Raw genomic sequence first — 55089 nt, forward strand, 5'->3', positions numbered from 1 at the left:
TATAGGTATCGATTTGCCGCAGCACGTATGCGCCATCGGCTTGCCGGTACAGCCGCTTCAGCAGGCGCAGCGCTTCCGCATCGAGCACCACGCCTTGCCATGGCGCCCAGCCTTGCGGCATGTCCGCAAACAGCCGCGCGGCGGCGCCGGGCATGGCGCCCGTCGTGGACAGCGGCGCCCCGTCGCCCAGCAGTTGCCATTCCCCGGCCTGGCCCGTCTCGCCGGGCATGCGCCAGGCCAGCAATGCGCGCTCGCTGTTATAGGTATCGATTTGCCGCAGCACGTATGCGCCATCGGCTTGCCGGTACAGCCGCTTCAGCAGGCGCAGCGCTTCCGCATCGAGCACCACGCCTTGCCATGGCGCCAGCGATGCGGCGCGGTCTTGCGGCGCTGCCGCGGCCCACGCCAGCAAGTCGCGCGGCGCCGCCTCGATGGCGCCATCGGCCGCCAGCCGCAGCAGGCCATGCGCCTGCAGCGCGCTAAACAGCGCCTGGTCTTCCTGCGCATTGCGCATGCCCTCCGTTACGGATGGCACGAGGTGGCGGCCCGGCGGCAGCCATCCCGTGACGACGGTGCCGTTGGCGGCGAACGCCGTCACGGCACAGCAGCGTGCCGCCGCCGTTGCAGGCCGGTATAACTGCACTGCCAACTCTCCCGCCTGCGGACAAGCCGCCGACGCGCGCCGCTCCACGCGCAACGCGCCGCCACGCCATGCAAGCCAGCCATGGCGCTGCATGATCCCGGCGGCGCCATGCCCGGCACCAGCTGCGGCACCATCGGCGGCGCTGTCCGACACCCATGCCGCATCCGCTCCGCGCCAGCTGAGCCGCAACGGCGCGTCCATGGCTTCGCCGCCATCGATGCGGACTGCAGGGACGCCGCCTTCGGCCAGCAGCGCGTGGCGCAATGGCGCACTGCGCGCCGCCAGCTCATCAAAGCTGCCGCCCATGCGCAGCGCCTGCATGCGCCCATCCGCGCGCAGCTGGCTGCACAGGCTGACGCGCACAGGCGCTTGTCCCTGCATGCCGTTCAGCGCCAGCACGGCGCCCCCGGCGACCGCCACCACGTGCGCCCCCGGCGTGCCGGGCACGTCGATCACCGCGCCAGGCAAGCTATCGCGATACACCGCCACTCCGGCATCGGCTACATCCGTATCATTCACGGGCGCCAGCCGCATGGCGTGGCTGCTGATCACGGCTGCACCGGCGCCGGCGAACACCATGGCCAGCACGGCCAGCAGCAGTGCGGCAGAGGACGACGGGCTGCGGGCCGCACCCGCGCGGCCGTTGCGATAGCGGCGCGCACGTAGCGTCCATGCGGCCAGCGCCTGTCGTAGGGAGTGATATGAATGTCGCATGGGCCGGTCCGTGGCAAAGGTTTGCCCAACCCTAGCGGGGGGAGGGAAAAAGCACTTTATCGGCGAAACATGCAATTCGTTCCGTCAAATTGACAGCTCGTCGCAATCCCGTAGTGTCTTGCGCCGCCGCCCGCTAAAGTACAACCATCGAAAGACAGTTCTCAACCAACCAGAAAGGAAACATCATGAACGTCCTGAAAAACTTCGAAGCCCTGTTTGTTGTAACGCTGGGCCTGGCATGCGCCGCCAATTATGTGATGGACACCAGCGAGGCCGAGCAGCCAGCCACTGCCCGCGCCGCAGCAACGACCACGGTGGCATATGCCGCGCCGCAAGACACGCAAGTGATCGTGGTCAGCGCCAAGCGCCTGACGGCCGAGCAAAAGCTGCAATCGCTGCGGGATGAACGCAAGGCTTCCGCCCAAGCCACCAGCCGCATCTGAGCCATGATGCGCTCCGACATTCGCCTGCACGCACAGCCCATGATGCTGGCGTAGCAGGCGAACCGTCCCTTCAGCGTCCCGCTGAACCTCAGCAATTCCCCTCTTGTCTCGTCTGTACGCAAGCGCACATATGTTTGTGGCGGCTTGGTGTCACTCGTAAAAAGTTGTATCTCATTTTCTCTGCCGGATCGTCGCTTGCTATATTGAACTTAGCGAGACTGTACGGAGAAAAATCATGAAACCTACCTTTATTGCTTGCGCGTTACTGGCACTGAGTTCCTCCGCGTTCGTCCCGGCGCAGGCGCTGGCCCAGGTTGACGTCAGCCTTGTGATCGGCAATGCACCGCCGCCGCCCCGCTTTGAAAGCGTGCCGCAACCGCGCCGTGGCTATATCTGGGCGCCAGGCTACTGGAACTGGGATGGCCACCGCCACGTGTGGACGTCGGGCCACTGGGAACCGGAAAGGATAGGCTATCAATACCGTCCGGGCACGTGGGTGCGGGCAGCCGACGGCTGGCGGCTGGAGCCGGGGACGTGGATCTCGCTGGGCAGCGTTCCCATGCAGGTTGACTATGCGGCAGTGCCGCCGCCACCGCCCCGCTATGAAGTGATTCCAGCGCCGCGGCGCGGCTACGTGTGGAGCGCCGGCTACTGGGAATGGCGCGGCAGCCGCCACGAATGGGTGCCGGGCCACTGGCTGGCGGAACGTCCCGGGTACGTCTACACGTCGCCGCGCTGGCTGGAACGCGATGGCCGCTGGGTGCGCGAAGAAGGCCGCTGGGAATATGCGCAGCGCCAGGCCCGCTACAACGACCGCGACCATGATGGCATTCCCGACCGGTACGAACGCCGGGGCCATGGGCGCGACCGCGACCACGACGGCATCCCCGACCGCTATGACCGGGACCGCGACAACGACGGCGTTCCGAACCGCTATGACCACGACCGCGATGGCGACGGCGTGCCAAACCGCTACGATGCGCGCCCCGATAATCCTCGCCGGCATTGATTGAACGCCGCCGCTTTGCCCTTGCCGCCATCTGCTACGATGGCGGTTTTTTTATGGTATGTCCCCATGGCCGGTTTCGACGACAGTCTCGCTTTCCATAACGAGCGGGTAGCCGCGCGGCGCCTGGCGCGTACCGCGCGCATGCCGCTGGCCGACGCACTGCGCACGGTACTGGAACAGGCCGCAGCGCAAGCCGGCGTACCCGGTATCGAAGCCCTGCTGACCGCCCGCCAGCAGGCACGCCATGATGACGAACAGCGGCGCGCCGCCAAGGCCGCCGGGCGCCATGCGCAGCGGCAGGCGCAGAAAGCACAGCGGGAAACTGCGCCGCCCGGGGCGTGGCGCGCCTGGTTTGATGGTTCCGCCACACCCAATCCCGGCGCCATCGGCATTGGCGCGCTGCTATGCGGACCAGGCGGGGAGCGGGTGGAAATCTGCCGCCGCGCCGGCCATGGCGGCAGCAGCGATGCGGAATACCTGGCGCTGATTGCCTTGCTGGAAGCGGCGCTGGCGTCCGGCGCCACGCCGCTGACGATTTGCGGCGACAGCCAGGTGGTGATCGGCGATGTCGCCGCGCCGGGACCGGCCGCGAAAGGTCTGCATGATTACCGCGCCACTGTGCGGCAATTGATGGCGCAAATCGGCGGCGTGACATTGCGCTGGGTGCCGCGCCACCGCAATGGCGACGCGGACCGCTTATCCCAGCAGGCTATCGCTGGAAGCCGTGCTCACGCCGCCGGCGACGCGCATGGCGGCGCCGCAGCGCCACGGGCATAGCGTTGGGGAACGCTGCCGCCGGTATCAGGCAGCGTGCCGGAGCGGGTCGGCCAAGCCCATGTCCGGGGAATGCATCAAGCCGTCGATATCCACCAGGATCAGCATGCGCTCGTCCACCGTGCCCAGTCCCGTGATGTATTCCGTCGTCACGGCCGATGAAATGTCCGGCGCCGGCTTGATCTGTTCCGGCGCCAGCATCGTCACATCCGACACGCTGTCCACCACCATGCCCACCGTGCGTCCGCCGACATGCAGGATGATCACCACAGTAAATGCGTTATACACCGGTTCGCCCAGGCCGAACTTGATGCGCATGTCGACGATCGGCACGATCAGGCCGCGCAAGTTGATGACGCCCTTGACAAATTCCGGCGCGCTGGCAATGCGGGTCGGCGTTTCATAGCTGCGGATCTCACTGACTTTCTGGATGTCGATGCCGTATTCCTCTTTGCCCAAAGTAAATGCCAGGTATTCAGCAGCGCTGGCAGAACTGGTCATGGCAATCGCGTCGGTAGACATAAAAGGTTCCTTGCAAGAAGAAAGTACATTAATAAACTACCGATATGTTACCGTACATCAACATTTTCCGCATCTAATAAAAACACCTATGGTGAAACTGGCAATCCATGCCACAATTGGGCAACACCGCCTTGCGCCCGCGCAGGGCAGCAATAATGAACCTGGAGACCAATGAATACGCTGTTGAGCAGTTGGCATCCGCGCCTGGTGGCGCTGGCAGCCAGCGCCTTTGGTGACGATGGCGCACATGACACCAATCACTTGCATCGCGTGTGGCGCAACGCCACGTTGTTGATGGACGATTACCCGGAAGCCGATGCGCTGGTCGTGCTGGCCGCGTGCTATCTGCACGATCTTGTGAATTTGCCCAAGAACCACCCGGAACGCCATTTGGCTTCGCGCCAGGCTGCGCTGCTGGCCAGCCGCCAGCTGGCCGCACTGGGTTTTCCGTCGAACCGCCTGGCCGCCGTCGCCCATGCGATTGAATGCCACAGTTTTTCCGCCGGCCTGACGCCGGAAACCATTGAAGCGAAAATCGTCCAGGATGCGGACCGCCTCGATGCGCTGGGCGCCGTTGGCCTGGCCCGCATGTTTTATACGGCAGGCCGCATGGGCTGTGCACTGGCCCACGCGGATGATCCGATGGCGCTGCACCGTGAGCTCGATGACAAGATGTATTCGCTGGACCACATCGAAGTCAAGTTGGCCACGCTGCCCGGGAAAATGCAGACCGAGGCGGGCCGCCGCATCGGCCAGGCGCGCCTGGCGGAACTGGCTGCGTTCCGCGACAGTTTTATCGCCGAATGGGCTGCCAGCCCCGCCACGCCATAAGGTACTTGCCGCATGATGCCAGCACCTGTAGAAAACCACCCTGCCCCATCCAAAGGCAATTTGAATTTCGTCCTGGTGTGCGTGTTCATCGACATGCTGGGGATCGGCCTGATTGTGCCCGTGCTGCCCATCCTGCTGGGCGAATTCGTCCACAGCAAGGAAGCGCAGGCGCACTGGTATGGCATCATGGGCGCCGTGTTCGGCCTGATGCAATTCATCTTCATGCCCATGCTGGGCGCCATCAGCGACCGCGTGGGGCGCCGTCCCGTGCTGCTGTATTCGATGGCGGGCATGTGCATCAATTTCCTGTCGACGGCGCTGGCGCCCAGCCTCGCGTTCATGTTCATCGGCCGCGTGATCGGCGGCGCGTCGTCGGCCAGCATGTCGGTGGCGTCCGCCTACGCGTCGGATATTTCCACCCATGAAAACCGGGCCAAGAGCTTTGGCAAGATCGGCGCGGCGTTTGGCCTGGGTTTCATTGCAGGCCCGATGGTGGGCGGCTTGCTGGGCGACGTCAGCCTGCACTTGCCGTTTTATGTGGCAGCGGGCCTGTCGGCCGGCAATTTCATTTACGGCTATTTCTGCGTGCCGGAATCGTTGCCGGAATCGCAGCGCGCACCGTTCAAACTGACGCGCGTGAACCCGCTGGCCGGCCTGTTCAAACTGGCGGCGCGCGAAGATATCCGTGGCCTGATCATCGCGTTTTCGCTGATGACGGGCGCGCAAATGATGCTGCAATCGACGTGGGTGCTGTACACGAGTTTCCGATTCAACTGGACCACGGGACAAAACGGCCTGGCCATGTTTTGCGTCGGCATGGCCGCAGCCGTCGTGCAGGCAGGCTTGCTGGGTGTCTTCATGCGCGTGTTTGGCGAAGTGCGCTTAACCTTGTTCGGCCTGGCTTCCGGCTGCATCACGTACATGCTGTATGGCTTGGCCACGCAAGGCTGGATGATGTACCTGTTCATTTGCTGCAACTTGCTGTCATTTGCCGCCGGTCCCGCGCTGCAGGGCATTATTTCCAAAGCCACGCCTGCCAACCAGCAGGGCGAATTGATGGGCTCACTGCAGTCGATCAGCAGCCTGGGCGCGATCCTGATGCCGCTGCTGGGCAGCGCCATCCTGGGACAGGTCAGCCACCTGCCCGCCAATGACTGGCGCATCGGCACAAGCTATTTTGTGTGCGCCGCCATGCAAGCCACGGCGATCCTGGTTGCGTACCTGTATTTTTCGGCACGCCGACGCGCCAGGGGGCAGACAGCATGATGGCCACAAGTTACTTCGTGTACGCCGCCATGCAAGCCACGGCGATCCTCGTAGCGTACCTGTATTTCTCGGCGCGCCGCCGCGCCAGGGGGCAGACGGCATGATGCGCCACGTAATGACTGCAACGACGCTGGCGATGGCGATGGCGGCCCATGCGCAGACGCTGGCGCAGCCATCCTGCACGCGCGAGATCCAGGTCCCCGTCGCCCCGATCGGCATGAGCGTCACGCAGCTGGAAAATGGCGCCGTCGGCGGCATTTATCCGGAAATATTCCAGCATGCCACCGCCAAAGCCGGCTGCAAATTCGTGTACTCCATCGTGCCCCGCGCGCGGCTGGAAGTGCTGTTCGAAATGGGCAAGGCGGATTTGCTGGTACCCGCCTCGCGTACCCCGGCGCGCGACAAGCACGGCACCTTTGTCCCCATGATCGGGCACCGCGCCACGCTGCTGTCGCTGGCCGGCGGAACGCGCGCGCCGCTAACGTCGGCGCAGGATTTGCTGGACAGGAAAGAATTGCGCGTCGCCGTCGTGCGCGGCTATGACTTTGGCGAACAATATCAATGGCTGGTGCGGGAACTGTCGCGCCAGGGCCGCCTGTACCAGGAAACCGATACCGTTGCCATTGCGCGGCTGATGCAGGCCGGCGCAATCGACGTCACCATCATGGGCCCCACGACCTTCCTTGGCGCCGTGCAGCGTGATGCCCGCGTAGCGGCGCTGGCCGATAAGCTGCGGGTCGAACCGATCGCGGAATTGCCCTGGAGCTGGAGCGGCATCTACATTTCGCGCCATTCGCTCAGCCCGGAAGATCAGGCCACATTGCGCGACTTGATGGAACGGATCGCCAAGTCGCCGGCGATCCTGGAAGCGTTCCAGCACACCTATAAGCAAGACTGGCTGGCGGAAAGCGTGCGGCCGCGCTGACATGGCGGATTTGACTCGGCGTCCCCGTAAAATCCGCCTTACGCACTTGCTGGCGGCACCTTACTGGCGGTATTCGATCACCGGCAACTCGATTGTGCTGGCCGCCTGCGCGCCGTAATACACGCTGTGCGTCGCCTTGCGGTAATCGCCCGGCTGCGCGTAGAAAATATTCGGCACATAGGTTTGCGGATTGCGGTCATACAGCGGGAACCAGCTGGACTGGATCTGCACCATGACGCGGTGCCCCGGCAAGAACACGTGGTTTGCGTTGGGCAGCGCAAAGCGGTAGCGCTGCACCTGCCCCGCAGGAATTGGCGACGGCTGCGACAGGCTGTCGCGGTAGCGGCCCCGGAAAATCTCCATCGCGATGCCTTGCTGGTAACCGCCCAGTTCTGGCTGCGACGGCACTTCGTCCGGATGCACGTCGATCAATTTCACCACCCAGTCCGCATCGGTGCCGGTGGTGGCCGCATATAAATCCACGCGCGGCTGGCCGGCAATGGCCAGCGGCGCCGCCAGCGGTTCCGTCACGTACACCAGCACATCCGGCCGGTCGCCGGCAAAGCGCTGGTCCGACACCAGCCACGGCTTCCACACATTTTCATCATGCAGGCGCACCGGGCGCGGCACGAACGGCACCGGCTTCAACGGGTCGGAAAGGTAATCGTCATGGCCCTGCTGCCCAGGCGCCGCAAAGCCCAGGCCGAAGCCCGGCTGCAGGTACAGCATCCTGGCTGCGGACAGGCAGCCCGACCCGCACGATTGCGGCCATTGCGTATAACGCTGCCAGCGGTCCGCGCCAGTCTGGTAGCTGAGCACCGGTGGCGTGTCCGCGGGCGGGGCGCCGTCTTTCAGGTGTTGGTTGAAGAAGGGCTGCAGCACATCGCGGCGGAACTGGCGCGCCGTGTCGCCTTCGAAGCGCAGCGCGCCCAATCTGCTGCCATCGTAATTGACGCCGCTGTGGCGCCACGGCCCGATCGCCAGGAAGTTCATGCGGTTGTCGTGGTCTTGCTTTTCCATCGCCGCATAGGCCGCGTACGGGCCATATATATCTTCCTGGTCCCACTGGCCGACAATATGCATGGTCGGCACTTTCAGCTTGCGCGCACCGACCAGGCGGTCCAGCGCCTGCTCTTGCCAGTATTGGTCGTATGCCGGATGCTCGAACAGCTTTTTCGTGAAATTCAGCTGGTCGAGGCCGAAGCGCTTTGCATAGCCGGATGCGGAACCGGAACGCAGCACGCTGTCGTAATCATCGTAAATGCCGCTGGCCAAACCTTCGCCACGGCCCCGCACCGTCGTCTGCCCTGCCACGTAATCGAGCGACGGCATGCGGAACGCGCCGTTGTGGAACCAGTCGTCGCCGCGCCAGCCATCGACCATGGCGCTCATGGGCGCGGCGGCTTTCAGCGCCGGATGCGGGTCGGCCAGCGCCATCATGACAGTAAAGCCTTCGTACGATGAACCCAGCATGCCGACCTTGCCATTGCTTTCATGGACATTTTTCACCAGCCAGTCGATGGTATCCCACGCGTCCGTTGCGTGGTCGGTTTTCGTATGGTTCAGCGGCCCGCGCAGCGGGCGCGTCATCACGTAATCGCCTTCGGACCCATATTTGCCCCGCACGTCCTGGAATACGCGGATATATCCTTCCGCCACGAAAAATTCATCGCCCTGCGGCAAGGACGCCAATAACGACGGGCTGACATTGCGCTGTGCGCGCCGCGCCGCGTTATATGGCGTGCGGGTCAGCAGGATTGGCGCGTGTTGCGCGCCTTTCGGAATCATGATGACGGTGTGCAGCTTGACGCCATCGCGCATCGGGATCATGACGACGCGGCGGACGTAATCCGCCTGTCCGGCCGGGACATCGAAACTGGCGGGGATATCCGGCGCCATGGGCGGTGTTTGCGCCATGGCAGAGGTAGTGAGCAGCAAGGACAAGGTCATGGCGGCCGGCAAGCGTTGTCGCATCAATTCAGGCTCCTCGATAAGTAATTCCCCATCGTACCGAACCCTATTACCTTCGGCAATATCCACACTGTGCGTGTGTGCGCACATACTGCACCGCTGAGCCGGCCTACAGTGGCGGCATACTTTCAGGAGGAAAATCATGAAAAAACTGCTGATTGCCGCCGCGCTGGCGGGTTCCCTGGGCGCCACGGCGCTGCCATCGTTTGCCGACACGCTGATCGTGCGCACGGCGCCGCCGCCAGTCCGTGAAGAAATCGTGCCGGATGCGCGCCATGGCTATACGTGGGTGGCCGGGCACTGGGACTGGAATGGCCGCCGCTACGTGTGGATCCGTGGCAGGTGGGTCCGCGACCGGCCCGGCTATGTGTACCATCCGCAAGTGTGGGAAGAACGCGATGGCCGCTGGGTGGCGGAGCGGGGCCGCTGGGCCCGGGGTGACCGCGACCACGACGGTATTCCCAACCGCTATGACCGCGACCGCGACAATGACGGCGTCCCCAACCGCGCCGATGCCGCGCCGAACGATCCCCGCCGGTACTAATGGCTAAACCATTGCCGCGGCCTTGACAGGGCCGCGGCAAGGTGCAACCATAACGGGATGAAATTTTTCCAACCACATCGCTCCTGCATGCTTAGCCAAAATTGGTGGCGCCGCTGAACCAGCGCGGCCATTGAATAGTGATGTGAATAATTAGTCAACGCCGCCTCTGCACAGGTGGCGTTTTTGTTGGCGCAACAGGCGGGGGCAAGGAAAAGGAACCCTCGTATGGACCAGCCAGCAGCCGTAATCACCACCGCACCAACTTCCCCTACCGTGATCTTGACGGGCGACCGTCCGACCGGTCCCCTGCACCTGGGCCACTACGTCGGCAGCCTGCGCGGCCGCGTGCAATACCAGCACGACTACAAGCAATTCGTCATGCTGGCCGATTCCCAGGCGCTGACGGACAACATGGATGACATCGACAAGGTGCACCGCAACGTGGTGGAAGTGGCGCTGGATTACCTGGCAGTCGGCATCGATCCCGCCAAGACCACGATTTTCATCCAGTCGCAAATTCCTGAACTGGCGGAACTGACGTTTTATTACCTGAACCTGGTGACGGTGGCACGCCTGGAACGCAATCCGACCGTCAAGCAGGAAATCGTGCTGCGCGGCTTCGAGCGCGACATCCCCGCCGGCTTCCTGACGTATCCAGCCAGCCAGGCCGCCGACATCACGGCGTTCAAGGCGCAAGTGGTGCCGGTCGGCGAAGACCAGATCCCGATGATCGAGCAGACCAATGAAATCGTGCGCCGCTTTAACCGCACGTATAACCAGGAAATCCTCGTCGAGTGCAAGGCGCTGGTGCCGGAAATCGGCCGCCTGCCGGGCACCGACGGCAAAGCCAAGATGAGTAAATCGCTGGGCAACACGATCAACCTGGGCGCATCCAGCGATGAAATCCGCGCGGCCGTGAAAAAGGTGTACACCGATCCGCTGCACCTGCGCGTCGAAGATCCGGGCCACCTGGAAGGCAACGTCGCCTTTATTTACCTCGATGCGTTTGACAACGACAAGGCGTCGCTGGAAGAAATGAAAGCGCATTACCAGCGCGGCGGCCTGGGCGACTCCATCGTCAAGAAGCGCCTGGACGCCGTCTTGCAGGAATTGCTGGCCCCGATCCGCGCACGCCGCGAAGAACTGGCCAAAGACAAAGGCTATGTCATGCAAGTGCTGAAGGAAGGCACGATGCGCGCCCGCGAAGTGGCGGCCCGCACGACCGATGAAGTCAAGGCCGCGCTGGGCCTGAATTACTTTTAAACGATGACGGCCATCGTTTGGACGCTGGCGGTGTACGGCATCGCCAGCGTCATCTGCTTCATGTTTTACGCAGCGGACAAGTCCGCTGCCCGCGCCGGCCGCTGGCGCATCCCGGAAAGCACGTTATTGATGCTGGGCCTGTGCTGCGGCTGGCCCGGCGGCGTCGTGGCGCAGCAGTGGCTGCGCCATAAATCCGTCAAGGCATCGTTCCGCCTGAAATTCTGGGGCACGGTGCTGGTCAATGTGGCGGCCTTTATCGGGCTGGCGCAGGTGGCGCTGCGATAGCGGTTGCCGGCTGCTGCAGGTAGCGCTGCAGGAATGGCAGTATGGCAGCCGCGTACGCTGCCGGATCGTAGGCATGCAAGTCCGGAATACACCAGTGCAGCCGCGCCCAGCGACACACCGATCACCCCGGCTTTTTCCATTGGCACTTCGTGGCGCAGCCAGTCCAGCGCACTGCGGACCCCGGCCGCTTCGCGCCAGCCAAACGTGATATGGCCGCCGCCGCTTTCGCCATGTGCCGGCAAATCCACCAGCAAGACACTGTAGCCTGACTGCTTCAGCATGCGGGCCCGCTGCAGCATGGCCATGCGGTCGCCACGCACGCCGTGCAGCAGCAGGACGGCGCCCACACCCGGCGTGCCCGGCACGAACCAGCCGCGCACCGTGTAGCCATCGGCGGGCAAGCTGACGTCGCGCGCCTGTAAATCAGGCGGCGCCGCCCCGATGACTCGCGACGCAGGGCGGCTCAGCAATTCGCCCGCAGCGATGACGGCCAGCGCCGCCAGTGCGGCAGCGGCCAGCGCTGCCACCCGCAGGCGGCGGTTCGATAGTATTTCATCAACCCGCAGCATAGCGGGATTTACCGCCACGCGCTACAGCCCCGATGGATACGTCTCCGGCAATTCCTCGCCATGCCACAGCGCCGAGCGCTCCAGCGGCTGCACGGCATTGCTGCGGTCCACGTGGATCAGTGCATCGAACTGGCGCGCCACGTCCGCATGGAAGTAATGGCTTTGGCGTTCCGTATCGGGCCGGTAAATCACACCGATCGCGCGTTCGAGCTTTTCACGCGGCAAGCGCGCCTGTACGGTGGCGTTGCCGGTGACCGGCAATAAAAAATCGCCGATGCCGATGCCCACCGCATGCATGACCCGTTCAATACTGTCGATACGCGACGGCACGACAGGTTTTAATTCCGCCACGCTATCCCATTCGGTCGCCGCCGTAACAAAACCCGCATGCGTGGTAAAGCCCAATATAAAGGCTTCGCCGGGCGGATAATTCTGCCGCACCAGCTGGCCAAGATTCAATTGGCCGCCCTCGCCCATTTCCGTGGCGCGCGCATCGCCCAAATGCGAATTATGCGCCCACACGATAATACGGGCGGGTTTCCGGCTCGCGCGGCGGCTTAAATGCGTGCGCAGCGCATGCAGGGTGTCCGCCATGTGCGTATCGCGGATATTCCACGATGCATCGCCGCGCTGGAACATCGCGCGGTAATACGTTTCCGCATTTTTCGCCACCCGCGCATTTTGCTGCGCATAAAACAATTCATCGGGAACCGCGCCGCCCGGCGTACTCCAATACAGCGCCGCTTCCGCATTCATTTCCCGCAGTTGCCGCACCAGTTCATCTTCGCAGTCAGGCCGCAAGCCATACGCTGCCGCATAGCCATAATGCTGCGGGTCCGGCGATGGGTGGTTCATGCATGCATAGCGTTCGCGGGCGCGCCGCGCCGCCACCGGATCTTCCTTGTCGAGATACGCAATCACGGCATCCATCGACGCGTGCAAACTGTATAAATCCAGTCCATAAAAACCAATGCGCTGGCCAGGCTGCGGCACGTGCGCATTGTGGGCCCGCATCCATTCGATCAGCGATACGATTTCCGTATTACGCCACATCCATTGCGGAAAACGCTGGAAGCCGGACAGCGCCGCATCCGGCGTGGTATCCGGCGTGGCGCCATGCTGCACATAGCGGCTGACGCGCAGCGCATCCGGCCAGTCCGCTTCGACGGCAATCGCATCAAAGCCCGCTTCGACAATCAGCCGCTTGCTGATTTCGGCCCGCAGCCGGTAAAACTCGCGCGTGCCATGCGTGGCTTCACCCAGCAGTACCAGCGACGCATCGCCGATCTGTTCGAGCAGCTGGCTGTAGTGCTCATCCTGCGCCAGCGGCTGCGCTTCGCGCCGCAGCGCCTCTATGGTGGCGGTATCGGTCATATGCATTCCCTCCTCCAGTCCATGCTACGCGGGCCCCACCGGCAGCGTCGCACGCAAGGGACCCAAACAGGAAAACTATGTCGCCGGAAAGCGTGGAAGTTGCCGTAGCTTCAAGTGTAGGGCGGATTAGCGTTAGCGTAATCCGCCATGCGTGCAGGCCGCACAGGCATGGCGGATTACGCGCTGCGTGCTAATCCGCCCTACGCAGGCAGTACGAGGTATCCCACGATTGCCGGTGACAGCGCCAACAGGAAAGGCCGCCATATGAGACACTAGCGCCCTTGCAAAATGGAAAGCTAACTCATGTGGAATGGCGTACTGTGCGGGTTACTGGCGGGAGCAATGTGGGGCATGGTGTTCATCGTGCCCGAACTGCTGTCCGCATTCACGCCGATGGAAATGGCAGTGGGCCGCTATACCGCGTATGGCGCCATTGCGCTGGCCTTGATGCTGCCGCGCCTGAAAAGCTTAATGCGCCGGCTCGACCGCAGCGACTGCCTGGCATTGGTGCGGCACGCACTGGCCGGCAACATCGTGTATTACATGCTGCTGGCCATGGGCGTGAAGCTGGCCGGTGTGGCGCCCACGTCGCTGATCATCGGCGTGCTGCCGATTTCCGTCACGCTGATGGGCCGCAAGGACCATGGCGCCGTGCCGCTGCGCCAGCTGGCCATGCCGCTGCTGGTGACGGCAACCGGCATTGCCTGCATCAATGTCGACGTGTTCACGCATGCACAGGCGGCGGGCGGCAGCTTGTGGCGCATCTCGCTGGGCGTGCTGTGCGCAACGGGCGCGCTGTTTTGCTGGAGCTGGTACACGCTGGACAATGCCCGGTATTTAAAACAGCACCACCACTTCAGCAGTGCGGAATGGTCGGCGCTGTATGGTTTATCGAGCGGGCTGATTGCGCTGGTTATCGGCGCCATGGCTTTCGCCGTATGGCGCGGCGACATTACCGGCGCGGCAGCGGTGGCCAGCGGGCGTGACTGGACCACGTTCTGGATCACCAATGCGCTGCTGGCGCTGGGCGCCTCCGTGATTGGCAATCATTTGTGGAATATTGCCAGCCGCCGCGTGCCCGTGACTTTATCCGGGCAGCTGATTTTATTTGAAACGCTATTTGCGCTGCTGTACGGGTTTATTTATAAGCACCAGTGGCCGCGCGTGCTGGAAGCGGTGGCAATTGTGCTGCTGGCTACGGGCGTACTGTGGTCGGTGCGGGTCCATGCACTGGAAGAGGAAGTGCACGGGGCGTAGTCAATGCCGCCCCGCGGGATTTAAGCCAGCGTCGCAGCGACCAGTGCGGCCATTTCATTTTCGCCGTGCTGCTGCAAGCCTTCCACGACGCTCGCACGGTCTGCTGAACTGCGGTTTTGGCTGGTTTTCCATTTACCGGCAATCGATGCAATGGGAATTTCTATGCCAACAATTGCGCGAGTGACAGCGGCAATAAAATCCGCCGGCGCATCGGATACTTTCCATGGCTGCGGCAAACGCGCTTCTTTAAAATCCGTTAAATCATCGAGCTGGCGGCGCAGCCAAGCCGCATCGTCCACCAGCCGCGCATTGCCGCGTGCCTGCACCATCGTGAAATTCCACGTCGGTACGACTTTATGCGTTTCCGCTTTACTGGCATACCACGACGGACTGACATACGCATCCGGTCCCTGGAATACCACCAGGCATTCCGCTCCTTCCAGCAACGCGCCACATACGGGATTCGCGCGCGGCGCATGGGCGCGCAGCACACCGCATTCGCCTTCATCCGCATACAGCATAAATGGCAGCAAATCTGCCGTGACACCCGATGGCGATGCGACGACCAGCATACCCAGCGGGTAGCTGCGGATCAAATCGTGCTGGAGGTCGAGACGGTCTTGCTTGAATTGAGGCTGGCAATACATGGCGATCCGGCACCCCTGATTAAAATCTCAGTATATCGGGCCGGTGGAGCTATCACGAGAGCCACTATTGATTAATTTTATGGAGCCAGGCTGGATTACGCCAGCAAGCCGTTTTCACTTAATACATCCTGCACCAGTTCCAGCCGCAGCACGGGATTCAACTGCGCCATCATCAATTGCTTGTGTTCCAGCCCGAGCCGCAGCAATTCACACCAGCGGTTGGCCACCCAGCCGCAATCTTCCAGTTTATACGGTGGCCGCAGCGGCATTTGCGCCGGCGGCAATTGGCGTTTTTCCAGCGAGCGGATAACGGCGGCCAGCGCATCGGCCACATCTTGCTGTTCTTCCGGCACCGGCAGCGCGCGGTCGCCTTCCAGCATTTCCACTTCCCCCATCCACAAACCATGTTTCAACTGTTCCGCCAGTTCGATACGGAAGCGCTGCGTGCCGACACACGTCACCTGCAGCAAACCCGTCACGGGCGAACTCCATTCGGTAATGCGCGCCATGGTGCCGACGGCAGCCAGTTCTTCGTGCTGCTCCGGGCGCTGCACTTCGTTGCCGGCAAACAGCGCGACCACGCCAAATTCATCGCCGCTGGCGATGCATTTGCGGATTAAATCCAGATACCGCACTTCGAACACTTGCAACGGCAAGTGGCCGTCGGGAAAAAGCACGGTATTGAGCGGGAATAAAGGAATCTCGTGCATGGTTCATCTTCGCACAACAGGCTTTCCTCTGCCTCAAATTCATGCATCCAGGCATGAAAATGTCGCCTTTCAGCACGAAAGCCACAAATCCGCGCCACCGGCAAAAAAAATCCGGCATCGCCACAGGCGCATGCCGGATTTTCAGGGAACTGCACAGCGCAAGGCGTGCAGTTGCAAGCGAACTTATTTAATCAGGAAGTCATCCTTGTTTTTACCTTCCAGCCACTTTGGAGCGCGGCCACGGCCGGTCCAGGTTTGGCCAGTGGCGTCGTCGCGGTATTTCATTGGTACCGGTGCGCGTGGCTTCAGGGTTTTTGCTGGTTTACCAACGCCAGCCAGATCAGCCAGGCTCAGGCCGTATTCGCGCATAATCGTCGCGATTTGTTCCTTGGCTTTGCTCAGTTCTTCCTTGCGGGCACTTTCTGCCAAGTTCTGCAGTTCAGCAATCTTTGCCTGATATTCCTGATAAGTAGTCATCTCAGCTTCCTTATTGAATGGTGGGCGAATTTTCCGACGGGCCCACGGTTGCGAGAAAAACCTGTGTGACAATCCGTGAGAATTCAATAACGCAATTTACCATAAGAAGACATAGTTATTCTAGTCAAATTTAATAGCGTGCGCATATTCGTTGCATGATGCATAAATTGCGCAACGCGAAAGATGGAAATAAGGGAATTGCGTAGATGAAACTCTGCAGTCATACCAGCTGTTTTTTTCGGCGCAGTAACCAAGTAGTAATGCCGGTAAAAAAGAACAATGCGGGTAGCAATCCAGACAACGCAATCAGCCATTTGATTGCCGGTCCGCCCAGCTGGCCGGAATGCAGTGGAAACAGCGATGCCAGGAAGATGTCCGCATATTCGCCGGCGCGGGGATTCGATATTTGCAGGACTTTCCCCGTGCGCATATCGATAAATAAACGGTAAGTCCCTGAGCGCTGGCTATCGTCGGCGCGGCGCATGCGCGCCTGATATAAACCGCGTTCTGGCTGGCGGGCAATCGCCACTAATTGCGTACCATTTGTCAAATACGGAGCGGCTATCGCCTGCACTTCTTTCCAGCTGATCGCCGCTTCGCCTTTTTCCAGTTTTGGCAGCGCCAGTGCACGGCGGTCCGCCGCCACCGGCGCCACACCGGCCACCAGGGAACGCCCCAGTTCCGGCAAGCCGTTATAAAAGCCGGTCAATGCCAGCACCAATAACAGCGGCATAAACAGCAATCCCGCCGCGCGGTGCAAATCGTAATGCGTACGGTAACGGTGCTGGTTCAATTTGACGTGCAACGCGCGGCGCCATTTCTTAATACCGTGGCCGGATTTAGGCCACGCCAACACCAGCCCCGCAATCAATAACACAGCAATGGCCAAACCGATATAGCCTTGCGCCATGCGGCCTTCTTTTCCCTGGAACATATTCAAATGCCAGGTTTGCAGCGTCGGCATCAAATGCAGCGCATCCAATGTGCCGGCTTGCCGGTCGCGGCTGCCCAGCACGATACCGCAGGCGTCCACCATGGCTTCGTTATCCGCCACCTTGGGCGCTTTAAACGTCACGCGGTAAATGCCGCCCGGCTGTTCCGGCAAATACACGAAGCCCGGCCTGGCGCCGGGCCACCGTGCCTGAACCGCATCTGCCGCCAGCGCGGCATCAACAGGTGCGGTAGAAGCTGAAGCGCAGCCGCCGTGGTACAAGGCGGGGTTCAATGCCGCGTCCAGTTCCTCGTCAAATACCAGCACCGTGCCCGACAGGCCCATCAGCACAAACAGCGCGCCCAGCGTAAAGCCGGCCCAGCGATGCAGGGCCGTCAGCCAGTGGCGCGCGGCTGCCTTCATTGCCGTCAAAACGCCGTGCGCACATTCACGTACGCCATGCGCGGCGCGCCGGGCAACATGCCGAGGTTGGTGTCCGTGGTACGGGTGTACGTTTTCTTGTTGGCCAGGTTGGTGGCGCCTGCCTGGATTTCAAACCGCTGGTCGCCTGGAATCACGTACGTCACGCTGGCGTTCCACAGGCGGTAGCCGCGGATCAGGCCCAGCGAACCGCTGGCGTTTTCCGTCACGGTATTGGCATCGTCCGCATATTGCTTGGACTGGTGGGTGGAACTGAGATCGGCCACGAAGTTGCCGATCTTATAGCGGGCGCCCGCCGTATCGACGATGCGCGAATAGAACGGCACGTCGTTGCCCGCATATTTGCCCTCGCCTTGCGTGGCCTTGGTGTACGCATACGTGCCATACACGGACAGGCCGTTCAACTTGCCGCCAAACGCATATTCGGCGCGCGACTCGATTCCGCGGTGGCGGGTCTTGCCCAGGTTTTGATAAAACACGGGCGCCGTGTTGACGAACACGATCTGGTTCGAGAAGTCCAGGTTGAACAGCGTGGCGTCGAGCTGCCAGCCGTTGGCCGCATAGCGCGCGCCCAGTTCCACGGTCTTCGCGGTTTCCGGCTGCAGCGTATCGGCCGAACTTTGCAAATTCAGCTGCAAGTGCTGGATGCTGCCGAACGACGTGTTGTAGTTGGCGTACAACGTCGTCGCCTTATCCAGCAGATACGCCACGTTCACGGACGGCAGCGCCTTGGTATTGCTGATTTCCTGGTCGAATTTGGTCAGCACGTTGTAGCGGCCCATTTTGATGTCTTCAAAACGCAGGCCAGGCGTCACGCGCCACTGGCCAAAGGCGATCTGGTCATCCACGTAGATGGCGTGGGCGTCCGTGCTGTTTTCCGAATTGCGGGTTTCCGTGCGCGAGCTGTCGGCCAGCTTGAAATTGATGTTCTTTTCATCGGCGCGCTCTTGCAGGTAGCGGTAGCCGGCCGTCACGTCGTGGCGCGCGCCGCCCCATGTGAAGCGCTCCGTATAGCGCGGCTCGATGGCGCCCACGTTATAGTGGCGCGGGCTGTTGGCAAATTGCGTCAGCGCCTTGTCCTGGCCATTGCCCAGCAAGCTTTGGCGGAAGCTCTGGTTGAAATACGCGCGCACTTCCACTTCGCGGGTATCGGACAGCGTGTTGATATAGCTGACGTCCAGGCCCTTACGGTGGCCGCGCCAGAAGTCGCCGGTGCGGAACGATGCATGGGCATCGGCTTCATATTGTTCGCGCGTCAGGCCGCCCGGCGTATCGGACCAGGCGTCGAAGTACGAAAACTTGGCGTTGACTTCCGACGTGGCGGTCAAGGGGTACGAGAATTTCAGCGCGAAATCATTGACCTTGTCGCGGTTGTGCGCGCGCGGGCCGTCGCCTTCCAGGCCGGAATACATCATGGCGATGCCCAGGCCGCCGTCAATGCGGCCGCCGACAAAGGCGCTGGCCTGCGTCGAACTGTTGCCGCCGTCGTACTTGTTATAGCGTACCGACGCATCCATGGCGGTATCACGCTCAGGAATGGCGCGGGTTTTGAAGTTGATGATGCCGCCCACGTTTTGCGGGCCATAGCGCACGGCGCCGCCGCCCCGCACCACGTCAATCGCATCGATATTGGCCAGCGATACCGGGGCAAACGACAGTTGCGGCTGGCCATATGGCGCCACCGACAAGGGCACGCCGTCCAGCAAGATGGTCGAACGGGGCGAATAGCGCCCTTCCAGCCCGCGCACGCCGATATTGAGTGAAATCGCGCTGCCGCCGGACGACGAATTGTCGGTGATTTGCACCCCTGGCACGGAGCGCAGTACGTCGCTGATACTGTCTGCACCCGTCAGCTGGAAGTCGTCGCGCTTGACCACCGTGCGCGCACCGCCAAAGTTTTTGACGCTGCGCTGGCCGGAACCCAGCCAGTTGCCCGTCACCTGGACGGTTTCCAATTGGGCTTCGGGAGTATCGGTTTGGGCCAGCGCCGCGCTGGCGGTCAAGACGAGGCAGGCGGTGGCAATGGCGTTACGGCGCAAAACGGGAGCGTTATACATTGGGCGGGAAATTAATTCATAAAGAAACTATTATAGTCATAATGAGAATTGTTCTCAATTACTGAAATGGTAACGATCGTGTAACATCGTGTAACCGCAATCCGATGGAGCCATCACTATGAAGCCAGTCCAGTTATCGTCCGGCCGCGCCATGCCCTCGCTGGGGCTCGGTACGTGGAACATGGGAGAAAATGACGCCCGCCGCCAACAGGAAATCCGCGCCCTGCAATCAGGGCTGGACCTGGGCATGAACTTGATCGATACGGCGGAAATGTATGGCGATGGCGGCGCGGAGGAAGTTGTCGGCGAAGCCATACAGGGCCGCCGCGACAGTGTATACCTGGTCAGCAAAGTGTATCCGCACAATGCCACGGTGCGCGGCGTGCAGCTGGCGTGCGAGCGCAGTTTACAACGCTTGAAGACGGATTATCTGGATTGCTATTTGCTGCACTGGCGCGGTTCCGTGCCGCTGGCGGAAACACTGGACGGATTACAGGCATTGAAACGGGCCGGCAAGATCCGCGATTATGGCGTGTCGAATTTTGACCTCGACGATATGGAGCAAGCCCGCTCGCTGCCCGGCGGCAAAGATATCGTGACCAACCAGGTGTTATTTAATCTCACGCGGCGCGGCATTGAATGGAATTTATTGCCGTGGTCGCAGCAGCACAATGTGCCGGTGATGGCGTATTCGCCGCTGGAATCATCGACGCCTGGCGAACAGCGGGTCTTGCTGGGTAACCGCACGCTGCAAGCGGTGGCGGAACGGCATGGCGCGACACCGGCGCAAATCGCGCTGGCCTGGCTGCTGCGGCAAGACCAGGTGATCGTGATTCCAAAATCGTCCAATCCGGAACACGTGCAGTTGAACCGCAAGGCGGCCGATATTGTTTTGACGGCGGAAGATTTGGCGGACCTGGATAAAGGTTTTCCCCGCCCCCGCAAAGGGACACCGCTGGATATGCGTTAAGCCGCTAAATTGCCGGACAGCCGCCGCCTTTATCGCGGCAATGGCAGGCAATCACGGAGCGGATAATTTTTACCAGCTGGCACGCAGCAGGACCCGGGCGCTCCGTGTTCGCAATAATCAGCGACAGCGTCAACTTGCGCTTTTGCCCGGCCCGCAAAGGCAGCGCTTTTAATTCGCCCCGTTCCAGTTCGCCCGCGATCTTGTGGGTAGCCATCCACGCATAACCCAGGCCCGCCTTCACCATTTCACTGCGGGTGGCGGGACTGGTCACGGTCCAGCGCTGCGTGGAATTGAGCCAGCCATAATCGCGGGGATTCAATACACCGGCGTCGCGCACGACAATATGCAAATGCCGGTTCAAGTCATCTTCATTGATGTCGCGCCCCAGGCTGTGCAGCGGATGCGCAGGATGCGCGACGACGACAAATTCAATATCAAGCAGCGCATCGCCTAAAAAACCGGCCGGCACATAATTGGCTATGACGATATCGGCGCGCTTTTCCCGCAATACGTCTTCCGATTCCGACAAAATGGTTTCCGCCAGATTGACGCGCGTATGCCGGGCCAGCGGTTCGAATTCGCGCAAGATACGCACCAGTAATTCCGACGGAAACAGGCTGTCGACGGCAAAGCGCAGTTCGGATTCCCAGCCATCATTGAGGCTGCGGGCAAATTCTTCCAGCTGAAACGCATCATCCAGCAAGGCGCGTGCACGGCGCAGCAACGCATCGCCGCTTTTCGTGAGCTTCGCCCGGCGGCCATCGATTTCCAGTAATTCCACGCCCAGCTGTTCTTGCAGGCGCGCCACCATATAACTGACGGACGACTGGCTGCGGTGCAGCGCTTCGGCAGCCTGCGCATAGCCGCCGCAGTCGACAATGGCTTGCAGCACCTGCCATTGTTCCAGCGTGCTGCGGGGGATTTTCATTTACTTTGCATGATGTAGACGCCGTCCCAGTCTTCCGGCGGCGGGTCGGCTTCCAGCCGGTTGCAGCGGTCGATATACATCTTCGCGGCCTTGTCGTCGGGATTCAAGGCCAGCACTTCCTGGAATGCCTGGCGCGCCGCCGCCCACTTCTGCTTGCGGTAATGCGTCACGCCATTGCGGAACAGGCCCATGGCATCGATCAAATGCGGATACGTTTCATCCGTGTGGAAGTCCATCACTTCATAAATCGATACCGGCTTGGTTTTACCTTGCACGACGACGATATCCAGTTCGCGCACGCGGTACGTGCCGCGCAGCGCGCGGTACGTGAATTCGCTGATCAGAATATGCGCGCCATATTGCTTGCACGCCGATTCCAGCCGCGCCGCCAGGTTCACGCCATCGCCAATGATGGTGTAATCCATGCGCTTTTTCGAACCGATATTGCCGGACACGACGGAATCGGAATTCAAGCCGATGCCGATATCGAGCGGCAGCTTGCCATCGCGGATGCGGGGCGCATTCCACGCGCGCAGCTCGCGCATCATGGCTATGGCCGTGCGCATGGCGCGGTCCGGGTCATCTTCATGCGGCACGGGAATGCCGAATGCCGCCATGATGGCGTCGCCAATGAATTTATCCAGCATGCCTTCTTCGCGCTGGATGCAATCGACCATCATCGTGAAATATTCATTGAGCAGCGCCACCGTGCCTTGCGCGCCCAGTTGTTCGGTAATGGTGGTAAAGCTGCGCACGTCGGAAAACAGCACGGTGGCCGTCACGTTTTTACCACCCAGCATTTCCGCGCCATTGGCCACCATTTGGTCCGCGATATTCGGGTCCATGTAGCGCGACATCGTAGCTTTCAAGCGTTTTTCACTGGAGATATCGTCCAGCATCAGCATCCAGCCGATACGTTTTTTCTCCACCGACAATAGCGGCTGCACGGAAAAGTTCACGGAGATGGTTTCATCGCCAACAATCAGCGGCGCATCCATCATATGGCCGGCTGACTGGTTTTCTTCCACTTGCCGCAGTTTGTCGACCACCCAGCTGTTCGGCCCCGTGAAGAATTCATGCGCGGAACGGCCCAGCATGGCGGCGGCGTCGGCGCGCAAAATCGACAGGCCGGCGGCATTGCAGGTCACGATCTTTTCCTGGCCGTCGAGCGTAATGACACCGTTCGACATGGATTCCAGCATGGCCTCGTTGTAATTCTTCATTTGCTGGACGTCGGCAAACAGCTTGGCGTTTTCCAGCGCAATGGAAATTTGCGCGGTAAATGCCCGCAGCCGCGATTCGTCTTCGCTGGTGAACGGCCCGCCCCGTTTATTCAATACCTGCGTGACGCCAATGGTCTTGCCATTTTTATTGACAATGGGGACGCACAGGATCGAGCGGGTGAAATAGCCGGTGCGCTTGTCGAATGCGGGATTAAAACGCAAGTCCGCATACGCGTACGGGATATTGATGGTTTTATTGGAGGTGAACACGGCGCCCGCAATACCGGCCGAATTCGGCAAACGGATTTGCATGGATTCCAGGCCCTGCCCCACTTCCGACCACAGTTCATTGGTCTTTTCATCGTTGAGGAACAGGGTCGAACGTTCCGCATTGAGCAGCCGGGTGGCTTCGCCCATCACGCGCTGCAGCAGCGAACCGAGTTTGATGTCGGCCGTCACTTCCGACACGACGTCGATGAACTCCATTTCCTGGCGCCGCACTTTCTTCATGCTTTCCAGGAAGCGCGCGCTTTGCAGCGCCAAGGTGCCTTGCGTCGTCAGCGCTTCCAGCAATTGCAAATCATTGCGCGTGAATTTGCCCTTCTTCTTATTCAGCGTTTGCGACACGCCGATAATTTCCCCCTTGAACGTGCGGATCGGCACGCACAGGATATTGCGGGTCACGAAACCCGTTTGCTCGTCAATCGCGCGGTTAAAGCGGCCATCCGCGTAGGCGTCGGCAATCAGCAGCGGCTCGCCCGTGGTAAACACATGGCCTGCAATACCGGACGTGTTTAAAAAGCGGATTTCGCGCTGGGTTTCACCTTGCGCAACGCGGGAAAACAGTTCGCCGGTTTCCGCATCATTGAGGAACAGCGTGCCCCGCTCCGCCCCCAATTCTTCCGTCGTGACTTCCACCAGCGCCGTCAGGATTTCGTCGAGCGTATCGAAGGCCGCCATGCGACGCGACACTTCCAGCAGCAATTCCACTTGCCGCAAACGGCGGGACTGCGCGCCTGCCTTGGCCTTGGCGGCTGCGGCAGCACTGGCCGGTGCGCTGTCAGGCTTTTTTATGCGCGGCTCAAGCGCGCTCTTGTCCATAAAGTTCATGCGATCGACTATGCTTGCCGTGCTTCCAGTACATCGCGCAATGCGCGGATCGTTTCGTGCAGCTGCACCACTTCGGCGCGGTGCGCCGTGGCCACCTGCTGCGCAGCTTCACCCTGTTCCCGGCTGACCCGCTCCAATTCCGTGCGCAAGACCGATACGGTTTCACGCAATTGCGTAATTTCCCCCTGCGCTCCCGCGGTAGCCGTCTTCAGCGCCGCTTCCCGCTCCATGCGCGACTGTTCCAGCGCTTCGCGCAGCGACAGCACCGTGGCGCGCATTTGCTGCAGTTCGTTATGCGACGAGGCCAACGCATCTTGCACCATGCGCGCGCGCTCATGGTGCGCCTGTTCCAGCGCGGTACGCAATTCCATCACGGTCCGCTGCAGCATGCGCACCTCGGACAGCGCCAAATGCAGCGCATCGGGCTCCCCTGGTGCAATAAAAACGTCGGCCTTTTTTGTCATGCATCAATCATACCATCCAGATATAACCGAGTCATTGCAGGCCCACCTCGCCAAGCAGATGCTTTGCAATTTTTCACCGTGGCCCAAACGCGCCGTTATAATGCGTATTCGTCTATATTGATAGGTAACATAACTGTGTCCGACCGCCTTGCTGTTTTACCGCAATACCTGCTGCCCAAAGGGGCGCTGACTAATTTCGCCGGACGTATTGCCGGCGCCAAGGGCGGCAATATGACTACGCGGCTGATCCGCTGGTTTGTCGCAAAATACGACGTCAATATGGCCGAGGCGGCGAATCCGGATATCGCGAGTTATCACAGTTTTAATGAATTCTTTACCCGCGCGCTGAAGCCTGGCGCCCGTCCGCTGGCGAAAGCCGACTTTATTTGCCCGGTCGATGGCCGTATCAGCCAGTTCGGCGCCATCGATGACGACCAGATTTTCCAGGCAAAAGGCCACCATTTTTCAACCACGGCGCTGGTGGGCGGCGATGCCGCGCTGGCGGCGAAATTCCGCCACGGCAGTTTTGCCAACCTGTATTTAAGCCCGCGCGACTACCACCGCATCCATATGCCGTGCGATGGCCGCCTGACGCGCATGATTTACGTGCCGGGTTCGCTGTTTTCCGTGAATCCCACCACGGCCCGCGGTATTCCCGGCCTGTTTGCCCGCAATGAACGGGTTGTATGCGTATTTGATACAGCCAATGGCCCGTTCGTGCTGGTGCTGGTGGGCGCCACCATCGTCGGCAGCATGGCAACCGTGTGGCACGGCGTTGTCAATCCGCCACGCCATGCGGACGTCAAAGAGTGGACCTATGAAGACCAGAAAATCGTCTTGAAAAAAGGCGAGGAAATGGGCCGCTTCCTGCTTGGGTCCACAGTCGTCATGCTGTTCCCGAAAGACCAGTTGCATTTCAATGAAGCCTGGCAGCCGGCCGGCCCTGTACGGCTGGGCGAGACCATGGCCAATCTGCGTTAAGTCATTATTCGTTAAGGATTTCCTATGCGCTTGTTCCATACCGCCGCACTGGCGGCTGCCCTGCTGTCGGCGGGGTTCGCATTAGCATCGCCCACCGCGCCGCGCAATGGCGCCGAGTACCAGACTTTGGCCTCGCCGATGCCGGTGGCGCCGGCCGGCAAGAAAGTCGAAGTCATTGAATTCTTCATGTACCACTGCCCCGCGTGCAATGCGCTGGAACCATCGCTGGCCGCATGGGTGAAGAAGCAAGGCGACAACATCAACTTCCGCCGCATCCATATGCCGCACATGCAAAATGATCCGGAAGCGCATTTGTTCCTCGCACTGGAAGCGCTGCAGCTGGACGTATCCATGCACGACAAGGTGCTGCACACGTGGCACGTGGAACGCCAGCGCCTGCGCTCCGATGAAGACAACATTGCATGGGCCGTCAAGCAAGGCATCGACAAGGCCAAGTTCATGAATGCGTACACGTCGTTTGGCGTGCTGACGCGGCTGAACAACCTGGACAAGCTGATGGCCAGCTACAAGGTCGACAGCACGCCAACCTTGGTAATCAACGGCCGCTACCTGACGACGCCATCGATGGTGATCGAAGCCAACCAGGACATGCCGCGCGCCTCGCTCGATGGCGCTACGTTCCAGGTGGCCGATGCGCTGGTGCAGAAGGCGCAGCAGGAAATGGCAAAGTAATTATCTGGCGCGGCGCATCTGGCAGGTGGCCGCGCAGCGATGATATGCCTCGCATTTTCCGTCCTTACTAAATCATACGAACCTTCCATATCCACCACTGTCCCTTCCTAAATAAATCTATCGCGCCAGGGAACTAATCCTTACTGCGCCGGTCTAAGTTTAGTAGCCGATATAGTGAAGCCGTATGGCTTCCTTGTGGTTAGTACTGGTTAGTAAAACCGGCCTTTGGGAAGGAGGCACCCCATGTCCACGTCCTACACGAACCGTACCGTCTACATGCCGGTGGATTTGATGGAGGCATTCAGCAAGCACACCGGCCTGTTCTGGAGCAGCCAGGAAATTGAAGGCGCGATTTGCGATGCGATGGCCGCTGCAATGCAGCGGCAGCCGGAAAACGCGGCGAAGACGGAAGCGCCAACCGACGGTTCGGCCAACGGCTACCAATGGAAACAAGTCTTTCTGCCCGAAGGGACAGTGCTGCGCGCCAGCTTTGGCCGCCAGCCTTACTTTGCTGTGGTTGAAGGTTCGGCCATCAAATACGGTGAATTCAGCCTGTCGCCGTCAGCCTTTGCGAATTTGCAGGGCAGCGGCAACCGCAATGCGTGGAAGGCTGTCTGGCTGCGCTTCCCCGGCTATAAAGACTGGGTGCGCGCCGATGCGTGCCGCGCCGTGCGGCAAGCTGTCACGGCGCGGCTGTTCGACCCTGGGCAGACCGCTGTAGCCGATGAAGAGGAAGCGAAGCCCGCGCCACCGGCTGGCCCGTATCAACAGCACTACATCGACACCCGGCCGTCACGGGGCATTGAAATTCCGTATTTCCAGTTAGAGCAGCTATTCTCTGAAAAACGCCAGGCAATCGATGAGACTGCGCCCGCTGCCAGTCCAGCGGCAACCGAAAGCCCGCCATCTTCCAAAGCCCATGCACCCCGGCCCAGCTGGAAAGGCGGGAAACGCCGGGCCGGCAAATCAGCCAGCAGGAAACGATGCTAGCCGGTGTGCCCGGCTACGCTATCGCCTGACGCATCGACTGCCGGAAGCTTGGTCACCGCATGGTTGCGCGGCGTCGCGTGTTCGTGGAACAAATCCGCCAGATACTCCAGCAAATCCGCTTCCGCAATATCGCCGGGCACGATAAAGTCGGCCGGGCGGCGCTTGCCGTCGGTGCCGGGGTAAAATGCGTCCCAGCCGCCACCCTTGGCACGAATCACCACCTGTTTGCCGAACACATTGAAACGGTGTTCCGTCACGATCGATCTCCTCGCGTTAATTCCATCAACACGTCGCCGCCATCCATACCGGTAGCGCGCCACCCTTGGGCCAGGTAAAACCGCTCGGCCCGCGTCCCCTGCGCGGTTCCCAGATGCAGCCGCGATAAACCGGCGTCAAACATGGCGCCCACCATCGCATCGTGCAAACGGCGGCCATGCCCGACGCCCTCCGCTTCCGGATCCACAAACAGCGCCCAAATATTGCCCGTCTGCAGATTACCAATCGCAAACCCGGCAATGACGCCATCCCGCTCCGCCACCCAGCCCCGCCCCGTCACCGTCAACTCCGGCACATAGCTCGCTTCCGTGATGCGGTTGCTCGTCAACCGGTTTTCCCGCACGGCCAGCCGCACGCGGTGCATGCCGGGAATATCGTCCAATACGGCCTGCCTGATCCCATTACGATCCAATTTTTTCTCCACTGTCGTTGATTGATTCCAGCATATCGAGGAACGCGCGCGTCTTCGCAGGCATCAGGCGGCGGCCCGGGAACACCGCCCAGCCCGTCACAGCGGGAATGCACCATTCCGGCAAAATGCGCACCAATTCCCCGCTTTGCAGGAATTTGCGGGCAAACAATTCCGTACCCAGTGCAATGCCCGCGCCGGCGCACGCCATCCGCACCAGCAATTCCGGTGAATTCGCCATCATCCGCACCGGCAATTCGCGCTGCCATTCCGTCTTGCCACGGTATAAGGTCCAGCGTGTCATGCCGTTATGCGCTTTCGGCAAGCTCAATAAGTCGTGTTTGAATAAATCGTCCGGGTGTTCCGGCAAACCGTGCACGGCCGTATAAGACGGCGCCGCGTACAAGCCAATGCGGCTGATGGCGACGGGACGCGCGGCCAACGTCGAGTCATCGGGCAAAGCGCCCATACGGATGGCCACGTCAAAATTTTCCGCCACCAGGTCAACCCGGCGTGGCGACAAATCCAGCTCCAGCGAAATCGCCGGGAATTGCGCCAGGAACCGCGCCAGCAGCCGGTCCATCGTGTAATTGGCAAAGTCGCCCGGCATCGACACGCGCAGCAAGCCGCTGGGCGCCTGCTGCCGGTGCTGCGCCAGTGCGCCTGCCGCTTCGGTTTCTTCCGCCACCTTGCGCGCATGTTCCAGCAGGCTGGCGCCGAATTCCGTCAACACCAGCTTGCGCGTGGTCCGCTGCAGCAAGCGCTCGCCCAGCTCGCCTTCCAGCATGGACAGGCGCCGCGACACCGTCGACTTTGGCAATTGCAGCCGGTCCGCCGCCAGACTGATGCTGCCGCATTCGACAATGCGGGAAAACAGCAGCAAATCATTGGGATCGATGGCCATATTGTTCGATTATTGTTCCATTAATGGACGAATGTTATCCATTTTACCGGCTTTTTCTACATTTTTGGAATTGATAAAGTACACCCATCGCAGCACCGAACCCAACACTAGGAGATACAACATGAACATCCTGCAAATCAACTCCAGCGCACGCAGCAACGGTTCCGAATCCACCCGCATCGCTGACGCCATTGTCGCCAAACTGACCGCCGCCCATGCCGGTGCCACCGTCACCCGCCGCGACCTGGCTGCCAACCCGCACCCGGTACTGGACGAAGCAGCACTGCAGGCCCTGTTCACCCCGGCTGACCAGCGCACCGCAGAGCAAGCAGCCCGCGTGGCGCTGGACGATGCGCTGATCGCCCAGGTCCAGGCAGCGGACGTCATCGTGATTGGCGCCCCGATGTATAACTTCGGCATCACTGCACAGTTGAAAACGTGGTTCGACGCGATTGCCCGCGCCGGCGTGACGTTCAAATACACGGCAACGGGCCCGGTCGGCCTGCTGGGCAACAAGAAAGTGGTGTTCGCGCTGTCGCGTGGCGGCATGCACCGCAATGGCCCGACCGACTTGCAAGAACCGCACCTGAAACTGTTCATGAAATTCCTGGGCCTGGAAGACGTGCAATTCGTCTACGCGGAAGGCATGGGCATGGGTCCTGAAGCGGTTGCCAAGGCACAGGCTGAAGCCGACGAACAAATTAACGCAATTCTGGTGTAATCGACAACGTTAATTCGATAACGTTATCCAGATAAAGGAGCTTGATGATGAGTACCGTAAGCACTGAAACTGTCCGCACCCCTCGCACTGTCGAGCGCATTATCCAGGGCCAGTCCGTGATGGACGGCGCCGGCGTCAAGATCAACCGCGTGCTGACCAACACGCTGCAGCGCCGCCTCGATCCGTTCCTGATGCTGGATAACTTCGGCAGCGACGCCGCCAATGACTACATTGCCGGCTTCCCCGACCATCCGCACCGCGGCTTTGAAACCGTGACCTACATGCTGGAAGGCCGCATGCGCCACCGCGACAGCGCCGGCAATGAAGGCTTGCTGGCCAATGGCGGTGTGCAATGGATGACGGCGGGCCGTGGCGTGATTCACTCGGAAATGCCGGAACAGGAACACGGCCGCATGGAAGGCTTTCAGTTGTGGCTGAACCTGCCCGCGAAAGACAAACTGTGCAAGCCGTGGTACCGCGACTTCACGGCGGAACAAGTGCCATCGTTCACGACTGCGGACGGCGCCAGCGTGCGCGTCATTGCCGGCAGCAGCCATGGCGTGCAGGGCGCCGTGCAGCGCGCCGTGACGGAACCGGTGTACGTCGATGTCGCGCTGCCTGCGGGGGCCGCGTTCAGCCAGCGCATTCCGGCCGGACACAATGCTTTTATTTTTGTGTACCGCGGCGCCGTGGACATCGACGGCAAGCCGGTTGCCAGCGGCCGCATGGCGATCTTTGAAAACAGTGCCGACAGCGATGGCGTACAGTTGCACGCATCGGAAGACGCGCGCTTTATTTTGCTGGCAGGGCAGCCGCTGAATGAACCGATCGCCCAATACGGCCCGTTTGTCATGAACACGCAGGCTGAATTGATGCAGGCCGTGGAAGACTTCCGCGCCGGCCTCTTGGGCGAAGAAGCGCACGCTTAACCTTTACCATCGGTCTCTGGGGACGGCAACGCCCCCAGGGCCGCTCTTTTTTTCAGGCGATCCATTACAATGCGTGGCATGAATGCACTGATGGATTGGCTCAAGCACCTGAGCCGGATTTGCGGCTTCGAGACAGCCGATTCGTTCCCGCCTGGGCACGCCTATGCGCGCACGCGCTGGGTGGGCGCGTATTTTGACATTGCGTCCGACGTCAAACCCGATGAAGTGGAGCGCCGCATCTGCGACGCGATTGCCAACACGCCGCTGGTATTTGCCCACATCACGAACCCGACACCGCGCATGCAGCGCGCCTTGCTGGGCGTGATTGAAACGCGCCTGCGCCACAACCACCGCAACGATGCGGCGCCGCTGGCGGCCCTGTTGATCAAGGCGTACCAAAGCCCGCACACGATGGAATGCATGCCCGGCCTGCGCCACGCCATCGACAGCACGCGGGACGAAGAAGCGCCTTACCGCGTCAATGCGCTGCTGGCGTTCCTGGCCGACGATACGCAGGCGCCGTTCGATGTCATCGAAATGCGGCCGTAACCCGGGAACCACCGTTCGCGCAACTTCATGAACGGCGTTTCCACCGCCGCATACAACAGCCAGCCTGCCGCCAGGCTGACTGCCGCCATCACGGCAGTCGATGCCGGCGACTGCGGCGCCAGCCCGATGTCTTGCAATGCCGGTTTCAGCAAGATGCACAGCTGCTTGTGCAGCAGGTAAATCGCATATGACCACAGCGCCAGCGATTGCGCGCCCGGAATGCGGGTGCGCGCCAGCAGCGAGCCGGGACTCAGCGCCGCCACCAGCAGCAGGAACACGGCCAGCGCCAGCAGCGGATAGCCCAGCACCGTCACGCCATACGCGAAATGGTCTTCATAAAACATCCGGCCAGCGACTATCAACAAGCCCGCGCCCACGGCAAACGCCGCATTGCCGTGCGACGCCAGCCGCGTCCACCAGCGGCCGTGGTAATTCTTGATCAATGCCAGCGCAACGCCGGCCACCAGTTCATCGAAGCGGCACCACGACGCGTAATAAATCTGCGTATAAAACGCATAACCGCCCTGCTGCGCCATGTCCTGCGTCCACAGCGATGAGCGGATGAACGCTCCGGCCACCAGGGCGGCGGCAATCGCCGGCCAGGCCAGCGCCAGCGGCCGGATCGCCAGCCCCACCAGCAGCGCCACGGCCGGCAGCAGCACATAGAATTGCTCTTCCACGCACAGCGACCACGCATGGGAAAACGCCGTCCCCGGCGTCAGGTGGATGTTTTGCGTGAACGTGACGAATTCCCACAGCGGCGGCATCGATAAACCGTTGCGGAACCAGGGCCACAGCGCATACAGCGCCAGCACCACGTAAAAATTCGGCAGCGTGCGCAGGAAGCGGCGCGCATAGAACACGGGGAGAGAAAAGCCCTGTTCCGAGCGCATCGCGGCAAAAATCTGGTTGCCGATCAGGTAGCCGGACAAGCCAAAGAACAAGTCGACGCCGATCCAGCCGATGTCACCAAGCCAGCCAAAGGGCGACGCCTTGCTGACAAACAGCAGGTGGTGGTTGGCAAACACCAGCACGATGGCCAGCGCGCGCAGCGTGTCCAGCCCATGGATGCGGTGAGGTAGCGATATAGGTTTCATCGGGGTGGACGCCAGCGCGGCAGCGCCTTCCCCGTTAGAATAGCGCCCATTCTTTTGGAGAAACCATGACTGCCGCCAGCGAACTGCAATTCAAATCTGTCAATTATACCGGCCAGGGCAAAGGCCCGAAACTCATCGTGCTGGGCGCCGTGCACGGCAATGAAACGTGCGGCACCAAAGGCATCCTCAAAGTGATGGAACAGCTCGACAGCGGCGCGCTGCGCATCGCAGGCGGCAGCGTCACGTTCGTGCCCATCACGAACCCGCTGGCTTACCTGAAAAACCAGCGCTCGGGCGACCGCAACCTGAACCGCAACCTGTTCCCGAACGAAAACCCGCAAGATTTTGAAGACCGCATCGCCAACTGGCTGTGCCCGCTGCTAGCCCAGCATGACGTGCTGCTGGACTTGCATTCGTTCAACGCACAAAGCCAGCCATTCGTCATGGTCGGCCCGCGCAACAATGACGGCACGCTGCAGCCATTCCAGCACGAAGAACAGGAACGCGCGATGGCCCGCATCCTGGGCGTGCGCCGCTTTGTCGATGGCTGGATGGCGACTTATGGCGCCGGTGTGCAGCGCCGCCTGCGTGATGACTCCCAGGTGGAAACCGTGCTGCGCTACGGCGTCGGCACGACGGAATTCATGCGCTCCACCGGCGGCTACGCATTGACGCTGGAGTGCGGCCAGCACGCCGATCCGCAGGCGCCGGACGTGGCGTACCGCGCCATCATGAATACGCTGGCGCACCTGGGCTTGATCGATGCGCCGGCGCCACAGGTGGTCACCGATACGGAATACCTGTCGATGGTGGAAGTGCACGACCGGTTACATCCGGATGACCAGTTCGTCAAAGTGTGGTCCAGTTTCGACAAAGTCGCCAAAGGCGATGAAATCGGCCGCCGCGCTGACGGTACGCCAGTCACGGCAGGTTTTGACGGCTACGTGCTGTTCCCGGACGTGAATGCCAAACCCAATGCCGAGTGGTTCTACCTGGCGAAGCCAAACGGCGCGTTCTGACAGGGGAATGCCCGGCCGGCAGGCCCGGCACGCCATGTCATTTAAAAGCTGGCGGCAGCCATCCCGCAACGCTACAATTGCTTGCAGGAGAACAACTCATGCCCCTACCGCTGCCGCCGCTCGCTGGTTTTCTCATGCTGATCCTGGCCATCACGGCCCAGGCTCAAACGGTTGTCGTCCGCACCATGGGCCAGGAAAGCATTCCGCCCAAGTGGATCATCAAGGATAACGGCGGCCTGGAAGGCATCTGTCCCGATATCCTGGCCGCCATGGAAAAAGTCGAACCCCGGCTAAGATTTATTGGCCATGACGATTTCCGGTCGGTCCCAGTGATCGAGCAAGGCTTGGAAAGCGGCACGGTGCTGGCCGCGTGCGCACTGCTCGATTCCGACCGGCGCCGCAAGATCGCCCATCAATCCGTCAAGCTGTACACGGTCAAACACAAACTGGCGGCAGCTGCCACCGACAAAGTCACCGTCGAGACCGTCGATGACCTGGTTAAATTAAAACCGTTGATCACGACATCGCGCGGCGCCGCGTATACGGAGCAGTTGCGCCAGCTTGGGCTGGAAGTCGATGACAGCACGGGCGACAATGTTACCAACTTGCGCAAGGTGGTCGGCGGCCACGGGCGGTTTATCTATTTAAACGAAATGACCCTGGTCTGGCTGATCCGCGAACAGCGCATGCAGGATAAAGTGCGCATCTTGCCTGCCGTGCTGAAGGAAGAACCAATTTATTTCTGGATCAGCAAGAAAGCCGATGCGCAAGCCGCGCAGCTGATGCAGCAGGCGCTGCAAAAATTACAAAAGAACGGCGAGTTGAACCGCATTTATGAGCGGTGGACGTCGGTGCTTTAGCCGGTTATTTAATGCGCCAGCTTCAATCCCAGGATACCGCACGTGATCAGCGCGATGCACGCGAGGCGCAGTGCGCCGGACGGTTCGCCCAGCACGAAGATGCCGAACAGCGCCGTGCCGATGGTGCCGATGCCGGTCCACACTGCATAGGCCGTCCCCAGCGGCAAATCTTTCAGCGCCACACCCAGCAAGCCGACGCTGCCCGCCATCGACGCCACCGTCAGTGCCGACGGCGCCAGCCTGGTAAATCCTTCCGTGTATTTGAGGCCGACTGCCCAGCCCACTTCCAGCAAACCGGCAATAAAAAGCCACATCCAAGCCATGTCCCTCTCCTGGCAGGGCCGTCCCCGCATCGTTACCCCTGGGTTACCAGTAGAAACCCTCTAATCGTGCGAGGCCGTCCCCGCGGGCAATCCCTAAAAGTATATCATTTGTTGATTATTCATCTGTAAAGGAAGACTGCCATGCTGCTCGCTGCCAAGATAGTCACTGCCGCCGTGCTGTTGATCCACGTGTATATCGTGCTGCTGGAAACCGTGCTGTTCCGCACGCGCGGGCGGCGCGTCTTTGGCCTGTCGGCGGAAAAGGCGGAAATTGTACAGGCAGCCATGTCGAACCAGGGCTGCTACAACGGGTTCCTCGTGGCGGCGCTGGCGCTGGGCTTGTTGTATCCGGATGCGGCAGTGGCGCGGGCATTCAATGTGTTTGGCTTGTGCTGCGTGGCGGTGGCCGGCATGTGGGGTGCGGCAACCGTGTCGACGCGCATCTTGTTCGTGCAGACGGCGCCGGCAGTGGCGGGCCTCGCGCTGGTATTGTTAGCCTGACGCCAAGTCAAATCCGCCACGCGTGACCCGTCCTACGAATAGGGAACATATTCGTAGCCATTGCCGATCACCGCCGCCACGGCCGCCACGTTTTCCGGACTGTCAGCAAAGTACGCCAGCACTTCCGCTGCCGTGGCTTGATTGTTGTCGAGCACGTTCAGCCAATACTGGTAGCCGCTCTGCTCCGGCGCCCGGTGCAGCACGTTTTCATAAAAGTGCGTCACCAGTTCCGCATTGGTGGGGTGGCTGCCATAGCGGGCCTGGAATTCCGTGGACTGGACAAAGCCGGCCGCCACTTCACGCAATGTGGCGCCCTGGTCCATGACCGCTATCCAGTAACCGACACCGGCCAGGTCAGGCAAGCGGTCAAACGCGGCCTGGTAAATCCGGTAAGCCTGCCCGGCCACGCCGGCCGCCGTGTCGAACGCCACTGACACATCGGAAAATTTCAAGCGCTCCACGCTGGTCAGCACGTCCGTCCCCAGCGCATCTGTCACGCTGATGGCATTGCCCGCCACCGTCACGCCATACGCGCTGTGCACACCACTGTATTCCACGGTATCGGTACCACCGCCGCCATCGATGCGCACGGTGCGCTCGCCGGGCGTCACCACGTCATTGCCGCCCCCGCCCTGCACCGCGGTGTAAAGATCCGACGCATACAAATGCAGCGCACCGCTGCCGCGACCCAGCGCCAGCAGGGCGGAATCCATCGCGTGGCTGCCATCGCGCGCCACCACGGCGCTCGATGCCTGCGACGGGTCGGTCACGACTGTCAGCGTCCAATGCCCGTCCGCGCCCGCTGTCGTGGAACCGAGCACCTTGTTATGTTCCAGCACACTGGTCAACGCACCGGGCGCCGCGGTGCCGGATACCGTCACGAGATTGCCGGCCAGCGCCGCCGCACCGGGCGTAGTGGCCGTCGGCGTCACCTGCCCCCTGCCCGTCAGCGACGAATACGACAGCGGCAGGGTTTCCGGAATCGTCACGCTGTAGCCCAGGTCGCGCAACAGCATCAGATCCAGCTGGCCCATGTAATACCGGTTGCCCAGGTAAAAATACAAGCCATTCATCAAGTCATCGACATAGCCATTGGTGACATTGTTGAGGTTGGCCAGGTGCGCATAGTTTTGCGACACCGACGTACTGGTGACCTCGACCGGCTGCACGCCATATTGTGCAAACGTGGGCGCCGCCAGCAGGTAGCTGGCGCCGGATTGCACCGTGTATTTGTCCAGCAAGGTGCGGGTATTGCCGCTGAATACGCCCGTCGAGTAATTGCGGTACGACGTGATGCCCAGCCCATGCATGATTTCATGCAGCAGCACGGTTTGCCCGTCGGTCTGGCCGGCGGGCACCTTGCGGGGCGCCAGGTAGGGGTTGGTGTCAAACGACAGCGACTGGAAATAGGAACTGGTGGGATCGACATAAATCGTCAAATCCGACGATCCGGCATTTTTGTTGGGCCCGCCGGCCAGTTCCCGCGCGGCCGTGGCAATCACATAGTTCAGCCCACCAGCGGACGATTCGGTATACACTTCTCCGCCGCCGGCAAAACGCCCTGTGGAAGTTTGCGATACCTGGACGGTGAGGTCCAGCGTGGCAGAGCCTGCAATGAAAGTGTTCAGGTAATCGACCACGGACTGGATCGCCCCACTGAACAGGCTCTTGTCGGCAAGGAAATTTTGAGGATCGTCATACTTGATGGCGACATTCCACATGATGACCTCTTATTCGTATTGCTTAAACAAAAGTATGCGCCTTTTGAACGGGTCCCTGCAGATTTTTCGAATATATCGTAGTATGTCGATGTCCGTATCGGACTTTAACGATATTGACATCGGAAGTTTTCGATGAACACCAACATGAACATGGATATCGATGCCATCCACAAGGCGCTGGCCAACCCGGTCCGGCGCCAGATTCTTGCCTGGCTGAAACAGCCGGATGCATATTTTGCCGATCAGGCCCACCCGCTGACCTTTGGCGTGTGTGCCAGCCTGATTGACCAGCGCACCGGCTTGTCGCAGTCGACTGTCTCGGCCCACCTCGCCACGTTGCAAAAGGCGGGACTGGTGACGGTGCAGCGGGTCGGACAGTGGAATTTTTTTAAACGCAACGACGAAGTGATCCAGGCGTTCATCGAGCAAATACATGACGAAATCTAGACTAAGGACTACTGCGATGGCAAACCTGTTTGAACCCCTGAAAATCGGCGACCTGACCCTGAGCAACCGCGTCATCATGGCGCCGCTGACCCGTTCCCGCGCAGTCGGCGGCGACCGCGTGCCGAATGCACTGATGGCGGAATACTATGTGCAGCGCGCCTCGGCCGGCCTGATCCTGTCGGAAGCAACGGCCGTGTCGCCGCAAGGCGTCGGCTATGCCGATACGCCGGGCATCTGGTCCGACGAGCAGGTGGCGGGCTGGAAAATTGTCACGGATGCCGTGCATGCGGCCGGCGGCAAGATTTTCCTGCAACTGTGGCACGTGGGCCGCATTTCCGATCCGAGTTTCCTGAATGGCGCAGCCCCGGTGGCGCCAAGCGCCATTGCTGCAAACGGCCACGTCAGCCTGCTGCGCCCGCAGCGCCCCTACCCTGTACCGCGCGCGCTGGAACTGGAAGAAATTCCGGGCATCGTGGCGGCCTACCGCAAAGGTGCGGAAAACGCGAAGCTGGCCGGCTTTGACGGCGTGGAAATCCACGGCGCCAATGGCTACCTGCTGGACCAGTTCCTGCAAGACGGCACCAACAAGCGTACCGACGCGTATGGCGGCCCGGTTGAAAACCGCGCCCGTTTGCTGCTGGAAGTCACCGATGCGGCAATCAGCGTGTGGGGCGCCGGCCGCGTGGGCGTGCACCTGGCGCCGCGTGGCGATGCGCACGACATGAGCGATTCGAACCCGGCACAAACGTTTGGCTATGTGGCGCGCGAACTGGGCAAGCGCGGCATCGCGTTTATCTGCGCCCGCGAAGCCGTGGGTGAAGACAGCCTGGGTCCGCTGATCAAGAAGGAATTCGGCGGCGTTTATATCGCCAATGAAAAGATGGACAAGGAATCGGCGCAGCGCATCCTTGCTGCCGGTGAAGCCGATGCCGTGGCATGGGGCAAAGCGTTTATTGCCAACCCGGATTTGCCGCGCCGCCTGCGCGAAGATGCGCCGCTGAATGCGGCCAAGCCTGAAACGTTCTATGCGGGCACGGCGGAAGGGTACACGGATTACCCGGCGCTGGCTTAAACACCATGGCGGCCGTCACCGGCCGCCATTTTTATTAACGCGGGATGGTGTAATTCACCGGCACAAACGTGTAGCCCTTGCCCTGCGCCCGCAGGTGCCCCAGGCCCGGGAATTGCAAGTGCGCCGCGCCTATCAGGTAACCCTGCTTGGCCGCCGTTGAAAATGCCGCCAGGCGCTGCGCCAGCGCAGCCTTGGGATCCGAGTCAAACTGGATCGTCACGGACGGGTCGTCAAACTGCACGGCTTGCACGTGCATCAAGTCGCCAATCAGCAGCAACTTCTGTCCTTTGCTTTCCACCAGGTACGACGTGTGGCCCGGCGTGTGGCCGTGGCTGCTGACGGCCTTGATGCCCGGCGCCAGGTCCGTATCGCCTTCAAACGGCACCAGCTTGCCCGCATCGCTGTATGGATTGATCGACACCATCGCGCCCTGGAAGAATCCCTTCATGTCCGCGGGCGCTTTTTCCATGTTGACTTTGCTGAGCCAGAAATCCGCGTCGTGCTTGTCGGCCCGCACGACAGCATTCGGGAACACGGCTTTGCCATTATTGGCCAGGCCGCCCACGTGGTCGCCGTGCATGTGCGTGATATACACTTCGTCAACCTGCTCAGGCTGGTAGCCGGATGCTTTCAGGCTGGCCGCCAGGTTGCCCAATGTCGGGCCAAACAAATTCGCCGCGCCCGTATCAATCAGCACCAGCTTGCTGCCGGTATTGATCAGGAAACCATTGACGGACGTTTCCAGCGGCGCTTTGGCAAAGGATTTTTCCAGCGCTTTCTGGGTTTTTGCCGCAGGCTGGTGCAAAATCTTATCAACCGGCAATTCGACCGTGCCATCATTCAATACCGTGACTTCGAAATCGCCCAGCATCATCCGGTAATAGCCTGGACCCTGGGCCTTGACCATCGGCGCGGCAGCGGAAGCCGCGGTGCAGGCAACGGCGGCAGCAATCGCAACGCAGGTCTTCGTCAAGCTTTTCAACATTGTGTGTCCCTCAATAAATGTTATCTGAATCGCTAAGGTAGCTGAAAAACAAGAAACTTGCAGAAACACGACATCCGCGACACATCGCTTGCCGTAGCTTGGTGGCAACGATAGAATCCCGGGCGCATTTTTTTGTGGAGTACATCATGCAAGACGTCGTAAAACCAGCCGACCTGCCCGGCGCCGGACAACGCCTGGCGCTGCGCGTGCTGACCCTGTTTGGCTGGCGCATGCTGTACCGTCCGCTGCCCGGCCCGCGTGGTATCTGCGTCATTTATCCGCACACGTCGAATTGGGATTTTGTCATCGGCATCCTGGGGAAATGGGCGCTGAATTTGCCGTTCCGCTGGCTGGCCAAGGATTCGCTGTTCAAGATTCCCGTACTGGGGCGCTGGTTTATCGCCATGGGCGGCGATCCGGTCGACCGCAGCGCCAAGACCGGCATGATCCAGCGCCAGGCCGCCCGCATGAACGCGGCCGACTGGTATTGGGTCGGCATTACACCGGAAGGCACGCGCGGCTACCGCCCGCACTGGAAAAGCGGTTTTTACCATTTGGCGCTGGAAGCCAAGGTGCCGCTGTGCCTGGTCTACATTGATTACCCGAACAAAACGCTGGGCGTACGCGACCATGTGTTTTTGACGGGCGACCAGGAAACCGACCTGGCCGCCATCCGGGCGGGTTTCCATGGCCACCAGGGCTTGCATCCGGAAGATGCGGCGCCCATCGTGTTTGCCGACAAAAAACCTCATTAAGTTCAAGCGTGCCGGGCCTTCAGGCCGGGCATCCTCAACTTAACCCAGCAACAACATCCCGGCCAGGGCCACCCCGGCGCCGGCGCAGCGCACGACAGTGGCAGATGCACGTGCGCCAATAGCCCGCCCGGCCGCCAGCAGCAGCGCGCTGCCTGCCAGATAGCCCACCGCGCTGGCCAGCGGCAATTCCAGCCCGTGCGCATTGCCGTGCAGCGTGGCAAAGGCAGCGAACAGCGCCATCCCCGCCCCGGCAGGCAGCCGCAGGGACGCCATCACCAGCAAGCCCGCCGCCACCACGGTGGCAGCCATGCCGGTTTCCAGTCCCGGCATCGCCAGTCCCGCCATTCCCGCAACAGCCCCTGCCAGCATTGCCAGCAAAAACACGGGCAGCAAACGCCCGCCGCGGGGCTGGCGCGCACTCCACACACCGGCTGCAAGCAGTGCCAGCAAATGGTCGAGGCCCGTCAACGGATGCAGGAAACCTGCAGCGAGCACATGTTCGTGCGCGCCCGGGTGCGCCAGCGCCGGCCCGGTGCACGACACCAGCAGCAGCGCCAGCAAGGTTTTCGACGGCGTTTTCATCATTGCTCCTCCTTATCCAGCAAGCCTTGCTTGCGTATGAAATCAATCACAGCCGGCACCCCTTCTCCGCTGCGCAAATTCGTGAACAGGAACGGCCGTTCACCCCGCTGGCGCCTGGCGTCTTGCGCCATGATGTCCAGGTTGGCGCCCACGTAGGGCGCCAGGTCGGTTTTATTGATGATCAGCAGGTCGGAACGCGTAATGCCGGGACCGCCCTTGCGGGGGATTTTTTCGCCGCCCGCCACGTCGATCACATAAATCGTCAAGTCCGACAATTCCGGGCTGAACGTGGCCGCCAGGTTGTCGCCGCCCGACTCCACGAGGATCAAATCCAGGTCCGGGAAATCCGCCTGCATGCGCGCGATGGCTTCCAGGTTGATGGAGGCGTCTTCGCGGATCGCCGTATGCGGACAGCCGCCGGTTTCCACGCCCATCAGCCGCTCGGGAGGCAGTGCATTGGCGCGCAGCAGGATTTCCATGTCTTCGCGCGTATAGATATCGTTGGTGATCACGGCCATGTCGTAGTGGTCGCGCATGCCCTTGCACAGCATTTCACACAGCGCTGTCTTGCCGGAGCCGACCGGGCCGCCGATTCCGACGCGCAGGGGGTTGGATGTCATCATATTTTTCCTTTCAAGACCGGTACAGCCGGCCGAATTGCGTTTCATGGCGCATCGACAGCAGCGACAGCGCGGGCGCCCAATTGCCCATGCCGCCATCGTCCACTTGCTGCGCGTATCGTGCTGCCGCTTCGATGTCACCACGCAGCGACAACAGCAGGCGCTGCCCCGCCACCTGCCCCAGCGGGATGGATTTCACACAGACCAGCACCTGGTTTTCCGCCCATGCAAACAGCATGGCCAGCAGCGCTTCCTCCGGCGGGATGGCCAGCGCCGCCACGGCGCACGCATACGCGACCGGCAGCGTGGTGGCTGCATCGGGCGGCAGCATGGCGGCGATCGCGTCATCCGCAATACCCAGTTCCGCCACCAGCCGCGCCAGCGAATACCCCATTTGCAAACTCTCGGCGCGCAATTCCGCCGTGTCGCGCGAAGCCAGATAGCGCTCGCTCCATGCCGCGACGGCGCCACTGTCGCGGCGCTCAAATGCATGCATCAGGCGCCAGCACACAGGGGCGTCCCATTGCACCACCACGTCATGCAGCTGGCATGCGATCCATGCGCGCGCCGTGGCGGCATCATGCACAAGGCCGGCTTCCATCGCAGCTTCCAGTCCTTGCGAATAGCTGTATGCGCCGATCGGCAACGCGGGGCTGGCGAATTGCAGCAGGCTCAGTAACGCTGCGGCCTGCATCAGCACTGGGCTCCGGCTGCCATGTTTTCTGGCTCAGCATGGGTTCCCGCCACATCGGATGGCCGGTGGATTTTCTGGCGCGCGGGAATAGGCGCCAGCGGGTGGCCGTGGTCATGCCCGTGGTGGTGGCCGCCGCCATAGGCGCCTGCTTCCGGCTCAAACGCCGCGCTTTCTTCCACCACGGCCGCGCCCAGTCCCAGCAGCATGTCTTTCAGCACGGCGTCGGCGCGGATGCGCAAAAAGCCGTCGCCCACCTGCGCCTGCGTATGGCGGTTCCCCAGATGAAAAGCGCAGCGCAGCAGCGTGTGCGCATCGGCGCAGGTGACTTTGTAGACGGGCTCGCACGCCGCCACCACTTGCACGACCATGTTTTTATCTTCCCCCGTCAGCAAATCGCCATCGCGCAGCACCGTGCCGCGCGCCGTATAGACCGCCGCTTCGTCGCCATTGGACAGCACGGCGCGCAAGCGGCACTTTTCGCGCAATTCATAAGGCAGCACCAGTTGCGCAAAGGGCTGCACCGTACCGGTAATGCGGGTATGCAAAATAATCATGCCAGCTCCTAGAATAAAAAGTAGCGCTGCGCCATCGGCAGTACGGCAGCCGGTTCACACGTCAGCAATTGGCCATCGGCCCGCACTTCATACGTTTCCGGGTCCACTTCCATCAGCGGCGCCAGGCTGTTGTGCACCATGTCGGCCTTGCGCAAGGTGCGCATGTTTTTCACGGCCATCACGGGCTTGTTCAATTTCAGCTGCGCGGCGATGCCTGCATCGAACGCGGCCTGCGATACGAACGTGACGGACTTTTTCAGCCCGCCGCCAAACGCGCCAAACATGTGGCGGTAGTGCACCGGCTGCGGCGTGGGTATCGATGCATTGGGGTCGCCCATCTGCGCGGCGGCGATCATGCCGCCCTTTAAAATCATTGATGGCTTGACGCCAAAAAAGGCGGGCTTCCACAGCACGATGTCGGCCAGCTTGCCCACTTCCAGCGAACCCACGACATGCGACACGCCATGCGTGATGGCGGGGTTGATCGTGTATTTCGCGATGTAGCGCTTGACGCGGAAATTGTCGTTGCGGCTGGAGTCCTCCGCCAGCGGCCCGCGCTGTACCTTCATCTTGTGCGCAGTTTGCCACGTGCGCAGGATGACTTCGCCCACCCGCCCCATCGCCTGCGAGTCGGACGACATCATGGAAATGGCGCCGATATCGTGCAGGATATCTTCGGCCGCAATGGTTTCGCGGCGGATGCGCGATTCCGCGAACGCCACGTCTTCCGCAATGGCGGCGTCGAGGTGGTGGCACACCATCAGCATGTCCAGGTGTTCGTCCAGCGTATTGACCGTGTACGGCCGCGTGGGATTGGTGGACGATGGCAGCACGTTGGCCTGCCCGACTGCCGCAATGATGTCCGGCGCATGGCCGCCGCCCGCCCCTTCCGTGTGGAACGTGTGGATGGTGCGGTCCTTGAAGGCGGCCAAGGTATGCTCGAGGAAGCCTGCTTCATTGAGCGTATCGCTGTGGATCGCCACTTGCACGTCGTAGCGGTCCGCAACAGACAGGCAATTGTCGATGGCCGCCGGCGTCGTGCCCCAGTCTTCGTGCAATTTCAAGCCGATGACACCGGCCTGGATTTGTTCTTCCAGCGGCAGCGGCATGCTGGCGTTGCCTTTGCCAAGGAAACCCAGGTTCATGGGGAAGGCATCGGCTGCCGACAGCATTGCGTGGATATGCCACGGCCCAGGCGTACACGTGGTGGCCGCCGTGCCGACCGCCGGTCCCGTGCCGCCGCCGATCATCGTCGTGACGCCGCTCATCAGCGCTTCATCGATCTGCTGCGGGCAAATGAAGTGGATGTGCGAGTCGATCCCGCCCGCTGTCACGATCATGCCTTCGCCGGCAATGATTTCCGTGGCGGCGCCGATCACGATGGTGACGCCAGGCTGGATATCGGGGTTGCCCGCCTTGCCGATGGCGGCAATCAAGCCGTTTTTCAAGCCGATGTCGGCCTTGACGATACCCCAGTGGTCGACAATGACGGCATTGGTGATGACGGTATCCATCACGTCGGCGTGGGGCCGCTGCGACTGGCCCATGCCATCGCGGATGACTTTGCCGCCGCCGAATTTCACTTCTTCGCCATACAGCGCAAAGTCTTTTTCAATTTCAATGAACAGTTCCGTATCGGCCAGCCGGATGCGGTCGCCCACGGTCGGGCCATACATTTCCGCGTACGCGGCGCGTGAGATTGTCGCCATGGTTATCCTTGCGGTGGGGTGTCGCTTAACTTGCCGTTGACGGCGCCATTGAAGCCATGCACTTCGCGCAAGCCGCCCAGCTTGACCAGTTCCACGGTGCGCTGCTGGCCTGGTTCAAAGCGCACGGCGGTGCCGGCTGCAATATTGAGCCGCATGCCATACGCTTTCCACCGCTCGAATGACAGCGCGGGGTTGACTTCAAAAAAATGGAAATGCGAGCCGACTTGCACGGGGCGGTCGCCGCGGTTCGCGACGGTCACCACTGCGGTTTCACGGCCTGCGTTCAAGCCGATTTCGCCTTCTTCCAGTTGGGTTTCACCAGGGATCATGGCGGCTCCTTCAAGGTATGGGGTGATGCACGGTAACGAGCTTGCTGCCATCAGGGAATGTCGCTTCCACCTGGATGTCCGGGATCATTTCCGGCACGCCTTCCATGACGTCGGCGCGGCCCAGGATGCGCGTGCCTTCATCCATCAATTCCGCCACGCTTTTGCCGTCGCGGGCGCCTTCCATGATGGCGGCCGTGATCAGCGCCACGGCTTCCGGGTGGTTGAGTTTCAAGCCGCGCGCGCGGCGGCGTTCGGCCAGCAAGGCGGCGGTAAAGATCAGCAGCTTGTCTTTTTCACGGGGTGTCAGGTCCATCGGGTCTCCTCTCGATTTATGTGCGCCAGCTGCGCGGCGCCAGCGCCGCACGGCCCAGCAATGCGGGACGGATCAGGCGCATGGCGGCCAGCATCAGTTCGCGGGCGGCCTCGCTGTCGTGGCCCAGGTGGCGCACAGCCAGCACGTGTTTGCCGGCCAGCGTGGCGCCCCAATGGGCGGCGCCAGCCTGGATGCCTGCCGGTGCGCCGCTGGCTGCGTTTGCGGTAGACGCCGCGCCGTGCACGGCGCCGGGCTGCGATTCACCCAGCGCCCGCACCGCGGCCAACAAATCGGCTGAAAATGCCGCCCCCACTGCCAGCAGCGTGGCGCACACGGTATGTCCGGCCAGCCCCAGCGGGCTGGCTATGGTGTGCGGCGTCAGCACGCCCTGTTCCCACCACAGCAGCTTGCCGCCACGGCGGATGTGCGTGCGCTGGTGGATGCGTCCTGTATTCAATGATTCGCCGGAAGCGCGCCGTCCCAGGCAAAGGATTTCGCAGCCCACGTACGACGCGTCCGCCGCCAGCTCGACGCCATGTTGCAGCTCCACGTGCGCATCGTCATAAAAAATGCTTTCCTGCGGCAGCCATTCAATGGCGGCGCCCGCGCCGGCAGTCAGCTGCACTTGCTGGCCCGACGTCTTGCCATTGGCCCGGTACCATTTCGCGGCGCCTGGCGTCGTCAGCACCACATGGGCGCCCTCTGCGGCCGTGGCGTCCAGCGCCAGCCGGTCGCCGCCCACGACGCCGCCGGGCGGGTGAATGACGATCGTGTGGCACACGTCAGGGCCTTCCGGATACAGGGGCTTTTGCACGCGCAGCGGGCCGCTGTGGCGCCTGCCTGTCAAGCGTGTCGCACCGCTGTCGCGGGCATAGGCCAGCGACAGGTGCGCATGCCAGCCTGCATGGCAGTCGGCGGAGGATGGGTGAAGCATGCTGCTGTCCGGCATAGTGTCCCTGAAGTGTTTGAAGGGGATTCAGCAAAAGACGTGCCAGCAACTACGTGCATTTCTCACAGTGTCGCGCACCACAGTGGAGCAGTCCATGGAAACATGCACCAGTGTGGCGCGTGCGCCCCTTCAACCTATCCGCCTGTATAGTCGGTGGGCATGACTGCTTACCAATGGTTCATGCTGATCGGGTGCCTGATGCTGGCACGCGGGCTGGCAGCCACCACGCTGGCGCGGCTGCCGGTCACATCCGCAATCGTTTATCTTGGCCTCGGCCTGGTGCTCGGTCCCGCCGTGCTGGGCGTATTCACCGTGAATCCGCTGGCGCAAGCGCCGCTGCTGGAAACCATGGCGGAACTGGCGGTATTGATTTCCTTGTTTTCCGCCGGCGTGAAAATGCCCGTGCCCTTCACGTGGGCGCGCTGGCAGGCATCGATCCGGCTGGCGTGGCTGTCGATGGCGGTATCTGTGGCGCTGGTCGCATGCTTTGCCTGGGCCGTGCTGGAACTGGAACCCGGCGCCGCCATCTTGCTGGGGGCGATCCTCGCTCCCACCGACCCGGTATTGGCGACCGACGTGCAAGTGCGCCACGCGGGCGACAAGGATAAATTGCGCTTTGCGCTGACGTGTGAAGCGGGCATGAATGACGGCAGCGCATTTCCCCTCGTGATGCTGGGGCTGGGTTTGCTGGGCTTGAATGAGCTGGGCCAGTTTGGCTGGCGCTGGGCCGTGCTGGACGTCGTGTATGCAACGTGCGCCGCGATTGCCATCGGCATTGGCGGCGGCGCGCTGCTGGCGCGGGTGGGCTGGGCATTGCGGGGCACGGATCCGCGCCATGAAGTGCTTGACGACTTCGTGGGGCTGGGCTTGATTGCCGTCGTCTATGGCGTCAGCGTGTGGCTGCATGCATGGGGTTTCCTGGCCGTGTTTTTTGCCGGGGTCGCGCTGCGCCAGACGGAATTGACGCTGGCCGGCATGCCGCGCGACCGGCACGGGTTGTTGAAATCGGCGCCCCCATCCACGGCGCGGGCAGAGAGGATCGACAGCGAAACCGTTGCGCAGGGCGATGCGCCGCTGACCGTCAGCGGCGAATCGCTGATTTTCAAGGAACACCTGGAACGGCTGTCGGAACTGACGCTGGTGCTGTTGCTGGGCGCCGCCATTTCACTCTATACGTGGGACTGGCGCACGTGGAGCACGGCGCTGTTCCTGTTTGCCGTGGCGCGGCCGTTGAGCGTGTATATCGGGCTGGCGGGATCGGGTGTGCGGGGACGGATCAAGGGTATTGCCGCCTGGTTTGGCGTGCGGGGGATTGGCTCCGTGTATTACCTGATGTTTGCCATCAACCACGGCATTCCGGCCGTGCTGGCCAGCACATTGATGGACATTACGCTGGTGACGATCATGCTGTCCATCCTTGTGCATGGCACCAGCGTCAAACCGCTGTTTGACCGCTTCTGGCCGGACCGCTGAACGCTGCCTTGCGTTGTGCAAGCGCCACAAGCATGCTTATTCACGGCAACTGTGCTGCAGACATGCCTTAACCACGCCAAAATGGTGCAAGTAGTGCTGCCTGTCTTCGACCACGACACCCCATGGCCAGCTCTTGCTCCCCTTTCATACTGCGCATCCTGTTCCTGCTGTGCATGGCACTGCCGGGCTGTGCAACTGCTGCCCCACAGCAAGTTTTATCCGTACATGGCTTGCCGCAAGGTTCGCTGGGCCGCTATGCGCAAGTACTGCAAGAAAAAGGCCCGCCGCTGACCTTGGAAGCAGCGCAATCGCGCTGGCGCAGCGGCGCGTTCACGGCGGGCAGCTCTGCCGTGTTCAATACGGGGATCGGCGCGCGCCCGCTGTGGGTACGGCTGGCCCTGCGCAATCCCGGTGATGCCGCCGTGCCGCTGCGGCTGGCGGCCGGCGCCACGTGGCTGGACCAGCTCGATATTTATCTGGTGCAAGATGGCAAGCCGGTAGCAGCGTGGCCGGCCGGCGATGAACGCAGCGAGGCGCATCCGCCCAATCCCGCCATCGGCTACACCATCGACTTGTCGATCCCGCCAGGCGATGTGGAACTGTACTTGCGGGCCGACTCCACCGATCCGCTGGTGCTGCCTGTCGAACTGCTGACACCGCAGCAAGCGATGGCGCAGGAACGCCGCAACCATTACTGGTATGGCTTCCTGTACGGCGTGATGCTGGCGCTGGCCGCGTTTAATTTGACGTTGTTCGCCGACTTGCGCCAACGCAGCTACCTGTATTACTCGCTTTACTTGCTGTGCCTGGTAGTGGGCAATATTGCTTATACAGGCCACGGCTATGCATGGCTGTGGCCGAATGCGCCGCATTTCCAGCGCTACGTGATCCTGGGCATGATGGGCTTGCTCAGCGCAGTCGGTCTGCTGTTTGCCTGCAGCTTTTTATCGGTGGCCGACCACGCGCCCCGCTTATTGCGTGCGGTACGCTGGTACATCGGTGCAGGGTTGCTACTGCTTGCTTCGTTAATTGCATTTGATGAGCACCTTGCCACGGCGCAATCCGCGTTTGTTTACATGACAACGTTCGCCGTCATCATGGTGGCGCTGGGGACGCTGGGCGTCGTGCGCTGGCGCGCGCCGGCCGCCCGCCATTTTGTCGTGGCCGCGTGGTGCGGCATGCTGGGCGCCAGCCTGACGGTGCTGGCTGTCTGGGGGTTCTTGCCATACACCACGCTCAGCTACCACGGGCTGGAAGCCGGCGTGCTGCTGGAAGCTGTGCTGCTGGCGCGGGCTGTCGCTTACCGCATGCGCGTACAGCAAGACGCCACGTTGCTGGCCGAGCGGCTGGCCGGCACGGACCCGCTGACGTCGCTGCCCAACCGGCGCGCGTTTATCGAGCGTTCAGCCGTCATCTTGAAACTCGCGGACCGCAAGCAGCGCGCCGCCAGCGTCATCATGCTGGACCTCGACCATTTCAAGCGCATCAATGACGAACTGGGCCACGATGCGGGCGACCGCGTGCTGGTGGCGGCAAGCGCCCTGCTGCAGCAAATGTGCCGCGCCAGCGATATCCTGGCGCGCTGGGGCGGCGAGGAATTCATTATTTTGATGCCGGATACGACCGCGTCGCAGGCCGGCGTGTTTGCTGAACGGCTGCGCGTTGCCATCCAAGAAGCCAGCGCCGCGTGGCGGCCGGATGGGCAGCCTGTCACGGCCAGCTTTGGCATTGCCGAGCGGCGCGAAGGGATGCCGTTCAATGCGCTGGTCAAGGCGGCGGATGTGCAACTGTATGCGGCTAAACAGGGCGGGCGCAACCGGGTGTGTTTTCAGACGCGGGCAGCGTAGGGGGAACACTATGTACAAAAGCCGGTTTTAATAACGATCGCTAACTACTGTGAAACCATGCTGTTTCACTATAAAGCGTACTAAAACCGGACCCGCGCCGCACTAGGTGGAATAGCGCACAGAAGCCTGCCCTGCTTTGCCCATACTGGGAGCCTCTGATAGGGAGGCCATCATGCACGACAACGTACTGGAACCCGGCCCGCAGCCGGATGACCACATCAATGTTTTGGTTGAGTCCGACGTCGCCTACTGGACGCGCGAACTGGGTGTGCCGCGTGAACGGCTGGCCGAGGCCATTGAGCATGTGGGCGCGCGGGTGGCCGATGTGCGGGCGTATTTTGCGGCGCCGGCGCATTGATGGCGCGGTTCCGCCCAACAGTCCGCGAACTGGCGTGAGGCTACCTCATTTTTTCTTGCGCTCCCAACTCTGTAAGCGCGTAACCTTTTGAATCGACCCCGGAAAGATACCGAAATTGCCGCGATCCTTCGCACTGAAAACACCTTCTACCAGCACATACCCACCGCTGAACTTTTTCGACGCGCGGATTTGCTGATCGTCCAGGGATATCCAGACTGCGTTGGACAGCAGGGATTTGTCAAAGTCTTCCCTGTGTAAGTACAGCGCGTTTCCTTCAAATTCCAAATTCAGGAAAGCCATCACGCGGACTGGCTTGCCATCATATAGTTGCGGGTTCGCAATCAGCTGGATCATCGAGACGTCTTGAAGCTCACTTGCTTGGGTACTGGCCGCGCAAAGGCACATCAGCGCAACAATAAACGTATGTAAAAATTTTTGCATTGCTAACTATCCGTAATCACATCGGGCTTTCCCCGTAGTCCTGCAAACTGCGCGCAACCGCTCACAGCGACACGCTGCGAATTCCACAATTCACCTCACGAACCTTTTTCGGAATAGTGCCGCCTTGCGCATCCACGAAAAGAATAATAATGAGACTATCCTCTGAGATGATCGAGCGGTCCAAACCAAGTACGCCAGTCAACGCTACAGTGCCAGGTGACGCTGAAATCGTGGTATCCAACCGAAACTGCAACTTTTTCCCTGCGCCAGCCGCCAACCGTTCTTCAGCATCTATCAGATCCAATCCGACAAAGTTCGAACGGCAGAACTTGGAAAAATCTGTATAAAACTGCGCGGGGGTCGTTTTCCAGCGGTTTAATAAATCTTCCCGGAGCGCTTTCCCAAGCACCGTATTCGCAGACACTTGTAAATTAGCTGCAGGCTCTTGGCGGCAAGCACTGCATAACAACTGAATGGTGATCAGTACTACCACAATCGAGTAGCGTTGGATCTGCCGCATCACTTCTTATCCTTCACCGGAAATTCGTTCACTGTGGTGCTGACCTGACCGGAATTTTTTAGCGACCGGCGTATCTTCATGGTACAGATTTTCACATGCTTCGAGAACGGTCTAAAGATTCCCGCTACGAAATTAAACGTGGTTCGTTTTAGACCTGTGCCCTAATAAAATAGATCGGCTTCGATTTCCCCTTTGGATTTGTAGACGATACTCGACCTACCTTGGCCGTTTTCAGACCGGCCTGGCCTGCCGTGGCCTGAAATGGGCCGCATTAGACTGCAAGCGATTTGCGAGCCCTGCCCCCACCCGCCGCCGGGCGATGTTCACCTGATTGCTATTCGAATACCTGCGGCTGGCTGGGACAATTTGTCCCGATGTCTGGGCATTGCTTTCAAGTACCATACCTTCATCAAGTAACCGCCAGGAAGTAGCCAAATGATGGAATGGATCCCGATAATATTTGTTGCGTTCAAGGCTCTTGTGCTCTGCACGGGCATGTTCTTCGCCGTCAAGTGGCATTACGATCAAGGGAAAAAGGGAAAGCAGATCGTCGAAGAAATGCGCATGGTGATGCGCGCGGGTGGCATGGTCACCGCCGTGTTCATGGTGTTGCTGCTGGGCCTGGGGCTCGCCACGTTCGTCCTTGGCAAGACGCTGGGTCTGGACTTGACCCTCCCCTGATGGCCATGTGTCCGGGCTCTTGTTTTACAGCGCGCCGTCATGCACTTCATTGTTCGGTGGCCTGCACCGGGTATTTGTCAACGGCGTCGACATTTATTTTTCCTGTACGTCAAATTGAAGTTCCGCCACGGCGCCATCGCCCAGCGTCCTGATACGAATGAATTTGGTGTGGCGCGCATCGTCAAGCTGCCAGGTGAGCCAGCGGTTAGCCAGGGAATGCACCTCCGGTTCGGGCACATACGGTCTGCCATGCATGGGAGGAAAGCTCGGCCCCCCAGACCTGACCTCGCTAGGGGAACCCAGCAGGCCAACCACCGTATCGGCAAAAAATGTCGCGTTATCCGCTGTGCGTGCGGCCGTGACGGCAGCGAAACTGATATGGCCACGGCGCCCCGCTCCCGCCAGCGTGCCGCCAAGCGAACCATAAGTCAGCAGGGGCCGCTGCCGGCCGAGCCGGGTCGCGTGCCCCGCCTCATCCACATAAACGTTGCCCAGCTCATCGAAGTTCCACGCAACGGCGCCTGCCTCGCCTGCCGCCGGCTGCGGCCGGAACGTATAGTGCGGGCCAAGCAATCCTGCCCATTGGTCCGGCGAATAAAACTGCCGCGCCAACAAACGGTTTTGCTCCAGCGCTGCTTTCAGGCGCCCGATCAATGCCCGCGCGGCGTGTTCCGCAGGGATCACCTGCTCCCCTGCGCGGGATTCCGCACTGACCGGGGACTGCGGCGGCGCCTGGCCGGCTGCCGTTGCCGCCAACGGCAATAGCAAGACCGCCCACAGGCCAGCTTGGGCGGCTGTTCTTAAATTAATTATCATATTATTAAATAATCAAGTATTAGTCGGCACGCATGGTATTAATAAATAATAAACTTGTCAATTTATTAAATAACTGCACGATTGCAAGCCGGAGTGGCAGCTGCCGGAGCATGGAGACGGGTTGAGCAGTGGGACGACTGCCCAGGGAGGAGCAATGCGCAGGCACGATAGCAAGTGCCTGCGCGGCAGGAAGGATTACTCGTCCTTCGGATACGGACTCTTGCCCCCATCCGCAATAAACGCATCGATCCGCGCCTGCAATACCGGCAGCGGCACCGACCCCAGGTTCAGCACCGTGTCGTGGAAATTGCGGATATCGAATTTCGCGCCCAGCGCTTTTTCCGCCCGATGGCGCGCTTCCATGATCGCCATTTCACCCAGGTAGTACGACAGCGCCTGACCCGGCCACGAAATATAGCGGTCCACTTCCGTTTCCACTTCGTGGTTCGACAGCGCCGTGTTGTCGCGCAAATACGCTTGCGCCTGTTCGCGGGTCCAGCCCTTCGCATGCACACCCGTATCCACCACGAGGCGCGACGCGCGCCATGCCTGGTAGCTCAGCATGCCGAACACTTCATACGGCGTTTCATACATGCCCATTTCCACGCCCAGGCGTTCCGTGTACAGTGCCCACCCTTCGCCAAACGCGGAAATGTACGCCTTGCGGAATTCCGGACGCCCTTTCAATTCCAGCGCGATCGGCATCTGGAATGCATGGCCCGGCGCGGATTCGTGCAAGGTCAGCGCCGGCAGGCTGTATAAGGCGCGCGATGGCAAGTTGTACGTATTGACCAGATACACGCCCGGGCCGCCGCGGCCCGACGTGTAATACGGCGCCTGCTCCGGCGGCACGGGAATGATGGCGAAACGCTTGCGCGGCAGGTAGCCGAAGTAATCGGACACCTTGCCGTCAAAGCGCTTGGAAATATACGCTGCCCGCATCAGCAACTCTTCCGGAGTTTTCGCATAGAACTGCGGGTCCGTGCGCAGGAAATTCAGGAACGCCGGCAAGTCGCCGTCAAACTTCACCTGCTTCATCACGCCCAGCATTTCCGCGCGTATCTTCGCCATTTCCTTCAGGCCGATGTCGTGGATCTGGTCCGCCGACAAGGACGTCGTCGTGAATTCCGTGATCTTCGACTGGTAATACGCTTTACCGTCCGGCAGGCTGGTGGCCGCCAGCGCTTCCGTGGCGCCGGGAATGTATTCATTGCGCATAAACGCCAGCAATTCCGCATGGGCCGGCACCACGGCGTCGCGGATGGCCTTCAATGCCGCTTCGCGCAGCCTGGCCTGTTCATCGGCGGGAATCGATGCCGGCATGTCGCGGAACGGCTTGTAAAACACCAGCTTCGTCACATCCTTTTCGTCCGTCACGGCCGTCAGCGAACCTTCGCGGCCCAGCAAGGTGACTTTCGGCGGCGTGAAGCCCCGTTTCAATCCCGCCCGCATGTTGGCCATCTCTTCGCGGAAGTAGCGCGGCACATCATTCAATTGCGCCACGTAGGCGCGGTATTCCGGCAGCGTGCGGAACGTTTTGCGGGCGTCGCTGGCCATGTTCGACCAGAACGACGAATCCGCATTCAGCGGTTTTTCATATTCACGGAAGCGCTGGTTGTCGATCAGTGCGCCGATTTGTGCACGGTACACCAGGTAATTGATGCGCTCCCCTTCCGACAGGCTGGCAGGCACGACGCCATCGAGCTTTTTCATGACGCCCTGCCAGTACGTCAGGCGCGCCTGCTGCGTGGCCGGGTCGACCTTCGGCAGCGTGGAACTGACCGCACTGACATCGTCTTCCTCTTCTTCCAGCTTTTGCCGCTGGCGCCACTTCCATTCCTGCGTATAAATCGCCTTGAACCTGGCGTCAGCCGCGCTGCTCCTGGCGGCGGCGTTGGCGGTCGGCATGGCGGCACAGGTTGCCGCACACAGCAGTGCTGCCGCGATAGCGGCGCTGGTTTTCTTCATGGGGGATCCTATTCCTGGTTAAGCTGCAATGTGCGCGGGTGGCGCAGCAATGCCGTGAAGCCGTCCACGGTCAGCGGACGGCTGTACAAATATCCCTGCATCGCATCGCAGCCATGCGATGCAAGGAAGCGGGCTTGCTCAGGCGTTTCCACGCCTTCCGCCACCACCCGCATGTTCAAATTGTGGGCCAGTGAAATCACGGATAACGCAATGGCCGCATCACTGGCCGCATGGGCCACGTCATCGACAAACGATTTGTCAATTTTCAGCACGTCGATGGGGAAGCGCTTTAAATATGCCAGCGAAGAATAGCCGGTGCCGAAATCGTCCAGCGAAATGCCCACGCCGATGGCTTTCAAGCGGTGCAAGGCGTCAACGGATTTGTCCGGGTCGCCCATCACGGAACCTTCCGTGATTTCGATATTCAGGCACGAGGCGGGCACGCCGTGCCGGCGCAGCGTTTGTTCCACCAGCGGCACCGTATCCGCATGGGCGAACTGGCTGGCGGACAGGTTGACGGCCACGCGCACGTCGCCCAGCCCCTGGTCGCGCCACGCGCGGATCTGCCCGCACACGGTATCGAGCACCCATACGCCGATGGCATTGATCAAGCCATATTCTTCCGCCACCGGAATGAAGTGGGCCGGCGAAACGTGGCCCAGCGCGGCGTTATGCCAGCGCAGCAGCGCTTCCGCGCCAACCAGTTCCCCAGTCTGCAAGCTGACCTTGGGCTGGTAGTGCACACAAAACTCGCCCCGCGCGACCGCGCCGCGCAACTGGCTTTGCAGCGCCAGCCGGTGGCGGCTGTCCGCATCCATGCCTTCCGTGAAAAACGCGTAATTGTCGCGGCCCAGTTCCTTGGCGCGGATCAGCGCCATTTCCGCATGCTGCAAGACGCCATCCAGCGTAGCGCCGTCGGCGGGCGCCGTGGCGATGCCGATACTGGTGGTCAGCGCCACCGTATGGCCTTCGATCTGCAAATCGCGCCGCAGCCCCGCCACGATATTTTCCGCAATGGCCGTGGTGGCGCTGCATTGCAAGTCGTCCGCCACCATGATGAGGAATTCATCGCCGCCCTGGCGCGACACCATATCGCCCCCGCCATCCTGCACGCACGCGCGCAACAGCCGCCCGACGACACGCAGCGCTTCATCGCCGATAGCCGCGCCGCACGTATCGTTGACGCTCTTGAAGCGGTCCAGGTCGAGGCACAGCACGGCCACGCACTGGTCGCGGCCGCACGCGGCCAGCAATTCATCGAAGCGGCTGCGCGCCTGCACGCGGTTCGGCAAGCCGGTCAGCGCATCGTGGTACGACAGGAAGTCAATCAAATGCTGCTCTGCCTTCCGTTCTGTCATGTCGATGAAGGCAAAGATATAGTTTTCCGCAGCGCCATCGTCCGACTGCACGGACGACACGCTGAGCAAGCCCGTATACATGCCGCCGCCCTTGCGGTGCGCCGTCATTTCGCCGGACCAGTGGCCGCAAGCGGTAATCGCCTGCTGCATGCTGGCGTAGGCGTCCGCTGCCTGGGCCGTGCGCAGCATGGCGACGGGCTGGCCCACCGCCTCTGCGCTGGGATAGCCGGTAATGCGGGTAAAGGCGGGGTTGACGGCCACCATGACGCCATTCGCATCGGTAATGGCGATCGCGTC

General features: G+C 61.2%; 58 protein-coding genes and 2 pseudogenes (1 of these 60 only partly in view). 27 read left to right on the forward strand and 33 right to left on the reverse strand.

The features are described from left to right. Nucleotides 1–1357, reverse strand: a pseudogene (locus GM668_RS17225) (penicillin-binding transpeptidase domain-containing protein); the annotation flags it as partial. A 185-nt stretch (nucleotides 1358–1542) separates the two neighbouring features. Here GM668_RS17225 and GM668_RS17230 point away from each other — a divergent pair. The 3 genes from GM668_RS17230 to GM668_RS17245 all read left to right on the forward strand — a co-directional run bounded on the left by GM668_RS17230 (nucleotide 1543) and on the right by GM668_RS17245 (nucleotide 3586). Further along, nucleotides 1543–1800 (forward strand): hypothetical protein, encoded by a 258-nt coding sequence (locus GM668_RS17230; RefSeq protein WP_155440198.1) that lies wholly within the window; start codon nucleotides 1543–1545, stop codon nucleotides 1798–1800. A gap of 235 nt (nucleotides 1801–2035) precedes the next feature. Further along, the gene (locus GM668_RS31600) at nucleotides 2036–2809 is read left to right on the forward strand and encodes a YXWGXW repeat-containing protein (protein WP_308506827.1); all 774 of its coding nucleotides are present in this window, start codon (nucleotides 2036–2038) and stop codon (nucleotides 2807–2809) included. A 66-nt stretch (nucleotides 2810–2875) separates the two neighbouring features. After that, complete coding sequence (locus tag GM668_RS17245) at nucleotides 2876–3586, forward strand: ribonuclease HI family protein (RefSeq protein WP_155440199.1); 711 nt, start codon at nucleotides 2876–2878, stop codon at nucleotides 3584–3586. Nucleotides 3587–3610: 24 nt separating this feature from the next. Here GM668_RS17245 and GM668_RS17250 read toward each other — a convergent pair whose 3' ends face one another. Continuing rightward, nucleotides 3611–4105, reverse strand: a complete 495-nt coding sequence (locus tag GM668_RS17250) for a chemotaxis protein CheW (protein ID WP_155440200.1) — start codon at nucleotides 4103–4105, stop codon at nucleotides 3611–3613. Nucleotides 4106–4276: 171 nt separating this feature from the next. On the opposite strand from GM668_RS17250, the gene GM668_RS17255 reads away from it, so the two are divergent. The 3 genes from GM668_RS17255 (at nucleotide 4277) to GM668_RS17265 (ending at nucleotide 7127) form a co-directional block, all read left to right on the forward strand. Next, entirely contained in the window at nucleotides 4277–4936 is a 660-nt protein-coding gene (locus GM668_RS17255; protein ID WP_155440201.1) for an HD domain-containing protein, read from the forward strand. Nucleotides 4937–4948: 12 nt separating this feature from the next. Next, a complete protein-coding gene (locus GM668_RS17260) occupies nucleotides 4949–6202 on the forward strand; it encodes a TCR/Tet family MFS transporter (protein WP_229499466.1) in 1254 nt (417 codons plus the stop codon). 100 nt (nucleotides 6203–6302) lie between these two features. Further along, on the forward strand, nucleotides 6303–7127 hold the full coding sequence (locus GM668_RS17265) for a substrate-binding periplasmic protein (protein ID WP_229499468.1): 825 nt from the start codon (nucleotides 6303–6305) through the stop codon (nucleotides 7125–7127). Nucleotides 7128–7187: 60 nt separating this feature from the next. On the opposite strand, the gene GM668_RS17270 is transcribed toward GM668_RS17265, so the two are convergent. Next, nucleotides 7188–9101 carry a CocE/NonD family hydrolase gene (locus GM668_RS17270; protein WP_155440202.1) on the reverse strand — a complete coding sequence of 638 codons (1914 nt, stop codon included), beginning with the start codon at nucleotides 9099–9101 and terminating at the stop codon, nucleotides 7188–7190. 139 nt (nucleotides 9102–9240) lie between these two features. Between GM668_RS17270 and GM668_RS17275 the strand changes: the two genes are divergently transcribed. From GM668_RS17275 to GM668_RS30570, 3 genes are all read left to right on the forward strand, one after another. Next, nucleotides 9241–9642 (forward strand): YXWGXW repeat-containing protein, encoded by a 402-nt coding sequence (locus GM668_RS17275; protein ID WP_155440203.1) that lies wholly within the window; start codon nucleotides 9241–9243, stop codon nucleotides 9640–9642. A gap of 225 nt (nucleotides 9643–9867) precedes the next feature. Beyond that, complete coding sequence (gene trpS, locus GM668_RS17280; protein WP_155440204.1) at nucleotides 9868–10905, forward strand: tryptophan--tRNA ligase; 1038 nt, start codon at nucleotides 9868–9870, stop codon at nucleotides 10903–10905. A 60-nt stretch (nucleotides 10906–10965) separates the two neighbouring features. Then, a complete protein-coding gene (locus GM668_RS30570; RefSeq protein ID WP_229499499.1) occupies nucleotides 10966–11190 on the forward strand; it encodes a DUF1294 domain-containing protein in 225 nt (74 codons plus the stop codon). 47 nt (nucleotides 11191–11237) lie between these two features. On the opposite strand, the pseudogene GM668_RS31605 reads toward GM668_RS30570, so the two are convergent. Together GM668_RS31605 and GM668_RS17290 are read right to left on the reverse strand one after the other, a co-directional pair. Next, a pseudogene (locus tag GM668_RS31605) lies at nucleotides 11238–11759 on the reverse strand (alpha/beta hydrolase); the annotation flags it as partial. Between the two features lie 21 nt (nucleotides 11760–11780). Further along, on the reverse strand, nucleotides 11781–13139 hold the full coding sequence (locus GM668_RS17290; RefSeq protein WP_211923409.1) for an erythromycin esterase family protein: 1359 nt from the start codon (nucleotides 13137–13139) through the stop codon (nucleotides 11781–11783). A 297-nt stretch (nucleotides 13140–13436) separates the two neighbouring features. On the opposite strand from GM668_RS17290, the gene GM668_RS17295 reads away from it, so the two are divergent. After that, entirely contained in the window at nucleotides 13437–14390 is a 954-nt protein-coding gene (locus GM668_RS17295) for a DMT family transporter (protein WP_155440206.1), read from the forward strand. A gap of 20 nt (nucleotides 14391–14410) precedes the next feature. Here the strand turns inward: GM668_RS17295 and GM668_RS17300 are convergent, their stop codons facing one another. The 5 genes from GM668_RS17300 to GM668_RS17320 form a co-directional block, all read right to left on the reverse strand. Next, nucleotides 14411–15037 (reverse strand): FMN-binding negative transcriptional regulator, encoded by a 627-nt coding sequence (locus tag GM668_RS17300; protein WP_155440207.1) that lies wholly within the window; start codon nucleotides 15035–15037, stop codon nucleotides 14411–14413. Nucleotides 15038–15132: 95 nt separating this feature from the next. Next, nucleotides 15133–15747: an LON peptidase substrate-binding domain-containing protein gene (locus tag GM668_RS17305; protein WP_155440208.1), complete on the reverse strand. Its 615-nt coding sequence runs from the start codon at nucleotides 15745–15747 to the stop codon at nucleotides 15133–15135. 183 nt (nucleotides 15748–15930) lie between these two features. Continuing rightward, nucleotides 15931–16224 (reverse strand): H-NS histone family protein, encoded by a 294-nt coding sequence (locus tag GM668_RS17310; protein ID WP_155440209.1) that lies wholly within the window; start codon nucleotides 16222–16224, stop codon nucleotides 15931–15933. A gap of 220 nt (nucleotides 16225–16444) precedes the next feature. Then, a complete protein-coding gene (locus GM668_RS17315; RefSeq protein WP_155440210.1) occupies nucleotides 16445–17578 on the reverse strand; it encodes a PepSY-associated TM helix domain-containing protein in 1134 nt (377 codons plus the stop codon). Between the two features lie 5 nt (nucleotides 17579–17583). Next, nucleotides 17584–19653, reverse strand: coding sequence for a TonB-dependent receptor family protein (locus GM668_RS17320; protein ID WP_155440211.1), 2070 nt, complete (start codon nucleotides 19651–19653; stop codon nucleotides 17584–17586). A 118-nt stretch (nucleotides 19654–19771) separates the two neighbouring features. On the opposite strand from GM668_RS17320, the gene GM668_RS17325 reads away from it, so the two are divergent. Next, nucleotides 19772–20623, forward strand: a complete 852-nt coding sequence (locus GM668_RS17325) for an aldo/keto reductase (RefSeq protein ID WP_155440212.1) — start codon at nucleotides 19772–19774, stop codon at nucleotides 20621–20623. Nucleotides 20624–20627: 4 nt separating this feature from the next. On the opposite strand, the gene GM668_RS17330 is transcribed toward GM668_RS17325, so the two are convergent. Genes GM668_RS17330 through GM668_RS17340 form a run of 3 tightly spaced genes read right to left on the reverse strand, consistent with a single transcriptional unit; the run spans nucleotide 20628 to nucleotide 24348 of the window. Beyond that, nucleotides 20628–21551, reverse strand: coding sequence for a LysR family transcriptional regulator (locus GM668_RS17330; RefSeq protein ID WP_155440213.1), 924 nt, complete (start codon nucleotides 21549–21551; stop codon nucleotides 20628–20630). Next, a complete protein-coding gene (locus GM668_RS17335) occupies nucleotides 21548–23884 on the reverse strand; it encodes a GAF domain-containing protein (protein ID WP_229499470.1) in 2337 nt (778 codons plus the stop codon). Before GM668_RS17335 ends, GM668_RS17330 begins: the two co-directional genes overlap by 4 nt. Before the next feature lie 8 nt (nucleotides 23885–23892). Beyond that, nucleotides 23893–24348 (reverse strand): hypothetical protein, encoded by a 456-nt coding sequence (locus GM668_RS17340; RefSeq protein WP_155440214.1) that lies wholly within the window; start codon nucleotides 24346–24348, stop codon nucleotides 23893–23895. A gap of 135 nt (nucleotides 24349–24483) precedes the next feature. On the opposite strand from GM668_RS17340, the gene asd reads away from it, so the two are divergent. From asd to GM668_RS17355, 3 genes are all read left to right on the forward strand, one after another. Beyond that, nucleotides 24484–25329 carry an archaetidylserine decarboxylase gene (asd, locus tag GM668_RS17345; RefSeq protein ID WP_170305683.1) on the forward strand — a complete coding sequence of 282 codons (846 nt, stop codon included), beginning with the start codon at nucleotides 24484–24486 and terminating at the stop codon, nucleotides 25327–25329. 24 nt (nucleotides 25330–25353) lie between these two features. After that, nucleotides 25354–26022 (forward strand): thiol:disulfide interchange protein DsbA/DsbL, encoded by a 669-nt coding sequence (locus tag GM668_RS17350; protein ID WP_155440215.1) that lies wholly within the window; start codon nucleotides 25354–25356, stop codon nucleotides 26020–26022. A 243-nt stretch (nucleotides 26023–26265) separates the two neighbouring features. Beyond that, entirely contained in the window at nucleotides 26266–27012 is a 747-nt protein-coding gene (locus tag GM668_RS17355; RefSeq protein ID WP_155440216.1) for a hypothetical protein, read from the forward strand. On the opposite strand, the gene GM668_RS17360 is transcribed toward GM668_RS17355, so the two are convergent. The 3 genes from GM668_RS17360 to GM668_RS17370 are packed head-to-tail and all read right to left on the reverse strand — an operon-like array spanning nucleotide 27009 to nucleotide 28601. Continuing rightward, the gene (locus GM668_RS17360) at nucleotides 27009–27269 is read right to left on the reverse strand and encodes a DUF7661 family protein (RefSeq protein WP_170305684.1); all 261 of its coding nucleotides are present in this window, start codon (nucleotides 27267–27269) and stop codon (nucleotides 27009–27011) included. The genes GM668_RS17355 and GM668_RS17360 overlap by 4 nt on opposite strands. After that, entirely contained in the window at nucleotides 27266–27700 is a 435-nt protein-coding gene (locus tag GM668_RS17365; RefSeq protein WP_155440217.1) for a GNAT family N-acetyltransferase, read from the reverse strand. The genes GM668_RS17360 and GM668_RS17365 overlap by 4 nt, the downstream gene beginning before the upstream one ends. Next, the gene (locus GM668_RS17370) at nucleotides 27690–28601 is read right to left on the reverse strand and encodes a LysR family transcriptional regulator (RefSeq protein ID WP_155440218.1); all 912 of its coding nucleotides are present in this window, start codon (nucleotides 28599–28601) and stop codon (nucleotides 27690–27692) included. Before GM668_RS17370 ends, GM668_RS17365 begins: the two co-directional genes overlap by 11 nt. A gap of 121 nt (nucleotides 28602–28722) precedes the next feature. On the opposite strand from GM668_RS17370, the gene GM668_RS17375 reads away from it, so the two are divergent. The 3 genes from GM668_RS17375 to GM668_RS17385 all read left to right on the forward strand — a co-directional run bounded on the left by GM668_RS17375 (nucleotide 28723) and on the right by GM668_RS17385 (nucleotide 30800). Further along, a complete protein-coding gene (locus GM668_RS17375) occupies nucleotides 28723–29322 on the forward strand; it encodes an FMN-dependent NADH-azoreductase (protein WP_155440219.1) in 600 nt (199 codons plus the stop codon). Nucleotides 29323–29366: 44 nt separating this feature from the next. Continuing rightward, on the forward strand, nucleotides 29367–30251 hold the full coding sequence (locus GM668_RS17380; protein WP_211923410.1) for a pirin family protein: 885 nt from the start codon (nucleotides 29367–29369) through the stop codon (nucleotides 30249–30251). Nucleotides 30252–30320: 69 nt separating this feature from the next. Then, nucleotides 30321–30800, forward strand: coding sequence for a hypothetical protein (locus GM668_RS17385; RefSeq protein WP_308506828.1), 480 nt, complete (start codon nucleotides 30321–30323; stop codon nucleotides 30798–30800). Here GM668_RS17385 and GM668_RS17390 read toward each other — a convergent pair. Beyond that, the gene (locus tag GM668_RS17390) at nucleotides 30722–31897 is read right to left on the reverse strand and encodes an acyltransferase family protein (protein WP_155440220.1); all 1176 of its coding nucleotides are present in this window, start codon (nucleotides 31895–31897) and stop codon (nucleotides 30722–30724) included. The genes GM668_RS17385 and GM668_RS17390 overlap by 79 nt on opposite strands. Nucleotides 31898–31962: 65 nt before the next feature. Here GM668_RS17390 and GM668_RS17395 point away from each other — a divergent pair, with 65 nt between their 5' ends. Next, the gene (locus tag GM668_RS17395; RefSeq protein WP_155440221.1) at nucleotides 31963–32916 is read left to right on the forward strand and encodes a M14 family metallopeptidase; all 954 of its coding nucleotides are present in this window, start codon (nucleotides 31963–31965) and stop codon (nucleotides 32914–32916) included. 98 nt (nucleotides 32917–33014) lie between these two features. Then, nucleotides 33015–33776 carry a substrate-binding periplasmic protein gene (locus GM668_RS17400; RefSeq protein ID WP_155440222.1) on the forward strand — a complete coding sequence of 254 codons (762 nt, stop codon included), beginning with the start codon at nucleotides 33015–33017 and terminating at the stop codon, nucleotides 33774–33776. Between the two features lie 8 nt (nucleotides 33777–33784). Here GM668_RS17400 and sugE read toward each other — a convergent pair whose 3' ends face one another. Next, nucleotides 33785–34099, reverse strand: coding sequence for a quaternary ammonium compound efflux SMR transporter SugE (sugE, locus tag GM668_RS17405; RefSeq protein WP_155440223.1), 315 nt, complete (start codon nucleotides 34097–34099; stop codon nucleotides 33785–33787). Between the two features lie 141 nt (nucleotides 34100–34240). Here sugE and GM668_RS17410 point away from each other — a divergent pair, with 141 nt between their 5' ends. After that, nucleotides 34241–34600: a DUF1304 domain-containing protein gene (locus tag GM668_RS17410; protein WP_155440224.1), complete on the forward strand. Its 360-nt coding sequence runs from the start codon at nucleotides 34241–34243 to the stop codon at nucleotides 34598–34600. A 32-nt stretch (nucleotides 34601–34632) separates the two neighbouring features. Here GM668_RS17410 and GM668_RS17415 read toward each other — a convergent pair whose 3' ends face one another. Continuing rightward, entirely contained in the window at nucleotides 34633–36321 is a 1689-nt protein-coding gene (locus GM668_RS17415) for a DUF4214 domain-containing protein (RefSeq protein ID WP_155440225.1), read from the reverse strand. Nucleotides 36322–36471: 150 nt separating this feature from the next. Here GM668_RS17415 and GM668_RS17420 point away from each other — a divergent pair, with 150 nt between their 5' ends. Continuing rightward, nucleotides 36472–36768, forward strand: a complete 297-nt coding sequence (locus GM668_RS17420) for an ArsR/SmtB family transcription factor (RefSeq protein WP_308506830.1) — start codon at nucleotides 36472–36474, stop codon at nucleotides 36766–36768. Nucleotides 36769–36784: 16 nt separating this feature from the next. Next, nucleotides 36785–37840, forward strand: coding sequence for an alkene reductase (locus GM668_RS17425; RefSeq protein WP_155440226.1), 1056 nt, complete (start codon nucleotides 36785–36787; stop codon nucleotides 37838–37840). Between the two features lie 34 nt (nucleotides 37841–37874). Here GM668_RS17425 and GM668_RS17430 read toward each other — a convergent pair whose 3' ends face one another. Beyond that, on the reverse strand, nucleotides 37875–38825 hold the full coding sequence (locus tag GM668_RS17430; protein ID WP_155440227.1) for an MBL fold metallo-hydrolase: 951 nt from the start codon (nucleotides 38823–38825) through the stop codon (nucleotides 37875–37877). Nucleotides 38826–38971: 146 nt separating this feature from the next. Between GM668_RS17430 and GM668_RS17435 the strand changes: the two genes are divergently transcribed. Beyond that, on the forward strand, nucleotides 38972–39580 hold the full coding sequence (locus GM668_RS17435) for a 1-acyl-sn-glycerol-3-phosphate acyltransferase (protein WP_155440228.1): 609 nt from the start codon (nucleotides 38972–38974) through the stop codon (nucleotides 39578–39580). Nucleotides 39581–39619: 39 nt separating this feature from the next. Here the strand turns inward: GM668_RS17435 and GM668_RS17440 are convergent, their stop codons facing one another. The 8 genes from GM668_RS17440 to GM668_RS17475 are packed head-to-tail and all read right to left on the reverse strand — an operon-like array spanning nucleotide 39620 to nucleotide 45315. Next, the gene (locus GM668_RS17440; protein ID WP_211923411.1) at nucleotides 39620–40165 is read right to left on the reverse strand and encodes a HupE/UreJ family protein; all 546 of its coding nucleotides are present in this window, start codon (nucleotides 40163–40165) and stop codon (nucleotides 39620–39622) included. Continuing rightward, nucleotides 40162–40785, reverse strand: coding sequence for an urease accessory protein UreG (ureG, locus tag GM668_RS17445; protein WP_155440229.1), 624 nt, complete (start codon nucleotides 40783–40785; stop codon nucleotides 40162–40164). Before ureG ends, GM668_RS17440 begins: the two co-directional genes overlap by 4 nt. 10 nt (nucleotides 40786–40795) lie before the next feature. Further along, complete coding sequence (locus tag GM668_RS17450) at nucleotides 40796–41476, reverse strand: urease accessory protein UreF (RefSeq protein ID WP_155440357.1); 681 nt, start codon at nucleotides 41474–41476, stop codon at nucleotides 40796–40798. Beyond that, nucleotides 41476–42030, reverse strand: coding sequence for an urease accessory protein UreE (gene ureE / locus GM668_RS17455; RefSeq protein WP_155440230.1), 555 nt, complete (start codon nucleotides 42028–42030; stop codon nucleotides 41476–41478). The genes GM668_RS17450 and ureE overlap by 1 nt, the downstream gene beginning before the upstream one ends. An 8-nt stretch (nucleotides 42031–42038) precedes the next feature. Next, on the reverse strand, nucleotides 42039–43739 hold the full coding sequence (gene ureC / locus GM668_RS17460; RefSeq protein WP_155440231.1) for an urease subunit alpha: 1701 nt from the start codon (nucleotides 43737–43739) through the stop codon (nucleotides 42039–42041). A 2-nt stretch (nucleotides 43740–43741) separates the two neighbouring features. Beyond that, a complete protein-coding gene (locus GM668_RS17465; RefSeq protein WP_155440232.1) occupies nucleotides 43742–44068 on the reverse strand; it encodes an urease subunit beta in 327 nt (108 codons plus the stop codon). A gap of 10 nt (nucleotides 44069–44078) precedes the next feature. Continuing rightward, on the reverse strand, nucleotides 44079–44381 hold the full coding sequence (locus GM668_RS17470; protein ID WP_155440233.1) for an urease subunit gamma: 303 nt from the start codon (nucleotides 44379–44381) through the stop codon (nucleotides 44079–44081). Between the two features lie 16 nt (nucleotides 44382–44397). Further along, nucleotides 44398–45315 (reverse strand): urease accessory protein UreD, encoded by a 918-nt coding sequence (locus GM668_RS17475; RefSeq protein WP_229499472.1) that lies wholly within the window; start codon nucleotides 45313–45315, stop codon nucleotides 44398–44400. Nucleotides 45316–45489: 174 nt separating this feature from the next. Between GM668_RS17475 and GM668_RS17480 the strand changes: the two genes are divergently transcribed. The 3 genes from GM668_RS17480 (at nucleotide 45490) to GM668_RS17490 (ending at nucleotide 49008) form a co-directional block, all read left to right on the forward strand. Then, on the forward strand, nucleotides 45490–46803 hold the full coding sequence (locus GM668_RS17480) for a cation:proton antiporter (protein WP_155440235.1): 1314 nt from the start codon (nucleotides 45490–45492) through the stop codon (nucleotides 46801–46803). Between the two features lie 122 nt (nucleotides 46804–46925). Then, on the forward strand, nucleotides 46926–48650 hold the full coding sequence (locus GM668_RS17485) for a sensor domain-containing diguanylate cyclase (protein ID WP_155440236.1): 1725 nt from the start codon (nucleotides 46926–46928) through the stop codon (nucleotides 48648–48650). 172 nt (nucleotides 48651–48822) lie between these two features. Next, nucleotides 48823–49008: a DUF3606 domain-containing protein gene (locus GM668_RS17490; RefSeq protein WP_155440237.1), complete on the forward strand. Its 186-nt coding sequence runs from the start codon at nucleotides 48823–48825 to the stop codon at nucleotides 49006–49008. 45 nt (nucleotides 49009–49053) lie between these two features. Here the strand turns inward: GM668_RS17490 and GM668_RS17495 are convergent, their stop codons facing one another. Then, nucleotides 49054–49449, reverse strand: coding sequence for a hypothetical protein (locus GM668_RS17495; protein WP_155440238.1), 396 nt, complete (start codon nucleotides 49447–49449; stop codon nucleotides 49054–49056). A gap of 61 nt (nucleotides 49450–49510) precedes the next feature. Beyond that, on the reverse strand, nucleotides 49511–49969 hold the full coding sequence (locus GM668_RS17500) for a hypothetical protein (RefSeq protein WP_155440239.1): 459 nt from the start codon (nucleotides 49967–49969) through the stop codon (nucleotides 49511–49513). Between the two features lie 435 nt (nucleotides 49970–50404). Here GM668_RS17500 and GM668_RS17505 point away from each other — a divergent pair, with 435 nt between their 5' ends. Then, on the forward strand, nucleotides 50405–50650 hold the full coding sequence (locus GM668_RS17505; protein WP_155440240.1) for a hypothetical protein: 246 nt from the start codon (nucleotides 50405–50407) through the stop codon (nucleotides 50648–50650). 93 nt (nucleotides 50651–50743) lie between these two features. On the opposite strand, the gene GM668_RS17510 is transcribed toward GM668_RS17505, so the two are convergent. From GM668_RS17510 to GM668_RS17520, 3 genes are all read right to left on the reverse strand, one after another. Next, complete coding sequence (locus GM668_RS17510) at nucleotides 50744–51418, reverse strand: hypothetical protein (protein WP_155440241.1); 675 nt, start codon at nucleotides 51416–51418, stop codon at nucleotides 50744–50746. Nucleotides 51419–51661: 243 nt separating this feature from the next. Beyond that, the gene (locus GM668_RS17515; protein ID WP_155440242.1) at nucleotides 51662–53434 is read right to left on the reverse strand and encodes a DUF885 domain-containing protein; all 1773 of its coding nucleotides are present in this window, start codon (nucleotides 53432–53434) and stop codon (nucleotides 51662–51664) included. An 8-nt stretch (nucleotides 53435–53442) separates the two neighbouring features. Beyond that, on the reverse strand, nucleotides 53443–55089 hold the 3' portion of the coding sequence (locus GM668_RS17520; RefSeq protein WP_155440243.1) for a two-component system response regulator. Its footprint extends 585 nt past the window's final position; only the last 1647 of its 2232 coding nucleotides appear in the window; its start codon lies off the right edge, out of view; it ends in the stop codon at nucleotides 53443–53445.

Source organism: Pseudoduganella ginsengisoli, assembly GCF_009720865.1.
GTDB lineage: Bacteria > Pseudomonadota > Gammaproteobacteria > Burkholderiales > Burkholderiaceae_D > Rugamonas > Rugamonas ginsengisoli.

What these genes read in the sequence shown, in the direction of transcription:
- GM668_RS17435 (WP_155440228.1), top strand. Translation starts at nt 38,972, where the DNA reads ATGCAAGACGTCGTAAAACCAGCCGACCTGCCCGGCGCCGGACAACGC.
- GM668_RS17275 (WP_155440203.1), top strand. Translation starts at nt 9,241, where the DNA reads ATGAAAAAACTGCTGATTGCCGCCGCGCTGGCGGGTTCCCTGGGCGCC.
- GM668_RS17320 (WP_155440211.1), bottom strand. Translation starts at nt 19,653, where the DNA reads ATGTATAACGCTCCCGTTTTGCGCCGTAACGCCATTGCCACCGCCTGC.
- GM668_RS17315 (WP_155440210.1), bottom strand. Translation starts at nt 17,578, where the DNA reads ATGAAGGCAGCCGCGCGCCACTGGCTGACGGCCCTGCATCGCTGGGCC.
- GM668_RS17395 (WP_155440221.1), top strand. Translation starts at nt 31,963, where the DNA reads ATGACTGCCGCCAGCGAACTGCAATTCAAATCTGTCAATTATACCGGC.
- GM668_RS17255 (WP_155440201.1), top strand. Translation starts at nt 4,277, where the DNA reads ATGAATACGCTGTTGAGCAGTTGGCATCCGCGCCTGGTGGCGCTGGCA.
- GM668_RS17490 (WP_155440237.1), top strand. Translation starts at nt 48,823, where the DNA reads ATGCACGACAACGTACTGGAACCCGGCCCGCAGCCGGATGACCACATC.
- GM668_RS17335 (WP_229499470.1), bottom strand. Translation starts at nt 23,884, where the DNA reads ATGAACTTTATGGACAAGAGCGCGCTTGAGCCGCGCATAAAAAAGCCT.
- GM668_RS17310 (WP_155440209.1), bottom strand. Translation starts at nt 16,224, where the DNA reads ATGACTACTTATCAGGAATATCAGGCAAAGATTGCTGAACTGCAGAAC.
- GM668_RS17380 (WP_211923410.1), top strand. Translation starts at nt 29,367, where the DNA reads ATGATGAGTACCGTAAGCACTGAAACTGTCCGCACCCCTCGCACTGTC.
- GM668_RS17420 (WP_308506830.1), top strand. Translation starts at nt 36,472, where the DNA reads ATGGATATCGATGCCATCCACAAGGCGCTGGCCAACCCGGTCCGGCGC.
- GM668_RS17260 (WP_229499466.1), top strand. Translation starts at nt 4,949, where the DNA reads ATGATGCCAGCACCTGTAGAAAACCACCCTGCCCCATCCAAAGGCAAT.
- GM668_RS17330 (WP_155440213.1), bottom strand. Translation starts at nt 21,551, where the DNA reads ATGAAAATCCCCCGCAGCACGCTGGAACAATGGCAGGTGCTGCAAGCC.
- GM668_RS17305 (WP_155440208.1), bottom strand. Translation starts at nt 15,747, where the DNA reads ATGCACGAGATTCCTTTATTCCCGCTCAATACCGTGCTTTTTCCCGAC.
- GM668_RS17390 (WP_155440220.1), bottom strand. Translation starts at nt 31,897, where the DNA reads ATGAAACCTATATCGCTACCTCACCGCATCCATGGGCTGGACACGCTG.
- GM668_RS17350 (WP_155440215.1), top strand. Translation starts at nt 25,354, where the DNA reads ATGCGCTTGTTCCATACCGCCGCACTGGCGGCTGCCCTGCTGTCGGCG.
- GM668_RS17480 (WP_155440235.1), top strand. Translation starts at nt 45,490, where the DNA reads ATGACTGCTTACCAATGGTTCATGCTGATCGGGTGCCTGATGCTGGCA.
- GM668_RS17475 (WP_229499472.1), bottom strand. Translation starts at nt 45,315, where the DNA reads ATGCTTCACCCATCCTCCGCCGACTGCCATGCAGGCTGGCATGCGCAC.
- GM668_RS17425 (WP_155440226.1), top strand. Translation starts at nt 36,785, where the DNA reads ATGGCAAACCTGTTTGAACCCCTGAAAATCGGCGACCTGACCCTGAGC.
- GM668_RS17325 (WP_155440212.1), top strand. Translation starts at nt 19,772, where the DNA reads ATGAAGCCAGTCCAGTTATCGTCCGGCCGCGCCATGCCCTCGCTGGGG.
- GM668_RS17270 (WP_155440202.1), bottom strand. Translation starts at nt 9,101, where the DNA reads ATGCGACAACGCTTGCCGGCCGCCATGACCTTGTCCTTGCTGCTCACT.
- GM668_RS17300 (WP_155440207.1), bottom strand. Translation starts at nt 15,037, where the DNA reads ATGTATTGCCAGCCTCAATTCAAGCAAGACCGTCTCGACCTCCAGCAC.
- GM668_RS17485 (WP_155440236.1), top strand. Translation starts at nt 46,926, where the DNA reads ATGGCCAGCTCTTGCTCCCCTTTCATACTGCGCATCCTGTTCCTGCTG.
- GM668_RS17245 (WP_155440199.1), top strand. Translation starts at nt 2,876, where the DNA reads ATGGCCGGTTTCGACGACAGTCTCGCTTTCCATAACGAGCGGGTAGCC.
- ureG (WP_155440229.1), bottom strand. Translation starts at nt 40,785, where the DNA reads ATGATGACATCCAACCCCCTGCGCGTCGGAATCGGCGGCCCGGTCGGC.
- GM668_RS17295 (WP_155440206.1), top strand. Translation starts at nt 13,437, where the DNA reads ATGTGGAATGGCGTACTGTGCGGGTTACTGGCGGGAGCAATGTGGGGC.
- sugE (WP_155440223.1), bottom strand. Translation starts at nt 34,099, where the DNA reads ATGGCTTGGATGTGGCTTTTTATTGCCGGTTTGCTGGAAGTGGGCTGG.
- GM668_RS31600 (WP_308506827.1), top strand. Translation starts at nt 2,036, where the DNA reads ATGAAACCTACCTTTATTGCTTGCGCGTTACTGGCACTGAGTTCCTCC.
- GM668_RS17450 (WP_155440357.1), bottom strand. Translation starts at nt 41,476, where the DNA reads ATGCAGGCCGCAGCGTTACTGAGCCTGCTGCAATTCGCCAGCCCCGCG.
- GM668_RS17410 (WP_155440224.1), top strand. Translation starts at nt 34,241, where the DNA reads ATGCTGCTCGCTGCCAAGATAGTCACTGCCGCCGTGCTGTTGATCCAC.
- GM668_RS17415 (WP_155440225.1), bottom strand. Translation starts at nt 36,321, where the DNA reads ATGTGGAATGTCGCCATCAAGTATGACGATCCTCAAAATTTCCTTGCC.
- GM668_RS17500 (WP_155440239.1), bottom strand. Translation starts at nt 49,969, where the DNA reads ATGCGGCAGATCCAACGCTACTCGATTGTGGTAGTACTGATCACCATT.
- GM668_RS17400 (WP_155440222.1), top strand. Translation starts at nt 33,015, where the DNA reads ATGCCCCTACCGCTGCCGCCGCTCGCTGGTTTTCTCATGCTGATCCTG.
- GM668_RS17340 (WP_155440214.1), bottom strand. Translation starts at nt 24,348, where the DNA reads ATGACAAAAAAGGCCGACGTTTTTATTGCACCAGGGGAGCCCGATGCG.
- GM668_RS30570 (WP_229499499.1), top strand. Translation starts at nt 10,966, where the DNA reads ATGTTTTACGCAGCGGACAAGTCCGCTGCCCGCGCCGGCCGCTGGCGC.
- GM668_RS17230 (WP_155440198.1), top strand. Translation starts at nt 1,543, where the DNA reads ATGAACGTCCTGAAAAACTTCGAAGCCCTGTTTGTTGTAACGCTGGGC.
- GM668_RS17265 (WP_229499468.1), top strand. Translation starts at nt 6,303, where the DNA reads ATGATGCGCCACGTAATGACTGCAACGACGCTGGCGATGGCGATGGCG.
- GM668_RS17505 (WP_155440240.1), top strand. Translation starts at nt 50,405, where the DNA reads ATGATGGAATGGATCCCGATAATATTTGTTGCGTTCAAGGCTCTTGTG.
- trpS (WP_155440204.1), top strand. Translation starts at nt 9,868, where the DNA reads ATGGACCAGCCAGCAGCCGTAATCACCACCGCACCAACTTCCCCTACC.
- GM668_RS17385 (WP_308506828.1), top strand. Translation starts at nt 30,321, where the DNA reads ATGCGTGGCATGAATGCACTGATGGATTGGCTCAAGCACCTGAGCCGG.
- GM668_RS17290 (WP_211923409.1), bottom strand. Translation starts at nt 13,139, where the DNA reads ATGCATATGACCGATACCGCCACCATAGAGGCGCTGCGGCGCGAAGCG.
- GM668_RS17465 (WP_155440232.1), bottom strand. Translation starts at nt 44,068, where the DNA reads ATGATCCCTGGTGAAACCCAACTGGAAGAAGGCGAAATCGGCTTGAAC.
- GM668_RS17375 (WP_155440219.1), top strand. Translation starts at nt 28,723, where the DNA reads ATGAACATCCTGCAAATCAACTCCAGCGCACGCAGCAACGGTTCCGAA.
- GM668_RS17355 (WP_155440216.1), top strand. Translation starts at nt 26,266, where the DNA reads ATGTCCACGTCCTACACGAACCGTACCGTCTACATGCCGGTGGATTTG.
- GM668_RS17370 (WP_155440218.1), bottom strand. Translation starts at nt 28,601, where the DNA reads ATGGCCATCGATCCCAATGATTTGCTGCTGTTTTCCCGCATTGTCGAA.
- GM668_RS17250 (WP_155440200.1), bottom strand. Translation starts at nt 4,105, where the DNA reads ATGTCTACCGACGCGATTGCCATGACCAGTTCTGCCAGCGCTGCTGAA.
- ureE (WP_155440230.1), bottom strand. Translation starts at nt 42,030, where the DNA reads ATGATTATTTTGCATACCCGCATTACCGGTACGGTGCAGCCCTTTGCG.
- GM668_RS17430 (WP_155440227.1), bottom strand. Translation starts at nt 38,825, where the DNA reads ATGTTGAAAAGCTTGACGAAGACCTGCGTTGCGATTGCTGCCGCCGTT.
- GM668_RS17440 (WP_211923411.1), bottom strand. Translation starts at nt 40,165, where the DNA reads ATGATGAAAACGCCGTCGAAAACCTTGCTGGCGCTGCTGCTGGTGTCG.
- GM668_RS17495 (WP_155440238.1), bottom strand. Translation starts at nt 49,449, where the DNA reads ATGCAAAAATTTTTACATACGTTTATTGTTGCGCTGATGTGCCTTTGC.
- ureC (WP_155440231.1), bottom strand. Translation starts at nt 43,739, where the DNA reads ATGGCGACAATCTCACGCGCCGCGTACGCGGAAATGTATGGCCCGACC.
- GM668_RS17515 (WP_155440242.1), bottom strand. Translation starts at nt 53,434, where the DNA reads ATGAAGAAAACCAGCGCCGCTATCGCGGCAGCACTGCTGTGTGCGGCA.
- GM668_RS17470 (WP_155440233.1), bottom strand. Translation starts at nt 44,381, where the DNA reads ATGGACCTGACACCCCGTGAAAAAGACAAGCTGCTGATCTTTACCGCC.